32 protein-coding genes are annotated in these 46,362 nt (G+C 55.4%); 16 read left to right on the top strand and 16 right to left on the bottom strand.

Translation table 11 applies throughout. From position 1 onward, the window contains the following. Positions 1 to 101 precede the first annotated feature (101 nt). The 10 genes from AABZ39_12705 to AABZ39_12660 all read left to right on the top strand — a co-directional run bounded on the left by AABZ39_12705 (position 102) and on the right by AABZ39_12660 (position 16,615). A complete protein-coding gene (locus AABZ39_12705) occupies positions 102 to 323 on the top strand; it encodes a helix-turn-helix domain-containing protein (protein ID MEK6795632.1) in 222 nt (73 codons plus the stop codon). Positions 324 to 434: 111 nt separating this feature from the next. After that, positions 435 to 1,898 carry an L-fucose/L-arabinose isomerase family protein gene (locus AABZ39_12700; GenBank protein ID MEK6795631.1) on the top strand — a complete coding sequence of 488 codons (1,464 nt, stop codon included), beginning with the start codon at positions 435 to 437 and terminating at the stop codon, positions 1,896 to 1,898. Next, positions 1,885 to 2,898 (top strand): uroporphyrinogen decarboxylase family protein, encoded by a 1,014-nt coding sequence (locus tag AABZ39_12695; protein ID MEK6795630.1) that lies wholly within the window; start codon positions 1,885 to 1,887, stop codon positions 2,896 to 2,898. The genes AABZ39_12700 and AABZ39_12695 overlap by 14 nt, the downstream gene beginning before the upstream one ends. Before the next feature lie 86 nt (positions 2,899 to 2,984). Then, positions 2,985 to 6,446 (top strand): LamG-like jellyroll fold domain-containing protein, encoded by a 3,462-nt coding sequence (locus AABZ39_12690; GenBank protein MEK6795629.1) that lies wholly within the window; start codon positions 2,985 to 2,987, stop codon positions 6,444 to 6,446. After that, complete coding sequence (locus tag AABZ39_12685) at positions 6,443 to 7,000, top strand: hypothetical protein (protein MEK6795628.1); 558 nt, start codon at positions 6,443 to 6,445, stop codon at positions 6,998 to 7,000. The genes AABZ39_12690 and AABZ39_12685 overlap by 4 nt, the downstream gene beginning before the upstream one ends. A gap of 14 nt (positions 7,001 to 7,014) precedes the next feature. Next, positions 7,015 to 9,465 (top strand): hypothetical protein, encoded by a 2,451-nt coding sequence (locus tag AABZ39_12680; protein MEK6795627.1) that lies wholly within the window; start codon positions 7,015 to 7,017, stop codon positions 9,463 to 9,465. Positions 9,466 to 9,471: 6 nt separating this feature from the next. Next, entirely contained in the window at positions 9,472 to 11,049 is a 1,578-nt protein-coding gene (locus tag AABZ39_12675; protein MEK6795626.1) for a GDSL-type esterase/lipase family protein, read from the top strand. Between the two features lie 131 nt (positions 11,050 to 11,180). Then, positions 11,181 to 14,534, top strand: coding sequence for a hypothetical protein (locus AABZ39_12670; GenBank protein ID MEK6795625.1), 3,354 nt, complete (start codon positions 11,181 to 11,183; stop codon positions 14,532 to 14,534). A gap of 23 nt (positions 14,535 to 14,557) precedes the next feature. Continuing rightward, the gene (locus tag AABZ39_12665) at positions 14,558 to 15,907 is read left to right on the top strand and encodes a sulfatase-like hydrolase/transferase (GenBank protein ID MEK6795624.1); all 1,350 of its coding nucleotides are present in this window, start codon (positions 14,558 to 14,560) and stop codon (positions 15,905 to 15,907) included. Positions 15,908 to 15,943: 36 nt separating this feature from the next. Next, positions 15,944 to 16,615 (top strand): LamG domain-containing protein, encoded by a 672-nt coding sequence (locus AABZ39_12660; GenBank protein ID MEK6795623.1) that lies wholly within the window; start codon positions 15,944 to 15,946, stop codon positions 16,613 to 16,615. 37 nt (positions 16,616 to 16,652) lie between these two features. Here the strand turns inward: AABZ39_12660 and AABZ39_12655 are convergent, their stop codons facing one another. After that, positions 16,653 to 16,991, bottom strand: a complete 339-nt coding sequence (locus AABZ39_12655; protein MEK6795622.1) for a cyclophilin-like fold protein — start codon at positions 16,989 to 16,991, stop codon at positions 16,653 to 16,655. Between the two features lie 21 nt (positions 16,992 to 17,012). Then, the gene (locus tag AABZ39_12650) at positions 17,013 to 17,729 is read right to left on the bottom strand and encodes a glycosyl hydrolase family 28-related protein (GenBank protein ID MEK6795621.1); all 717 of its coding nucleotides are present in this window, start codon (positions 17,727 to 17,729) and stop codon (positions 17,013 to 17,015) included. Between the two features lie 154 nt (positions 17,730 to 17,883). Between AABZ39_12650 and AABZ39_12645 the strand changes: the two genes are divergently transcribed. Genes AABZ39_12645 through AABZ39_12635 form a run of 3 tightly spaced genes read left to right on the top strand, consistent with a single transcriptional unit; the run spans position 17,884 to position 26,933 of the window. Beyond that, positions 17,884 to 18,798: a GntR family transcriptional regulator gene (locus tag AABZ39_12645; protein MEK6795620.1), complete on the top strand. Its 915-nt coding sequence runs from the start codon at positions 17,884 to 17,886 to the stop codon at positions 18,796 to 18,798. Between the two features lie 9 nt (positions 18,799 to 18,807). Further along, on the top strand, positions 18,808 to 22,356 hold the full coding sequence (locus tag AABZ39_12640) for a hypothetical protein (GenBank protein MEK6795619.1): 3,549 nt from the start codon (positions 18,808 to 18,810) through the stop codon (positions 22,354 to 22,356). Positions 22,357 to 22,376: 20 nt separating this feature from the next. Further along, the gene (locus AABZ39_12635; GenBank protein MEK6795618.1) at positions 22,377 to 26,933 is read left to right on the top strand and encodes a sugar-binding protein; all 4,557 of its coding nucleotides are present in this window, start codon (positions 22,377 to 22,379) and stop codon (positions 26,931 to 26,933) included. A 106-nt stretch (positions 26,934 to 27,039) separates the two neighbouring features. On the opposite strand, the gene AABZ39_12630 is transcribed toward AABZ39_12635, so the two are convergent. After that, entirely contained in the window at positions 27,040 to 31,365 is a 4,326-nt protein-coding gene (locus AABZ39_12630) for an acyl-CoA dehydratase activase (protein MEK6795617.1), read from the bottom strand. Between the two features lie 248 nt (positions 31,366 to 31,613). Here AABZ39_12630 and AABZ39_12625 point away from each other — a divergent pair, with 248 nt between their 5' ends. Then, a complete protein-coding gene (locus AABZ39_12625; GenBank protein ID MEK6795616.1) occupies positions 31,614 to 32,012 on the top strand; it encodes an HIRAN domain-containing protein in 399 nt (132 codons plus the stop codon). Between the two features lie 39 nt (positions 32,013 to 32,051). Here AABZ39_12625 and AABZ39_12620 read toward each other — a convergent pair whose 3' ends face one another. After that, positions 32,052 to 32,546, bottom strand: coding sequence for a glutathione peroxidase (locus tag AABZ39_12620; GenBank protein MEK6795615.1), 495 nt, complete (start codon positions 32,544 to 32,546; stop codon positions 32,052 to 32,054). 321 nt (positions 32,547 to 32,867) lie between these two features. Between AABZ39_12620 and AABZ39_12615 the strand changes: the two genes are divergently transcribed. Further along, positions 32,868 to 33,839, top strand: coding sequence for a patatin-like phospholipase family protein (locus AABZ39_12615; GenBank protein ID MEK6795614.1), 972 nt, complete (start codon positions 32,868 to 32,870; stop codon positions 33,837 to 33,839). A 5-nt stretch (positions 33,840 to 33,844) separates the two neighbouring features. Here the strand turns inward: AABZ39_12615 and AABZ39_12610 are convergent, their stop codons facing one another. The 12 genes from AABZ39_12610 to fliP form a co-directional block, all read right to left on the bottom strand. Then, positions 33,845 to 34,180, bottom strand: coding sequence for a hypothetical protein (locus tag AABZ39_12610; GenBank protein ID MEK6795613.1), 336 nt, complete (start codon positions 34,178 to 34,180; stop codon positions 33,845 to 33,847). A gap of 10 nt (positions 34,181 to 34,190) precedes the next feature. Further along, entirely contained in the window at positions 34,191 to 36,158 is a 1,968-nt protein-coding gene (locus tag AABZ39_12605) for a FapA family protein (protein ID MEK6795612.1), read from the bottom strand. Between the two features lie 22 nt (positions 36,159 to 36,180). Continuing rightward, entirely contained in the window at positions 36,181 to 36,969 is a 789-nt protein-coding gene (whiG, locus tag AABZ39_12600) for an RNA polymerase sigma factor WhiG (GenBank protein ID MEK6795611.1), read from the bottom strand. Between the two features lie 25 nt (positions 36,970 to 36,994). Next, the gene (locus AABZ39_12595; protein MEK6795610.1) at positions 36,995 to 37,984 is read right to left on the bottom strand and encodes a GlsB/YeaQ/YmgE family stress response membrane protein; all 990 of its coding nucleotides are present in this window, start codon (positions 37,982 to 37,984) and stop codon (positions 36,995 to 36,997) included. A 3-nt stretch (positions 37,985 to 37,987) separates the two neighbouring features. Next, complete coding sequence (locus tag AABZ39_12590; GenBank protein MEK6795609.1) at positions 37,988 to 38,848, bottom strand: MinD/ParA family protein; 861 nt, start codon at positions 38,846 to 38,848, stop codon at positions 37,988 to 37,990. Positions 38,849 to 38,855: 7 nt separating this feature from the next. Continuing rightward, positions 38,856 to 40,385 carry a hypothetical protein gene (locus AABZ39_12585; protein ID MEK6795608.1) on the bottom strand — a complete coding sequence of 510 codons (1,530 nt, stop codon included), beginning with the start codon at positions 40,383 to 40,385 and terminating at the stop codon, positions 38,856 to 38,858. A 19-nt stretch (positions 40,386 to 40,404) separates the two neighbouring features. After that, positions 40,405 to 40,596, bottom strand: coding sequence for a hypothetical protein (locus tag AABZ39_12580; GenBank protein MEK6795607.1), 192 nt, complete (start codon positions 40,594 to 40,596; stop codon positions 40,405 to 40,407). Between the two features lie 73 nt (positions 40,597 to 40,669). Then, on the bottom strand, positions 40,670 to 42,754 hold the full coding sequence (flhA, locus tag AABZ39_12575) for a flagellar biosynthesis protein FlhA (protein MEK6795606.1): 2,085 nt from the start codon (positions 42,752 to 42,754) through the stop codon (positions 40,670 to 40,672). Positions 42,755 to 42,761: 7 nt separating this feature from the next. After that, positions 42,762 to 44,078 (bottom strand): flagellar biosynthesis protein FlhB, encoded by a 1,317-nt coding sequence (gene flhB, locus AABZ39_12570; protein MEK6795605.1) that lies wholly within the window; start codon positions 44,076 to 44,078, stop codon positions 42,762 to 42,764. Beyond that, entirely contained in the window at positions 44,075 to 44,875 is an 801-nt protein-coding gene (gene fliR, locus AABZ39_12565; GenBank protein ID MEK6795604.1) for a flagellar biosynthetic protein FliR, read from the bottom strand. The genes flhB and fliR overlap by 4 nt, the downstream gene beginning before the upstream one ends. Positions 44,876 to 44,885: 10 nt before the next feature. Further along, positions 44,886 to 45,155, bottom strand: coding sequence for a flagellar biosynthesis protein FliQ (gene fliQ, locus AABZ39_12560; protein ID MEK6795603.1), 270 nt, complete (start codon positions 45,153 to 45,155; stop codon positions 44,886 to 44,888). A 10-nt stretch (positions 45,156 to 45,165) separates the two neighbouring features. After that, the gene (gene fliP, locus AABZ39_12555; GenBank protein ID MEK6795602.1) at positions 45,166 to 45,942 is read right to left on the bottom strand and encodes a flagellar type III secretion system pore protein FliP; all 777 of its coding nucleotides are present in this window, start codon (positions 45,940 to 45,942) and stop codon (positions 45,166 to 45,168) included. Positions 45,943 to 46,080: 138 nt separating this feature from the next. On the opposite strand from fliP, the gene AABZ39_12550 reads away from it, so the two are divergent. Continuing rightward, the coding region (locus AABZ39_12550) for a nitroreductase family protein (protein MEK6795601.1) at positions 46,081 to 46,362 on the top strand (282 nt) is incomplete at its 3' end.

Here is a 46,362-nt window from a genome sequence, read left to right as displayed (position 1 = left end):
CCCCCCCCCCCCCCCCTGCCGGAGAACAATGCATCTCACAACGGCGTTCCCGCTGCTTGGGCCGCGAGAAGCTCCGGATCACGATCGCATGAAGAGAAGATATGCCAGCACCGCCGCTGCGGCAACGGAGAGCGCAGGTGCGATGCGGTGAATGCCGGCTCGATCATGCGAAAAAGCCCATCGCCGGCACATCGCTCCCGATCAGCCGCAGCGCCTACTCCACCGGGTTCAACGATGCGAACTGTTTTTTCAGGCTGTTCAAAAAACGGTTCGGGATGACCCCGCGGAACTACCGCCTTCGGGCAGGGGCATCCCCGGCATAGAGGAACACCGATATTGGACAATATTAACCCTCGTGATATAGTGTCATTCCCGCCAAGCCGGACGGCATATCCGTGTATATGTTATCCCCAATGAAAAACGAGGAGCCATCAATGAACGCTGCGAACCAGAGAAAAGCCCGCATCGGCCTCTTCGGCGTGGGACATGACACCTATTGGCATCAATTCGAAGGCCTCTTGCAGGGGCTTATGGGATACCACGGAGAGCTGAAGAAGAAAGTGGATGCTTTCGGCGCTGAGGTGATCGACTTCGGTATGGTCGACACCAACGCCAAGGCATATGATACGCTCACAAAGATAAAGGCAGCCGACGTCGACATTCTTTTCTGTAATATGCTCACCTACGCCACATCCTCAGTGTTCGCGCCGATCATGCGGGATGCCGCTGTCCCGGTCATTCTCGTTGCGCTTCAGCCGCGGGCAGCCATGGATTACACCAAAGCGTCCACCTACATGCAGCTTGAGAACGATAATATCTGCAGCGTGCCGGAATTCACCGGTGTCGCAGTACGGCTCGGTAAAAAAGTTGCGGACGTCATCATCGGAACGCTCACCGGCGACGTGCGCGCGGATGCCGAGATAAAAGAATGGTGCGCGATAGCACGGGTGCTCCGCTCGCTCAAGGGCGCACGGCTCGGTCTCATGGGCCATGTCCTTGAATCGATGTATGACATGCATGCCGACCCCACCGCGATATCGTCCGCCTTCGGCGTACACGTACCGCTCATCGAGATAGCCGATCTCGCCGCATGCTACAAGCAGGTAAGCGACGCAGAAGTAAAGGAAAAGATCAAAGCCATCGAAGCGATATTCGATTTCCCCAATCCGAAATCGGACCCGGTGACAAAGAAGCTCACAAAGGAAGACCTCGAACAGGCGGCAAAGAGCGCCTGCGCACTGGACCGTCTCATCAAGAAATTCGATCTCACCGGCCTCGCCTACTACTACGAAGGTGAGCCCGAATCGCTCGAACGCACCATCGCGACGACGCTCATCGTCGGCAATTCGCTTCTCCTCGCCAAAGGATTTCCCATGTGCGGCGAATTCGATATTAAGACCAATGTCGCCATGCTTATCATGGACAGGCTCGGCATCGGCGGCAGCTTCGCCGAATTCCATCCCTTCGATTTCTCGGAAGACTTCATACTGGTAGGCCATGACGGACCTCACCATCTGAATATCGCCGACGGAAAGCCGGTGCTCCGTTCGCTCACCAAGTATCACGGCAAGCCGGGAAGCGGCGCGGGCGTGGAGTTCAAGATAAAGGAAGGCCCCATCACCATGCTCGGCATCACCCAGAAGGCCGACGGAAAATTCAAATTCGTCATCGGCGAAGGCGAATCGAAAAAAGGGATGATACCGCCGACGGGGAACACCAACACGCGCGGCTTTTTCCCGCCGAACACGCGCGACTTCATCAAGGCATGGGTCATGGAAGGCCCGACGCATCATTACGCGCTCGGTGTGGGCAGACATGCCGCGACGATAAAGAAGATAGCGGACGCACTCGGCATTGAAGCGGTCGTGGTAAAGGGCAACTGCAATGAAAACAAATAGAACCACAGAGAACACGGAGAGCACAGAGAGCCATGTGGCACCTGATATATCGCGGCTCATCCATGCGTTCCGCAAGGAGCCGCATGACCGCACGCCGAATTTCGAAATCGCCATCAATAAAACGAATGCACAAGCGCTCCTCGGCCATGCCCTGCCGGACGGTTACAGCTTCTGGAACGAGGATGTCCTTGCCGATGTGATATCGATGGCGAAACTTGTCGGGCAGGACGCCATACCCTGCGCGCTTCGTATGCACGCAAAGCATGCGAGCGTCAGAACGATGGATGATATTGCCGCGATCGTTCCCCCGTCAATGAATGACATGCGCGGAAAAATGGAGAGATACCTCGCCGCCGTGAAGGGCACCGGCATCGGCGTATGCGCCAATCTCGCAGGACCGCTCACCGCCGCATATATGTCAGCCGGACCGACCGCGATAGAATCGTTCATGCTCATGATATATGAACAGCCCGAACTCGTCGCAAGACTTCTTGACCTCTATACGAAATTCGCGCTCGACGTCATCGAAGCGACGAAGGACATCCCCTTCCACTTCTTCTACATCGGCGATGATGTCACCGGTTTCATGAGTCCCGATCACCTTGCCCAGCTCTGGGCGCCGCGCGAAGCGAAGATCATCGAAGCGGCACGCGCGACCGGCCGCCCGGTTATGTGTCATTGCTGCGGACCGATGAAGGACGTGCTTCCGTTCTTCGCCGACTGGAAAGTGAATGCGATAAACCCGGTGCAGACCGTGGTCAACGATGTGTATGCGATACACGAAAAGTATCCCGATTTCACCATCGTCGGGAATATCTGCGTGCAGGAGCTGTTAAGCTTCGGGACACCGGAGGCGGTAGCGGCCGACACGAAAGAGCACATCCGCAGGCTGTCCGATCGACGCGGCTATGTGGTCGCATCGAGCCATTCGATAATCGATACGGTGAAGCCGGAGAACTACCGCGCTCTGGTGGAAGCAGCCCATGCAGGGACGTACTGAGATGCTTGTCAGCGGCAACGTACGTGGTACAATCCGTATGAAGCGGAACGATCGCTGATGTGCACTGACACCATCGAGAGGCATCTATGAGATCATATCTTACGATCATACTATCGCTTGCGGTATCGGCGTACGCTGCCGACATCGGAGCGGATGCGCTGAAACAGGGGGGACTTTTCAGCGAATGGAAGTCGACGAAGTCGATTGGCACGGAATTCATTTCCGACGGCTTCAACGGCACGCCGTCCATAAAGGTGAGCTTCCCCGATCCGGATTCCACCGGCGGCATAATCACCTCGCACGTTGCCGTCAGCGACGGCATGCACACGCTCACGCTCAAGGTACGCGGTGCCGGCCGCCTTGCAGCGCATTTCTTCCAGTATGACGGGACGAAGAAAGTCCTTATCAAGGACATGCAGGACCTCGGTGCGCTCGGCGCTGACTGGAAGGAAATAAAAAAACGCATCTCAATATCCAACGGCACTGCGCTCTTCACGATGAATTATCTCATGTTCAAGGCCAATGGCTGGTTCGAGTTAGGCGATATCAAATTCATCGCCGATGAAAAGACCGTAAAACCATCGCTCGGTGTCAATCCTCGGCGGCTCGGATCGGACGGCCCCGTCGGATGCTGGTCATTCGATACGGGCGATGCCTCCGGCCTCACCATCTATGACCGCGCCGGCAACGCGCACGGCGACCTTGCTGCCGGAACGATATACACCCCCGGCAAGAACGGACAGGCGGTACGCTTCGACGGCGCTACGGGAAAGATCGTCGGCGACGGCGCGCCCGTGCTCGGCCAGAATTTCACGATCGCCGCATGGTTTCGCTCCGAGCATTTCGGCGAAAAGACACATACCCCGGAGGGGCAGCACTCCATTTACGCGGGCGATGCGAAGGGATGCCATTACTTCCGGGTAAATGCGGACGGCAAACTCGCGCTGATACGTTCGGACATTGCCGGCGTGGCGAATTCCAGCGCCGCAGTAGCCGCAGGGGATTGGACGCATATCGCCATGACATACGGCGAGGACGGAAGCTACGTATTCTATATCAACGGCAGATCAGCCGGGGCCGGCACAGCGAAGCATCAGCCGTTCGTGAACGCCGACCGCTACTGTCTCGGGCAGGCGAATGCCGGCGGACCGATACGCGCAATGAAAGGTGACCTCGATGATGTATTCGTCTATGACCGTGTGCTCTCGGGCAGCGAGATCCAGTCACTCCTTTCGCGCTCACTTGATGCGGTATCGGCAGATGAACGTACCGCCCGGCGCACATCGACACTCGGGCTCAACATCACCGGCTCAGCGGAATACAATTGGTTCACGGTCGGCAAACCGGTGACATTCCTTCCCGAAGGCGGCATCATCGATGAAGCGATACGTTCGTTCACCGGAACAGTGTACGATGCGCGTAATAGAAAGATAACGGAGCTCACATTGCCCCGTGCGGCATTCATGAACGGCGGATGGAAATGGCAGCCATCAGCACCGGGGTATTACGAGATCGCATTCTCGTACCATGCCGACGGAAAGGATATACCGCTTGCACTCGCGTACAATCTGCAGACAACGCGCGGCACGGTTAAGCAGTTTTCGCGCGCGCGCCGCGCCGTGGCTGTCATGCCGCCGATAACGGGAAAACGTCCGCCGCAGTTCGGCGTGACGCCGGATACGGCCAATGACAGAGAGGCGAAGCTTGCATCGTTCATCGGTTTCAATTTCGCCCGCATCTGGGTCGACTGGGGCGATCACTGGGACAAGACCAAGATCGTCGCGAAAAAACGCGGTGAGTACGACTGGAAACACATGGACGAAAAGATAGAGACACTGAAGCAATACGGCATCAATGAATTCTTTGCTACACTGATAGGCACGCCGCAGTGGGCATCTCCCTACCCTGACCGCACCGAGGTCGACATCTGCGTCTCGAAATTCGCAGCTTGGGCGCCGACGGACATGAAGGACTGGACCGATTTCGTCGAAGCTATCGTAAAGCGCTACGGCTCCTCCATGAAGGATTGGGAGATGTGGAATGAACCGCATCTTCCCAACGGCAGCGTGTTCTGGCGCGACACGACGGAAAAATACGCTGAGCTCGTGAAAAGCGGCTACGATACGATCAAGCGAATCGATACGTCGCACCGCGTTTGGCTCGGCGGCCAGGGCGGCAAACGCTATCTCCCCTTCTACCGCGAATTCCTCAGGCTCGGCGGTGCACCGTTCGATGTGCTCTCGATGCACGGCGCATGGCCGGGCTCATCGATACCAGAGTTCAGGGAGCTTGAGACCTCGTTCAAGGCACCGAGCCGCGTATGGGGATCGACGGAGTGGCACGGCATACTCATCAGCGCCATGGAAAAGCCCCCGAGCGAAGCGGCGCTCGCCAAGCGCATGATCCTCGATCTCTGCGATCAGCTGAAATACGGAGCGCAGCGCATTGCGGTTTTCACAATGATGGAAGGACACGGCGAAAAGGAACTGCTGCCCGTAGCCTTCGAGGACGGATCGTTCCAGCAGTCGGCAGGGCTTTTCCGTCATCGCCCCCTCGTAGAACCGCGTCCGGCAGCGGTAGCGCTCCGCGTGTTCATCGATCAGGTGTCATCAACACTCGTTTATACAGGCACCGCAGATCTTACATCCGGGCAGCGCATCGTGTATTTCAAGGACGGTGCAAAGACATTCGCCGTGCTCTGGACGGAAGGATCATCGGCCGAGCCCGACAGCCGCATACGGAGTGCACTCGCATCTGCCGCGGTCACCACCGCCGAAGGCTATCCGCTCACCGGGGCGTTCGCTGTTGAACCGGAACGGATGTATTTCATCAAAGGGCTCCCCGAATCGCTCTTCGCATCGCTTCCGCAGTCGACGGCATCGCTCAATCCCGACGTGAGGGCGCTGAAAGCCGCGGTCGCGGTCCCGCGTGCACGCTATGCTACAAAACCTATTCTCGATACTGATCTGAACACCGCCGATACGCTTCCGTGGGTCAATGTCGACTGGAACTATGTGCAGACAAGTGTACCGAAGCCCGACGGTCTTAAGGGCAGATTCGCCCTATCGATTGGTGCGCAGGGTCTTGATATCGTCATCGACGTGAAGGACCCTGTGTTCACACAGAACGAGAAAATGCCCGACTACTGGAAAGGCGACAGTGTACAGTTCGCGATAGACACGGATGGGACCGGATCGCTGTACGGGCAGACGGAATTCGTCGCCGCTCTCACACCAACAGGACCGCTCATCTATAAAGCGATAGCTGCTTCAGTGGGGGGCGACCTCCCGCAGCGCTGGACGGCCGCGAACGCGCCGCTTAAGCACGGACGCATTCTCATCGACAGGAACGGGCCGTCACTGCGCTACCGTATCCATATCGATGCAACCGAGCTTTACCCGTTCGATGTCTCGGCAAGAAAAACGGTACGCTTCTCCGTGCTCATCAACAACAACGACGGCGCGGGGCGCGCAGGATATCTCGAATGGTCAAGCGGCATCGGTGCGGCGAAAGATGCCGTGTACTATGGGAAACTGGAACCGGAATGAGAATTCTTTGCACACTGCTGCTCGCATCGCTCCTCTCTGCCGGAGAGTCCGTCATCAGCAATGGAAGCTTTGAACGCGTACAGATGAACGGCGGGCGCCTGCTTCCTATCGGCTGGGAATGGTATGCGTGGGACCGATCGCTTGACGATGTGCGCATCGGCGTCGTGCGATCGTCCTATGACGGGAGCAATGCCGTCGCGGTGAGGAGCATCACTACCGGTGCAGCAGGCATCGTTTCGCATCCGATAGCGCTCACATCGAACACGCTGTCCTATTCGTTCACGTTCTATCAGCGAAAGTCCGCCGACTATGCCGGCAACCGCCCCTGGATATTCATCACGATCTGGCAGAACGATCGGTTCATAAACAATATCGATGCGCCGAAAACACTCGCCGATAACGAATGGAAACAACTCTCATTCACCGTGCGCCGAAGCGATATACCCGCCGCATGCACACATATCCGTGTATGCCTGGCGACGCTGTCGCTCGGCACTGCTTACGAAGGAACACTGTTCTATGATGCCGTCACCGGCATTAAAAACGATAATTGATACAAGGAGTTTCCATGCCGTACCTGAACAGAACGATCAACGATGTCACACTGGAACTGAGCTTACGCCCGTTCATCGACACATCGGAAGCGGGGATACGTGCAAAAGCCCGTGAAATATTCATACAGTGGTTGGCGCTCACCAAGCACGCCGACCGCGTCTCGATCATGATGTGGACATCGGACGGATCGGAGATACTCGATTACAAAGGCGATCTCGATGAGAAATTCGAATGGTCGTACACCGTCGGTGTAGCCAATCCACGCGGGGAAAAACTCCCTGACAGCGACCCGAATAAAAAATGCATACATCACACAACGTACACCTATATCGATAATCCGCCGCTCTTCACCTACCGCTGGTACAAGCGTTTCCTTGAGATAATACGCGAGGAATGCCATGCGGTCACGGGAAAACCCGTACGTCTCGGCGCCACATTCGATCCTGGCCCGGAATTCGCGAAGTCGAAATTCAAATACGAGAAGCATCCGGAGATATGCCTCGGCGGCACCATGGGCAAGGCGAGCTTCGTCGTCTGCTATTCGACGCTCCATGCGGACAAAGGGAAATACGCGGGCTATCCGAACGGCATCCCGGAAGGGACGCTGCTTGGTGAATTCCTCGGACGGCAGAGCAGGATATTCTGCGCCGACATGGGATTCGAATTCCTCTGGCTCTCCAACGGCTTCGGCTTCGGGATGGAAACATGGGGAATGTACGGTGCTGTGTTTAACGGGAAGGAATTCAGCCCCGCAAAAGCGAACGATGTAAAGAAGATATCGCTCGATTTCTGGGCGAGCTTCCGCCGCGAATGCCCGAGCCTGCCGCTCCGCACGCGGGGTACGAATCAGACGACAGGCCGCGACCTTGCGAGCGACGGTGTACCGCTCCGCGAGATCTATCGCAGCGGATACGGGCTCGAACCGCCGCCCAATTCTCCATGGGCCGCGCTCAACGGCGACTTCGGCCTTGAGCTCGCCGGCTGGATGAGCCATATCGCCGAGATACCGGGAACGACATATCCGTTCCGTTTCTACGTGCACGATCTGTGGTTCATCAATGATCCGTGGATAGACCGCTACGGACGCGAACCGCATGACATTTACCTCCCGCTCGCGGTCGCGCGTGTCGACGGGAACGGTGATATGTCGCTCCCCACAGATGTGAACATTCTCTCCGTCGACGGGACGTACGGACAGACGCAGGACCTCATACCCAACGAAGTGATACCGTTCATGCTCGACTGCTTCGGCACATCGCCCGACGCGCCGGGGCTTATCACATGGCTTTACCCGTTCGATGAATATCACGATATGGCGTACGACGGCAAACGCATCGGAGAGGTGTTCTTCGGCGACTGGTTCATGCGCACGGCGATAAATAACGGCTTTCCGGTGAATACCGTCGTAAGCACGAAGAATTATCTCTCCGCGCTCGCGAAGGATCCGAAGCGATTCGCACAGACGATAATCACGTCGCCGGTACCGTCGAACGGGGCTATCGCGAAAGCGCTCATCGCGCATGTAGAGGCAGGCGGACGGCTTATGCTCTATGGCCCCACCGACCACGCGGACAGAACAATGCTCGATCTCCTCGGCATATCCCATGCATCGCCGATAGACGGCGAAATGGATATCGCTGTATCCATCCCGTGCGATACGCTGACCGCGCGTAAAGCAGCGGTGAAGATCTTGCATGATCCATTATCATCCGCCGGCGGCATCACGACCGTCCTTTCGGGAAAGGCAGACACCGCGGCAACAGTATCGAAAAACGGAGAAACACGCGTGATAGCGCTCTCGCGCAGGCAGAAGGAATGGAACGGCGGCGGCATTACCTGGGTACGCGGGACGAATTCGTTCGCACTGCCGGAACATCATGCAGCCCATCTGCCCGGCATGCGCGATCAGAACGAGTTTTTCTATCCCGAGCTCCTCATGCGTCTGATGATGTCCGCGTTCAGTATCGATCTCATGCTCGACAAACGCGAAAGTGCACAGAAGAATCCCATCATGACGGTATCACGCCACAAAGGCGGATTCTACTTCGCCGGTCATTCGCCGAACGTGGGAGTATCCCAGACGTTCAGATTCCCGTACGGAGCACCGGCACTGTGCGGACTTGAGACATTCATCGAGAACGGGCGGTCATCCTACCGCATGCCGAAAGCATGGCGGCGTGAATGCCGCATTTTCATCGATCAGAAAGAAGCATCCGATGTTTCATGCGCGGAGCAGTGCTCCGGCATGGTAGGAGTCACGCGGCGGCTGCGATTGCGCGGCACGAAGAACGCGACGGTGCGCTTTTTCCCCGAGACGGGAACCGATGCAAAGGTGACCTTCCTCAAGAACCCGCAAAACCCATTCCTGAAAGGTGATTTCGTTACGCCGAAACGGGAGATGACCGCGGACGGTGAATGCCTTGCGATCGACAACGTCACAGATGATCTTCTCATCTCCTGGTAGGTACCTATGAAAAAACACCGCTTTCTCTTCCAATCGCTCCTGTCTCTGTGCGCGGCCGCGGGGCAGATACTCGCGCAGGCCCCCGTGACGTCCTATGAAAATATTGCGCAGAAAAAACCGCATGTATCATCGGATCCCAATCCCAGTGTGGGGCGGGGATTCTACTCGTTCCTGACGGACGGTGACCTCTCGACTGACGACAAGACATCGACATATGCCACCGGCAATGCCGCACAATTCCCGAAAACGGTCACCATAGACCTCGAGGGATCGTATTACGTCGATAGAATAAAGGTTTACAATTCGAAACAAGGCGGCACGAAAACCGTCACTGTTGCGGTATCGCCGGATAATGCCGAATTCACAACGATCGGCGAAAAGGAATTCGCAAATTATTCACAGGAGATCTTCGAGCTCGGCACGCTGAACAAAAGCAACATCCGATATGTAAGGATAATATTCAAGGACAGGCATGCGATCGGGTTCATGAACAAGAGCGATCTGAACTATGTCTTTCTGAGGAAGGTGGAAGTATATGGCGCGAGGGCCAGGGAGGCGTCGATGCAGCAGACCGGTAACAGCAGTTTTCTGCCCTCAGACGATACACGGCTTTTCTATTCCGACTATGCACGGAAAAGCATCGTCGATACCCCCGCCGGAAGAGCAGTGCGTTTCGACCGTATCATCGATCCGGGCGGCAAAGGGTATCAATGGGATAATCCCGGAACACGGCTCCGGTTCAAGACCGATGCCGCGTCAGTGTCCGTGCATCTCTACTACAATGAGAAGCATGTCTCGACATCGGCGCGCAACCCCATAGGACGATATTCCATTGACGGAAAAAGCGACAGCTCGTGGCGATTCACTTCCGCACAGACATCGACAGTTCGAAAACCCGAAACCGTCATCGTTCCGATAACGCCGCCGTCTTCCGGCATGCACGAATACACAATCGTCCTCCCCTATGGCGACTCGGTCGACGTGCTCGGCATAACGGTCCCCGACAATGCGCGTTTTGAAACGCCCGCGCCGCGTCCGACGAAACGCCTCATAGCATACGGCGATTCCGTCACACACGGATTCACCGCGAGCGAAGTGACCAAGTCATATATATTCCGATTTGCGAACAGGATGGATTGGCAGCTCGTGAATATGGGTATAGGCGGGCGCAGCGCATCACCGAACGAAGGGGCGTTCATCGCATCGCAGAACGGTGATGTCATAAGTATTCTCATCGGTGTGAACGACTGGCAGGGCGGGCGGGCGATAGCGTCGTTCAAGTCGAACTACGAGGGTTTCCTGAAGAACCTGAGGGGCGTTCAGCCGAACGTACCGCTCATCATCATCACGCCGCTCTGGGTACCGGCTTCATGGAAACCCGCAACCGCAACGATAGAGCTTGAAGAATACCGGAGGACGATACGTGAGATCGTCGCCGCTCTGGGCGATGCGAACATCAAACTTATTGACGGACCGTCGCTTATCGATCACGAAGACGGTTTCTTTGACAAAGTGGGGGTGCATCCGAACGATGACGGTTTCGCGCAGATGGCGGAACGGTTGGCGGAGGCGGTGAGGCAATGAAGAAAATCGAACCACTGAGGGCACAGAGAAGTACAGAGCGGAACGAAAACCCATTCCTTCTCTGTGATCTCTGTGGTTCTTATCCCTCCCGATCGAAATGCATTACGTCCGCGAAAGGATAAGGAGTATTGATGATAAAGAAAACCATGACATCATTTATCGCGATCATCGCGATGGCAACCGCGGGTGAGCTTACCGTGCCGAACGGCGATTTTGAACGGACAACCGTGAAAGACGGCATCACGATGCCGGAAAGCTGGACCGTGTACAAATGGACGAAAACAGCGGCGGCGGAGTGCACCGCGGTAAAAGGCGGCGTATCCGGCGAATATGCGATCGCAATACGCCCGATATCGCCGGGGGGCATCGGATTTATATCGAAGAACATCGCGCTCCCGGAGAATTTCGCCACGATAGTGCTCACGTTCCGGATAAAAGCGGACGCTGATCTCTCAAAGCATACGCCGTGGGCGTTCGTCAGCTGGCATGCAAAGCAGAAATTCCTCAACAAAAAGGACGCGGTCATCGGCTCTGCGCAGACCGAATGGAAGCAGGTGCGCCTCACCATCGACCGTGCTGATATACCTGCGGAAGCGGATTCCATTGCCGTGAACCTCGCCGTGCAGGGTGCGGCGGACGGGAGCGGGGGCATACTCTATGATGCACTCGCGCTCGCCTATACCAGCGCCGACACGGCAGGTGCAGCGGCGAACCCCGCATCCATGATACCGAACGCGGGGTTCGAATCGTCACGCGCGGAAGCGGGGTTTTCCGCACACCAGCCGACGCAGTGGGTGATAACCCGCTGGGCAGCGAAGAACGACACGAAGGCGCTCGGTGTATCTTCCGATGAAGCAGCATCAGGAAAGCAGTCGCTGTTCATTACGGCCACCGAACTCGGCAGTGTGGGATATTCTTCGCCCGCAGTGCCGCTCGCCGGTGATTTTAAATTCCTATCCGCAGAGGCGTCCCTCAAACTTTCCTCCACCCTGAACGCGAACCCGTGGATATTCATCACCTGGAACAAGGGCGGCGCCTTCATATCGCGCACCGATATACCGTCGGTCGTGAGCAAGGGATCATGGCAGACAATATCGATCGAGGTCGCACGCACGGACATACCGAAGGATGCGGACTCTTTCAGGATCAACTGCGCCCTGCTCGGCCAGAAGAACCCCGCCGGCACGCTCTTTATCGACGATATCATCGCCGCAACAAGCATGACACGACGTGAATTTAAGCTCAAACCGTCGCACGAGTACGCCTGGTTCGAGGACACCCCGGTCAGTTTCACCTGCGAAGATCCGCCGGAGGAAATAACCGCTGTGAAAGGGACGATATACGACTCGAGCGGCGCAGAGGTCACGGAGATCACCGTTGACCGTGCAGCATTCATCAGGAACGGCTGGGTGTGGCGCGCTCCGGCTCCGGGGTATTATGAGATCGCATTCGGCGCGTTGACCGCAAACACGACGCGTCCGTTCGTACGCAGCTTTACGCTTCGCGGGAAGGATGCAACGAAACGCTTCGACCGCGGACGCTACAGCGTCGCGGTGATAAAAAAACACAGCGGCGCACGCTCCGATCAATTCGGTTTCGATCACCAGAGCGATGACAATGACGGTATGAACCTGGCATCCATTCTTGGCTTCGGCTACATGCGCATGTGGGTGCACTGGGGTTATCACTGGAACAAAAAAAGCATCGTGAACCCGGCGAAAGGCGTTTTCCAATGGGACGGTATCGACCGCGGGCTCGAACAAGCGGAGCGATACGGCATGAAGAACAACGTCCTCACGCTTTTCGGCACACCGCAATGGGTATCACCCTACCCCGACCGCACCGATATCGACATCTGTGTTGCGAGGTATTCGGTGTGGCTTCCAACAGATATCTCCGCGTGGACCGATTTCATCAATGCGCTTCTCGGGCGCTACAAAAATCGGATCTCGAACTGGGAGCTCTGGAATGAGCCGCATCTGCCGACGGGAAGCTGCTTCTGGCGCGATTCGACGAGCAATTATGTCACGCTCGTGAAGAGCGGGTACGAAACGATTAAGCAGCTGCAGCCGAACGCTACCGTGTGGCTCGGCGGACAGGGCGGAAGACGATACATCCCCTTCTATAGGGAATTCCTTGACTCCGGCGGATTCCCCTACTACGACATACTCTCCATGCACGGGAGTTTCCCGGAAGTAAAGCTCTTCTGGGACCTTGAGAAAAAGCGCAACCTCACACCCAAGCCGTGGGGTGCTACCGAATGGCATGCGGTGCTCATCAATATGTCGCTTTCGGGGAATAAACTTTCCGATGAACCTGAGCTCTGCCGACGCATGATGACCGATCTCATGCAGCAGCTGAAATTCGGCGCCGGACGCATCGCGCTCTTCGAGGTGCGCAACCTCGCGGAGAAGGAAACACTTGAGTTCGCAAAAGCCAACGGGATATTCACACACACATCAGGGATGTTCCGCTCTCAGCCGTCGATCGAACCGCGCATGTGCGGCGTAGTGATACGGAATTTCATCGACCGTGTGACCGACCGCATCAGTTATGTGCGCGAATACGATCTCGGCGCTCAGAAAGCGGTTCTCCTCATGAGCGGCGGAAAACAGCATCTTGTCGTATGGAACGAAGGCGATCAGCCGGCAGCGCTCGATGCCCGGCTCGCAAAGGCGTACAACAGCATCGCCGTCACGTGGGAAGGGAAACCGTGGACCGACCGTATGCTCGATACCGCATCGATGTACTATCTCTCCGGCTTCAGCGAGAATGCCCTTACGGGTATCGATGCCCCTGCGACGGCATTGCTCTATCCGCTTGAGCGCAAGAAAGCATCAAGCGATGCAAATGCACCGAACGGCACGCTCTCTCCTTCTCCGATATTTTCAGACGTTACGGGACCGGTCTCATCCGACGCGGTTTGGAATACCGGCGACTGGGTGTTCAGAGGTATCAATAACGCTGATCGCCCGGATGGTTTCAAAGCGCGTTTTGCTGCATACTGCGGCAAGACCGGGCTTGACATCATCGTCGATGTCCGCGACAACAAATTCGTGCAGAATGAGAAGCCGGGTGCCGCGTACAACGGCGACAGCATACAGTTCGCGCTCGACGCGGAAGGGTTAGGCGCAAAAGGTGATCAAACCGAGATATCCGTCGCGCTCACGGCGAACGGCACGGTCATTTGGAAGCATATGTCCGCGGCTATCGGCGGCGATATACCGCAGAACTGGACGGCGGCCGACAGGGAAGTGAAATACGCGCGCGCCGACATCGATAAGAGTGACGGGCGTACACTGTACAAGGTCCATGTCGACTGGACGGAATTCTATCCGTTCAGTTTTGATCCCAAAAAGCCCGTGCGACTGTCGGTACTTGTGAACAACAACGATGGCAGCGGACGCATAGGCTGGCTCGGATGGAGCGGCGGCATCGGCGATGACAAGGACCCGTCGCAGTTCGGAAAATTGAACGGGCAGTGACCAATGATTACGCGGAGTTCGCTATGAGTCGGCAGCCCAACATTCTCTGGCTCATGACCGACGAACAGCGCACCGACTCCCTCGGATGCTACGGCAGTCCATGGGTGAAAACGCCCTGCCTCGACCGTCTCGCGCGTGAAGGCGTTGTATTCGAGAACGCTATCACACCGGCCCCCGCCTGTGTCCCCGCCCGCGTATCGATAGCCACGGGAAAAATGCCGCATGAGACGGGATGCTGGCACAATGAGTGGCGTGCGGAGGAGCCGCTGGCTTTCCTTACGCATCATTTCGCCGATGCGGGGTATCAAACAGCCGGTTTCGGCAAGATGCATTTCAATGCAAAGAACAAAGCGTTCCAGACGCAGGAAGAGATAACACTGTCATCGCATGTCGATTATTTTGATTATGCGAAAATATACGATGAATCGGAATTCGATGTTGTGAAATATCCGGGTGATAAGTCGCGCTGGATACTCGGCGGAAAATTCCCCGCACCCCTTGAGGAGACCTCGGAGCACATCGTCGCATCGAAAGCACTTGATTGGCTCGCCGGTCGCGATACACAAAAACCGTTCCTGCTGAAAGTCTCGTTCAACGGCCCGCATACGCCGGTAGTACCGCCCGCGCCCTACGATACGATGATACGCGAAGGCGATATACGCTTCCCTGACAACACGATGCATTTTCCCGCCGATCACCCTGAATGGACATCGCGCTTGATACAAAGCGGCTATGCGGATGCCTCTCGCTTGTCAATGGCACAGCAACGCGCCATGCGCCGCTACTATTACGGCTATGCCTCCTTCCTCGACATGGAATTCGGGCGCGTGATCTCGTATCTTGAAAAAGAGAATATCCTTGACAACACCATTATCGCATTCACGTCCGATCACGGCACGCATCTCGGCGATTTCGGCTTGATACAGAAACAGACATTCTTCGATCCGGTCATCCGTGTACCGCTCATTTTCAGATATCCGAACGCGATGCGGAGCGGGACGCGACTCTCCTCTCCGGCAAGCACTGCATCGCTGTTGCCGACGCTGCTTGATGCTGCGGGTATTTCCCCGCCAGCCGATGTCGCACCGTCGCTTACTTCGTCCTCAGATACCGACAAAGCCTCACCGGTGATGAGTGAATTCATGTACACACCGCAGCATATTCGCCGCGATGACAAATTCATGATGATTCGTGACCGCTCATGGAAGCTTTCCTTCGTACTCGATGCGTATCCCAGAAGCGCGATGCTCACCGCAACGAATGACCGCAATGAACGCGATCGAATACACGAAAAATCGGGCGTTGCCGATTTACTTTTCGGCCATTCCATGGCACACTATGCCGGACAGGGCAATACCCCGGCGCCGACATGACGGTCGGCGCCGGGTATAAGAACGATGGAGGGAACCATGAAACGATCGATCATTCTCGCAGCGCTCGCAGCGGCAACGCTCGGGGCTCAATCACCAACTGCCGGACTCATAGCGCGCTGGACATTCGATGACACCGACGCAGACAAAGCAGCGAACACGGTAAAGGACGCCGTGGGAAAGCATCACGGCACGCTCATGAAGGGCGCGGTATTCACCGAAGGAAGAACGCTCGGTGCAGTACAGTTCAACGGGAAAGAATCATGTATCGAAGGGAAGACGATGCCGTCCATCGGACAGGAGTTCTCCATCACTGCATGGGTAAAAAGCGATAACCTCGCCGCGGGACAACAGTCGGTATTCTCGGGGAACACCAAGGGCAGTCACTATCTGCGCATCAATCAGGACGGCACACTGCAGCTGGTGCGGGCGGAAACCGCCTCGGTTGCAACTTCGAATGGGAAAATAAAATCGGGAATATGGCAGCATGTGGCAGTGACTTACGCAAACGGAAAATGGGACTTTCTCATCAATGGAGTGATCGCGGGAAGCGGCAGTACGGCCCATATCGACTTCACTGTCGCTGGAAAATTCGTTGTCGGACGCCTTGGCCCCGCAGGTGGTATACGTCCCATGTTCGGCGCCATCGACGATCTGTGCGTGTACAACCGGGTGTTAGGATCCGACGAGCTGGCCGCACTCGCAAAGTAGTGGTGTCGAAACCGAGGCATGTCCCAGAACGGTTTTATCAGCGCATTACGGTCACGCGGCTGATATCCCTTTTCCCGACAAGTGAGCGCCATGTCTCACCGGCTATCTGACCGATGTATTCCACCGCCCACGCCGGTTGCTGCCCGAAGAATATGCAAAAGTAATTTCCCTTGCGCGTATAGGCAAGCCCGCCCGGCGGTATGCTCGGAACGGGTTTTTCATCACCGAGATCAAATGGTATGGGGCCGTATGCTTCTCTGCCCCAGAGCGTGAGCTCTATCGTGCAGGGAAGATGCGAATAGAATGCGCGGGCGACCTTCGTATCGAAGAGCTCAGCGGTCAGTTTCAGCGAACCGAGATCGAGCGTGACAGTCATGAATAACTCCGGCAACAGCTTTTACATGATATACGCATGGACTGGAAATAAAAAATCATGATCGATAACGATATTTTCTATCGGCCCCGGCTTCTGCCCATGCGTAAAATGCCGTGCGCCGTCATTGGCATTCAATGCCACTAGATCATCGCCTGGCGTGAGTGGAGAGATCGCGTGCAATTTTCGTATCAATCCATTTCTGCAGAATCCACCGACATGTATGCCATCCTGATTGATCTTCGGGTTGTCATTGAAAAGCTTAACATTCTCAACACGGAAATCTTCGGTCTCACAAAGCATGACAAAAAACGAGTCCGGATTGGCAACGGTCAGGTTCTTCAAAATGAGATGTGACATGCGCAGAAAATATATTCCCACGCCGCCGTAATCGTCAAGCTGTTCCGGAACTCCGCGCGGATTTTCTTTCCCGTTGACGTCCCAGATACCGCCCGCTATTTCTATATCGCTGTTGCCTTTCTCATGATCGGCATTGGTGAGAAGCCAGTCGTCAAATCGCTTGCCGGTATGCGCCGCCAGTTTCAGTACCGTTCGGGTATCGGCAATTATTCTGGTGTTGGAAAACACCTTGAGTGTCTTTGAAATCAGAAAACGCCCGGGCGGGAGATGGATCGAACGATCGCCTCCGTTGAGCGCATCCTGAAGGACGGCGTAATTGTCCGTAACGCCGTCGCCTGTCATTTTTTCCGCAAGGTCGATTTTTCTGCTTCGGAGAATCATCCGTAACTCCTCCTGTGAATTGTCAGTACATGTATCTAGCAATAACTATGTGATAATACCCGCTATCGACAAAAAAGAAAAGCCGGCGGGTTCCCTTGACAGAACAGTGACATATGATTATACTATACATGCCTGTACATGTATAGATAATATCATGACAAATTACTCAAAAATTGTTGAAAATATCGAAGCCGATATCGGCGAGTCGCTGAATGAAGGGGACTATATCCCGTCCTTCAGTGACATCATGAAGCGCTTCAAGGTGAGCAAGATAACCGCGCAGACGGCGGTGAAGCATCTCAAAGATAACGGTTCGGTGTCATTCCTCCCCGGCAAGGGATATCGTGTTGCCAAACGTTCAAAGCAGATAACGATAGCGACGTACGCCTGTTATCGTCCGTTCAATCTTGACATTACCCATGCGTCGACCTACAACGCATTCGCCGATGAATGCTCCCGCCGAAAGTTATCCATGAACGTCATATACAGCGACGCTCCCGGTTTCAACCGCGCGGACGACTGTATACTCATCGGTATGTTCGACCCGAAGGACATCGCACCGTTCGCGGGAAGGAATGCCGTGCTCGTCGATGCCGTCCATGATGCGCTCCCGTCAGTATCGTTCGATATGCCCCATGCCTGCCGCATCGCGCTCGAACATGCCGGCGACGTACCGCTCTTTCTGGTACTCCCGCCGTCAACGCGCGCCGATGAGATACGGCATGCTTTCGATGCGCTTGCACCGAAGGACCTGCGCGCGCATACCGCATCGCTCTGGTACGATGAGGAAGAAGCGAAACGCATCATGGCGGACTGGCGCGGGGAGACCATTATCGCGTTCAACAATATCGAGGCGAACCTGCTGCTCCGTACTTTGCCGGCTGGATCGAATAAACCGCATATGATAGCGCTGAAGAAATCGGTCAATGAGATCGGCACGCTCGTGAGCGGCATACTGCCGCAGCATGCGGACATCGCATCCGTTGCGGTCGAATGCATCGTGAACGAACGCATGAAAAAGAAGATGGAGATACATCTCAAGGGCGAATGGATAGAAGGCGAAACCTGAGGAGCATGCATGAGAATCATAGCCATCATATTGATTACCGCAACGTTGACATTCCCCGCGGATGTGGTATGGCAACTCGGCGTCAGCGACGGAACGAGCACGGAATTCGTACCGTACTCCAGCAAGGAATTCATATACTCGAGAGAATTCACCAATCTTCCGGGATATGATGCGCTCAAACATCAGTTCACCTATACGGCCGCCCTCGGCGAGAACGGCCGCCCGAAATTCCCCGCAGGTATATCGTCGCCCGGGGCAGCAAACCCGACATGGGCGAACCGGCAGTTCATCACCTGGGATGACGACGGTGAAGGTACGCGCGTATTCGAAATAAAGATCATCAATTCCGGTGTGCTTGTCATCGGTCCCGGACCGCTCAATGAGAACCTCGACCCCGATACGCTCGTGCAGTACTCCCTGCGCATCTCATTGCCCTCGGAGCAACTCTTCCATCAATATCTTCCCAATGACCTCAAAAATCCGGTCACCGTACGTGCATCGTTCACACCGCGTAAAGGTAAAAACGTCATAGAGCTCCTGGAGAATTCGGGGAAAACGTATCGCCGATGTTATCACTACGACTATCTGAAAGTCATGCGCGAGAACGACGCCGCGCGTAATGTACCGGTACTTGAGCTCGCCCCCGCGCGCGGCTTCCTCCACAGCACCGCGTACGACCGCGACAAACCGGCATTCCTCAGCCTGCATGTGTTCAATCTCGTACCGCGTGCCGATGCTGCTGTTGCCGTACGTTTCCTTGATTTTTTCGACACCGTCATCGCTGAACGAACAGTAACAGGCACCGCGAACGAGAACGGACGGATGCAGCTTGAGACACCAATGCCCTCGGTCGCCGGAAGCGTGCGTGCCTTTGCATCGCTCAGCATAGGCGGGACAGCGCAGAAGATACAGATGGGAAAGACGAATGTGATGCTCCGCGCAGCAGCGGTACGGACGATAGCCCCGATGAGCGAAGAGGAAAAGGACATGCAATTCCTCGGCATGAGTTCACTTGAGCCGACCATATTCGACCCCTATGATGACAGGTCCTATTTCGAGCATGATATCAATGACTATCGCGCATGGCGCCGAATTCTCGGCACCTTTCATGAACGGCTTCACTCCCTGCGCTGGGCACACCTTGAGAAGAACAAGGGTGAATACCGCTGGGATTTCTGGGACAAGCTCATTGACGGGGAGCATCGCGACGGGGTACGCCTGCAGGTAACGCTTCTCACCATTCCCGAATGGCATGCGAAAGAACTGTACCCGGATCGGAAATATATATGGGACGGCACCTACAGCAAACCGGACATGAATGAATGGCGGCGATTATGTACTGATGTGACAACGCGCTACAAAGGGAAAATATCCGAGATAGAGGTTTGGAATGAGCCCTCCGAGTTCTCAAAATTCTGGTATAAAGCGGACGCCTCGGATTATTTCGACCTCATTAAGAACGCATCCGAAACGGTACGCGCCGTCGACCCGCGCATCGCCATCGTGGCCGAAACGGTGTGGGCACGGCAGTTGGACTTCTCGCAGAAGCTCTACGCCCTGGGCGTCGGGAAGTATATCGATCACCCCGCCGATCACTATTGGACGGATGAGCGCCTGGAAAGCGTGAACCTCTTTCTTGCATCCGTGGGAACGAACCGCGGATTGTACGCGAACGAGACAAAGTCCGGTATACGAGATAATGTCGGCGAGGTGACCGAGGACCTGCGAAAAAAGTCCGCACGCATGATGCTTCGCAATCTCATCTACGGAAATGCGAACGGAATAGCACGGACGTATGAATTCATGATGCGTTCTCTCGCAGAGCGTATATACGGCCTTGTGAACCCCGACAACACGCCGAAATATCTCTTCAGCGTGATGAAGACCGCCGTCAACCGTACTGCCGGGGCGCGCTTTGAGAAGCGTATCGCGCTCGCTGCGAACGTCGATTCTTTCCTTTACCGCTACATGAACCCTGTCCGCATCCGGGAGAATCACGGCGAAACCGCGCTTTTCATTTTCAATCGCGCGGGGACAAAGCCGATGTCGATATACTGCGGCAAGGACAGTGTCACCCTCGTCGATATCATGGACAACGAACGTATCGCAGCGACAAAAGGGGGCGTACTCACGTTCACGCTCGATGAGAACCCCGTCATCGTTCTCGGCGCCGACAGCCGTGCGCTCCTTGCCCAGGATGATATCGCTGTCAACCCGCCGCAGATAGATGCATTGCCCGACGGCACTATCGAAGCTGATATACGGATAACAGGAACATCACCGGTCACGCTCATTGTCGAAAGCGGTCTCGGCCCCCCGATACGGACAAGCCTGACGCCGACAGGTACACTATCGTCGTATCGTCTGCGCATCCCGCTCAACAATGCGCCGGAGGGCGATCATATTATCCGCATACGCGCCGAACGCACGCCGATGATAATGCTGAGAGAGATCCCGGTAGCGGTGAACAAACGACCCATCGGAGAGAACATCCTTAACGCCGACACGCTCTCCGAGAGTGCGAAGGCATGGACTTCCTGGGGCAAGGGCACACTGACACGCGGTGTGCTTCGCGGCATGACGACAGCAAAAAAGGAATTCGTAAATAGCGACACCGGCGGCATCTCCATCGCATCGCCCATCGCCGTTCAGCCGTCGCGGTCATATCTGGTATCGGCACGCCTGCGCGGCGAGGGTGAATTCAGTACGCATTTCAACACCATGTTCGCCGACGGAAAAAGATCGCCGAAGGATACCGGATTTTTCCGTGCAAAACTGAAACCGTACTGGACGCCCTTCTCTCGAAAGGTCAATACCGCCATGAATGTATCCGGCATGGAGCTTAATTTCCTCATGTTTAAAACAGCCGGACACTTCGAGCTCGGCGATGTATCGGTCATGCGCATCGATCCCCTCATGCCGGTCAACAGGATACTCTATCGAATGAATGCAAAAGAAGGCGCGGCTATCACTGCCGACGGCGATATCGGCGAATGGAATGCCGCCGACTTCATTACAGTGAACGATGAGAATGCTGTTGCTGAAGACGACTGGCGCGACGGTGATTGTTCATTCTCCATGGCCGCAGCCTGGAAGAGCGGCGGCATCGTACTCGCGATCACGGTCACCGACGATACCGACACCCCGAGCACTGCCGATGAAACGCTCGCGGACGGCGACAGCGTGGAGATAGGTATGGCACCGTCCATCGATATTTCTGGAAGTTTCCGTATCGCGGTCGGCAGGAAGAACGGCAGCACCGCGGTCTATCGCAAAAGCATCATACCGTCACCGGACATCGTTCCGTCGTACCGTATCGGCGAGGCGCCGGAAGGGATCACCGCAGCGGTCGTTCGCTCGGGCAGCACCACGACCTATGAAATAAAAAACGCATCACCTGCGATATTCCCGATGTTCGCAACCGCTCGGGAAAAAGAGATCGGGTTCGCCGTTCTTGTCAATGATATCGACGGAGACAGAAAAAGCAGGCTCGGCTGGGCAGGCGGTTTGTCCGATAACGGCGGCGCGTATCATTTCGGCACACTGAAACTGCAATGAAAGTACAAGGAGAAAACACCATGAATCCTCGGCTCATCATCACTATCATCCTGGCCGCTGCACTCCTCCATGCCGACGACGCAAAAGAAGCGCTGATACGCCATTATCAGGAGCTGGAATCGAAGCACAAAGAGTCTCGTTCATCCGAAAGCGAATTCAACATATTGAAGAACGGTGATTTTTCCCAGGAAAAAAAAGCCTGGCAATTCCATCTCTGTGCGCTTGAGAAGGCCGACGGTGTGTCGGTGACCGCGTTCCGGAGCAAAAGCAAGGATTACCGTAAGGTATGGCAGATAATACCGGTAACGCTGCGCCCCGGCAGCACCGTGCGCCTTCGCGCGAACATCAAGATCGTGAGCAGTGAAGGCACGCCGCCGAAGCTGTTCGTCGATTTTTTGAATGCTGCAAAAAAGAACGTCTATGACGACAAAGAGCGCGGCATGAAACTCGACCTCAAGGGGAGTGCCGATTTTCAGGATTATGAGATCACGTATCGCGTCCCGGAAGGGGCGGTCACGGTTGCACCGTCGTTTGCGATCGCCGATGTCGCTGAAGTATATCTCAGGTCCATGTCACTGACCGCAACACTTACCTTCGAGGAGGCTTCCGCCCTCGGCATAGCGGCAGAAAAAGCACGGTCCATAACCCCGACGGGCGATGCCGCACAACGCATGCGATTGTCCGCAGCGCCCAATGCCGTCATACCCGTGATACATCCGAAGACCATTATCGTGGACGGCGACCCTTCTGACTGGAGAGATGTTGACGCTGACGGCTCTATCGACCGCCACAGCGGCCCGTTCTCCACTCCGGACAACGAGCAGGATGCGTCCGGAAAATTCAAATTGGCCATGGATGATGAGAACCTGTACATCCTCGTTTCCATCGCCGACGAAACGCTTGTCTTCGGCAAAGAGAAGAACTGGAACGATGACTCTGTCGAAGTGTTCATCAGCCCGGACTTCAATCAGGATGTGAAGAACGGTGAGCGGGAAACGCAACTCGTGTTCTGCCCGCAGAACGACGCCATTTCGGATGTCATCATCACCGGAAGGAAATTCGCCGAGGTCGGCGCGCTGGTAAAGGGCGCACGTACATCGAAAGGGTTCCGTCTTGAGATAGCCATACCGCTTGAGAATTCGCTCTTTGCGCTTGCGCCGTTCGACGGACGCCCGTTCGGTTTCAATATCTCCTACAGCGACAATGACCGCGGCAAGGGGCGCGATCATAAAGTGACTTGGAGCATGTACGACGCCAAGGACGAATCGTTCAAAAAACCGTCGGTATTGGGCGCGGCGGTAGTGGTGAGCGGCAAGGGGATGCCGCTTGTGCTCGATACGCGGCCGGCAAGCACCGATGCGGCAGAGGAAGAACGCGAGATCGTAAATACGAATCCGGGGCATTTGAACCTGCTCGTCAACGGAGATTTCGAACGTGATGATGAAGGCTGGCACAACTGGTATGGTATTGAGGGATTGGGGCTGATATATGCATCGGATACAGGCACCTATGCACAGGGAACGCGTTCCTTCTGCATAGACGGGACAGCACGGGCCGGTCTCGCTGCCTCCGGGCGTTCCGCCAGCGCCGGAAGATTCATGCTCTGTGCACATACGGTCAACGTCCTCCCCGGCGAAAAATACCGCATCGCGTTCTCTGTAAAGACGACGTCAGCAGGTGGCGTCTCATTTACCGTTCGGACGAAAACGCCGTCATATATCATAAAAAGCGTCGGCAAAGTCCGCATCACCGCCGCCGACGGGTGGCTGCGAAAGGAATTCGATTTTACCATACCCGCCGACCATGTAAAAAAAGACAATGTCATGCAGACCTATTTTGACTCGTTCGAGATTGCCGGAGAAAAGATGTGGTTCGACAATGTCGTTCTCACGCGCTTTGTGCCCGGCGATATTGATGCGCAGCTGATCATCGGAAAACACGATCAATCCTTCGCTCCGCTGGAAAAGAAGATATTCATCCTCTCGCTGACGAACAGCGGGGCAGCGGCAGACCTTAAGGTCCAGTACAGCGCCAGGGATTTTCACTATAAAACCAATGTCAGTGCGCACACCATGGCAGTGACCGTCAGCGCAGGTGAATGGACGAATATTCCGCTGGTCATGTCTGTCACCGCACTGGGAAATTTCAAGATCTCCGTTGCGGTCGAAGACATTAAAACCCGCAGGAAAATATTCCGCGAGACCGACATCAGCATATGCGCGAGGCCGAAAGAAGGCGCTGAGATATGCCAGATCATGACCAGTCACGCCATCTATCTCCCGAAAAGCGCGGCGGCTATCGCGGAGACAATGGCTTCGCTCAAGGTGCGCACAGCAAAAATGTTCGTGCATTCAACCTATGAAGTATCACCCGGGAAATATGATTTCAGCAGTGTTGACACTATTCTAAATGCATCGGCCGCCAGGGGTGTTGATACCATACTCCTTCCGCGTGTGGTCAAGGAGGGTTCGAACAAGCCTATCAGCGACCTGGAAGCTTTTTACCGCGATCTTTTCGCCCTGGCATCGCATTTAAAAGGCAAGGTTTTCGGGTATGAGATCGGCAATGAGGTCGATCTATGGATGGGGTGGCCGCCGAATTCAGACCCCCGTGAATACAGTATGCTCCTGCGCACAGCATATAACGCGGTAAAGAGCGCCGATCCGTCCGCGCTGGTCATGACAGCAGGGTTCAATTGTGTCTCATATGTGGGATTCATGAACGATTTCGTCGATCTGAACAAAGGTAATTTCTATGATGTTTTTGCTTTCCATTTCTACGATTTTCTTACCAGTGCTAATTACAAGGAAGATATGGCCGCCCTCATGAACGGCCTGTCTGTATATCACCGATCCCCGGTGGTGTATGATACGGAATCCGGCTCGGAGCCGCGTAACAGTATGGAAGAATCCGTAGAATTGATCGCAAAAAAGCGCCCGTTCCTGCTGTATCACGGAGTTGCACGGCATCATGAATTCGGAATTGACAGAATGGTCAACGGTCACATGTACGCCTATTACGGTTCATCCGCGCCGACATACCCGACCTTCTCATTTCAAACCGGGCTCTATGCCGGTGCCGTAACGGCAGGGCGTGCTGCGCTTAATGACTACGTGGCATACCTCTTTGCCAAGGGGGGGCGCCATTTTGCCGCTGTCTGGAAGGAAGGGTATGCTCCCAAGACATCCGCATCGGTGCCGGTGAAGCAGGGATACGCCGTGTATGATGTTTTCGGTAATGACATAACCGCACGATTCCCCGCATCCGGCGGCGTCATAACCGTTGCGCTTTCCGATCGGATACCGGTATATGTGAACGACATCGATGTGGAGGCATTACCAAGCAAGGAACGTTTCACGCCCGCCGCTGCCTTTAAACCGGTGACCTATGACAAGAACGTACTTCTCCTCACAAAGGATTTCACCGGGTTCTTTGACGTTACGCTCGTGAAGAACGAATCACGACCGATACCCGTCTACGTAAAGAATTTCGGCAGATCACCGGCATCAGTTGTTCTTTCATGCGAAGCCGCAGTGAAACAGTGCGCCGTTGATGTACCGGTAAAAACGATCACGCTTGCGCCCGGTGAAAAAAAGGACGTGCTGATCTCGCTCTGCGCAGCCGAAGCCATATCAAATACGTCCGTAACCATAGCGGGAACGGTCAACGGCATATCGCTCGCCCCGCTCGTGCTTTCTGTTTCCGTGCAGGGAGATATTTCCATCGAACCCGAAAGCCGTTTTGTACGTGTTAGGAACAACGGTTCGTCAGCGGCGAAAGGGGCTTTTCATATCTCGAGCAAGATACAGGACGTGGCACCGCTCTCTGCTCCGATAACCATCTCTCCCGGCGATGAACAGATCCTTCCCTATGATGTGATAAGCAAAAGTGCCGGCGTGAAGGAATCGCATGGCGCGGCCGACATATCGTTCCGCTTTGTCCCGGACAGCAGAGAGAACGAAGTGCTTATGAGATATCAGCCTGCATTTGCGCTCGCACAGCAGATCGAGGCCGGTGATATACGGAACGCCGCTTCTGCCGATGCGCTTTTCGCCAAGGGCCCGGCGATGAACCTGACGGGGGACGGCGGCACGGCGAACGTGCTCTTCGGGTATCGCTCGGGTGAATTGACGGTCATTGCACGTGTCGCCGATGGCGAACATGAACAGGTATCGGTCCGCGGGCAGATAGGCCAGGGTGACAGCATCATCATCGGTATCGATCCGAACGATGACAGCCGGACAAAGGGCTTTCAGGACGACGATTTCGAATGCGGCTTCGCGCTTCGCTCCGATGGACAGATCATAAAATACTCGCATGACTGGAAGCATAATACGGGATTGGAAGGCGCACGGCCGTTCGACGCGGCACATGCGGCGGTATTCCGCGAAGGAATGTTCACCTACTATGCGCTGCGCATCCCGACGGCAGCCCCCCGCGATGCAAAGCAGATGGGAGTATCACTCTTGATAAATAATTACGGGAAGAGCGGAAAAAAAGGCAGCATGCAATTCGGCGGCGGACTTGACGAGAACAGGAACGCATCAAAGTTCGGGCGGGTAGTAATCATAAAATAACGGTGGCGCGGGCGCATCATTCCGTTTGCTCGGCGGGCTTGACGGAATACGCGACCCCTCGCGCTTCGGCTGCATAGGGATCATAAAGTAGGGTAATGCATGCCGCTTAATGGCGGACCAGATTCCCCTTCTCCCGCTCTTCCTTCATGAGCCGCGCCATCCTGTCCGCCTGCATAGCGAACGTCTCAAGCCTCGCCTCGATGACCTGCGGATACACATTCCCGTCCGATTCGATCGTCAGGAACGGTATGCTCATCGTATCGCTGAACGATGCAGGAAGATCGTAATGCTTATCATTGATGCGCTTTGCCACTTTTTTCTTCTCGATGTTCATTTCCGGCGTCATGATCGATTCGGTGAAGCGCACCGGCATACAGCCGAAGGGGCCGATGTTGATGACGCCGCAGTAGCGCTCCACCGTCTCGTGCATACCCACGCCAACGGTAAGCCCCGGCTCGCCTTTGATCTTATTGGCGACCACGTGCTGACTGTGATCGATGAGCGGGTCGATGATCGTCATTGCGAATTCATAGTATCCAGTTTTTACGAGTATTCGCTTTATGCGGCGCTCGGTGTGCTTCATGTACATCTGACGAACGATCATTTCCATCCGGTCCCAAATCGTGAACTTCGGCTCAAGGAGCTTGTTCTTGATGAGATACTCAAGGTACATTATCCACTCGCCGACAGCAGCGTCCTTCACAATGAAGCCCTTGCCGGCAAGTCGCTTATTGAGCCACTTGTGCGAGAAGCCGTCGCGGCGCACATAGATCTCACCGCACATGGCGACATATTTCGCTTCGGAGATGGGTATGCGATACGGCACTTCATCGCGAATGCGTTTTGCGAGCAGTTTCAAGCTCGGGTATACCGTCTCCCCTTTCGCGAAATTATCGCAGAGCTTCTTATATTCTTCGAGAAGTATCTCCACACCTCGTTTGGGGTCCTTCGCATGCGCCATAATGCCGCTTCTGATGTCGTCCATCACGTCGCCTGCAACGACAGCCTGCCACGATTTCATCGCGAAAGCCATGCCGAGACCGGCATAGCCGTCGTCGTTCTGGAGCGCGAGTATCGATACGTTCTTGATGCGGCGGCGGCGTATCACGTCCTGCATGGCAAGATGGTACTGCCCCACGCGGCAATTCCCGGATGCCTTGTTCTGGAACCAGGCGACATATTTCTTGCCGTCCCAGTGCTTATCCAGATACTCGAGCATGGCGCCGAGCGTGAGTATGTACGGGAGACATTCCTTGCCGGTGGCGTTCGCACGCCCCTGCTTCAACATTTCCGGGTCGGGCTCCGGCATACAGTACGTGTTTATGCCGAGGCTCTTTATCCCTGCAGCGAATATCGGAGAACCGAGATCACCCATCGAAGGGATGACCAGCACAAAACGAGGGTCCGTCAGCGGCACCTTCTCGCCCTCGGAGGTTATGAAGTAATTGACATTTCCATGCATCTCTATCTTCGCCGGCTTGAAGTCGCTGTAATCGATGTCCTTTATCTTGTGCGAGATCTTCCGGTAATTGCGGATGATGTCGAGCGCCGCTTCGATACGGGTGTTTATCCCCGCATCGGCGGTATGCCCGTCGAGCTCGAGCGTGAGCGAGGGTTTCGTTCCCATCACATCGCGGAAATATGTCACGATGAACGAATCCGGCGCGCACGAGAAATTCGTGATATAGGTGCCGAAGAGCTGCGGATGCCGCTTGACGATCTGCGAGCCCTTGAGTATCTTCTTGCCCACCTCGAAGTACATGTCAGGGTTCACCGGCTCATTGTGATAATCGAACATATCATACGGAATGATATATACGCCGCGCGATGCGAATTTCTGCGGTATACCCTTGTTCGCCACGTCGATGAACGAGTTGTACGGCCGCCCGAAAAGCACGATGGCGAAATCCTGCGGGTTCTTCTCGAGCTCTTCCATGAACTTCTTCGCGATAGCGTTCATCTCCTGCATATATTCTTTCTGCTTGGCAACGGCGAGATCGTACGCCGCTTTTATCTTCGCGGCATCCTTCACGCCGAGGGCGTGCGCCGCTTCGGCGAACGGTTTCTCCTGCGTCTCGTACCCGTACGCGAAATTGAACGTCGGCGATATCACTTTGTTGAAATCGTAATCGTTCTTATACGACTGCTTGAGATAGTACGGCTCGCCCTGCACGAAAATGCACGTCGCGTTATAGTCGACGCGGTTGTGCTCCGCCTTGTTCACATACATCTCGACATTGTTCGGGAGGAAAATGAAGTCGGGTTTCTTGTCGATGAGGTCCTGGAAGAGCCCGAGCGACAGCTGTGCCGGGTAACAGAACGACGTAAGTTCGCGCTCTATGCCCTCATCCTTCGCCTCGCTCGACACGATGACATTGTACCCGAGCTGGGTGAAAAAATTATAGTACAGCGGGAACAGTGTGCTCGTATGGAACGATCGGTTTATCCCTACCGTCTTCGCGTCCTTCGGTAAACTTGCCGGTGCGACGGCATGCTTGACGAAGGTGAGATAATCGCGCTTCTTCACATAATCGTATTTTTCTGTCTCATACTTCACTTTGAGAAGCTCATTGTAGTACTTGTTGCATGCCCCGCCGAAGGGAAATGTCTTTCCCATCACCTCTATCATGTTGATCGAGCATTTACGGTCGCAGTGCTCGGTACCGCCCATGCAGATGAAGGGCTTTTTGTACTTCACTTCACGGCCGGCGAGTTCTGCGAGATCGAACGCTTTTTCGTCGAGAAAACCAAGCGATATTTTCTCTTTCACTTCGAGGGCGACGCCGTACGCGCCCATGAGTCCCGGGTCCGGCGGGACGATGATGTGCTTGCCGGTGAGCGCCGCCATGGCCATGGGAACGGCTTTGTTATAACACACACCGCCCTGCATGAATATCTTCTTGCCGACGGTGCGCGTGCCCTTCACGCGGTTCACATAATTAGTGCAGATGGAGTATACGAGCCCGGCGACAACGTCCTCGCGGGAAATGTCTTCCTGGAACGCGGTCTTGATGTCGCTCGAAATGAACGCCGCGCATTGATCGTTGAAATTCGGCGGACGCTTGCCCTTCATGGCGATCTCGGCTATATCCTTCACATCGATGCGAAGCGATTCGTACGCCGATTCCTCGAGGAACGATCCCGTACCGGCCGAACATGCCTCGTTCATCGCATAGTCCGCGGGCACTTTATTGACGATATAGGTGTATTTCGCGTCCTGCCCGCCGATCTCGAAAATGGTATCGACTTCATCGTCAAAATGCGTTGCCGCAGTGGCATGGGCCACTATCTCATTGATGATACCGTCGGTGAGGGCATGAAGACCGGCGATCTGGCGGCCGGAACCCGTGGTACCGAGCCCGACGATGTTTATCTTCGCCGAACCGATCTGCTCCAGGAGCGCCTTATAGCATTCGCGCGATGCCTGCACGGGATTACCGTTCGTGCGGAGATATATCGATGCAAGGATCTTATTATCCTCGGTGCGCAGCACGACCGCTTTTGTGGTCGTAGAACCGACGTCAAGACCGATGATGCACCGGTCGCCGTCATGAGCGATACCGCGGTCCATGTGCTTGAAGGTCACATGGCTCTCGTATCGGGACAGCGGCTCAAGGAAATCGAAGGAGCTCTCGCGCGGGATGAAGATATCATCGAACGATTCGACCTTATCGACATCGTTCGCAAGACCGTAGAGCGCGGCGCCCAGCGCCTCAAAATGCGTCGCCTCTTTCGGGATCTCGATGGTCGGCACCTGTGCACGGAGAAAATCCATGACGACATCGTTCTGCGACGTGCCGCCGACGACCAGGACACGGTCCTGCTTCGCCTTGCGCAGAAGCTCGACGATCTTTTCCGCTATCATCTGTGAAAGACCGGATGTCACTTCGCCGATATCCGTGCCTTTATTGAGCGCATGCGTACAATCGGACTTGCAGAACACGGAACAGCGGCCGGACACCTTGAAGGGCTTCACCCCGCGGGCGACCTTCACTGCGTCCTTGATGTCGAGGTTCATGCGCTTTATCTGCTGCATGAAGAATTCGCCGGTGCCGGATGCGCATTTGTTCCCGGTGACGACATTGTTGATGCGGTTCTCGGCATCGAGCGTATAGACGATGAACGTCTCGCCGCCGACGCTCGCGATGCAGGAGTATTTCTTATTATCCTTGTTGATGAACTGAAGCGCCGCTTCCGCCGCTTCCGGTTCGGATATCGTCGGCAATTTCACGAGCTCACGGAATTTCCGGCCGGTCACGACCACCGGCAGATGCTCGCGGTCAAGCGATTTCAGGTTCTCAAGGAACACACCCTTCGGGTCACCGTTATGGACAATGCTCTTCACTTCCAATACGCGCGGCGTTCCGCCCTCATTCTCCATTTTCACGAATGAGACCGTCGATGCCCCGAGACATACTCCGATGACTTTCATTGCAGGACTCTCCTTGCGGGTATTCGCGCCCAATGCGCGCTTTTGAGTATTGATAGAATATCTAAACTACGATAATTCCATGCGGTGTCAAGCGCGCACTCTGCGCGAGGGGTAAGCAGTATATACCGTCCATGATGAAAAGTAAAGCGCATATGGCGCTCACGCCGCAGAACACGCCTTTCGCGTATTGACATTTTCCATTCCTGCGTTACATTCCAAAGACGATCATGCAAGGGAGCCCCGATAACGTGAAACAAGCCGCGGTCAAGACGACTGTCGTCCGTTCGGATGACAGTTTTAAACGCGTTATCATCCGCCAGGATTACGGCAAGAAGTGCGTGCGCATCCACTGTTTTGTTGCCGGCTACCATTATCACGACGGGGACAGCATCATCGATCTTCTGCACCCGCGCGAGGATCTTCTGCTCGTGCGAGAACTCTATAACCCCTACGACCCGCATGCAATCGCCGTGTACTCAAAGGATTACGTACAGCTCGGCTATGTACCGCGCATCATCACGCCGCTCATCGCGCCTGAGCTCGAGTCGGGCACCGTCGCCTGCCAGCTCAAGAAGATAAACCGCAAGGAATATTACGACGATTACGTCCGTCTTGAGATAATGATACGCTTCCCCGCGGAAAAATGATCGCGCAGCGCTGCGCACGACCGTTCAAAAATCTCATGTTCACTTCTTCGCGATAAGCGATTCTATCACGTTCACGATATCGGGGCTTTCCGGTACAACGGCGGATTCGAACCTTGCCGCTACAGAACCGTCCCGGGCGATGATGAATTTCGTGAAATTCCATCCGATCTCGCCGGCGGTCTTCGGGTTGGTCTCTTTTGATGTGAGCAGTTTGTACACCGGATGCATATCCTTGCCCTTGACCGATATCTTCGATGCAAGGGGGAACGTAACATCATATTTCATTTTACAGAATTGTTTGATATCGCCTTCATTCCCCGGCTCCTGCCACATGAAGTCATTGGCCGGGAAGCCGAGTATCACGAAACCTCTGTCCTTGTACTTCCGGTAGAGCCGTTCAAGTCCTTCATACTGCGGCGTGAACCCGCATTTGCTCGCAACGTTCACGACCATGAGCACTTTCCCCGAGAACGACCGCAGGGGCAGGTCTTTCCCATCGATATCTTGTACCGTACTATCATAGATCGGTGCCATACGTATCTCCTTTTTTTCTGCGCCGGCAAGAAATGCCGCCAACAATAATGCTACCCCAAATTCAAGCACATATTTTCGCATACGTAAATCTCCTGTCAAATCAACCAGCTGCCTTCAATTAAATATACTAATATTCGATGAATGGTCAACGCATCACAACCATGCGATTCATATCTGAATGCACGAGAGAACAGCGGGTTGCAACCCGCTGTTCTCTTACTGAGCAGATATCCATCGCTGTGCACTGCGGCAAGCGTTGCGATAAGCGCTTGCTGGTCAAAAAAAAGGAAGCGTGATATACTCCTTCGCAAGGAGTGATGCATGTTCGGTCTCGGCAAGAAACGCATCGTCTATGTGCTCGGTTCCGGCGCGGCATACGGCTACGCCCATATCGGCGTGCTCAAGCACCTCGAAGAGCTATCGCTCACGCCCTCGGCGATAGTCGGCACCTCGATGGGGGCCGTACTTGGGAGCATGTACGCGGCCGGGCTTCGGACGAAGGATATCCTCCGCATCATCGGCAATCTCGATATCCTCAAGCTCACCAATCTCTTCTGGCCGTCATTCCCTCACGGCGGCATCATAAAAAGCGATCATGTCCGCAATTTCCTCACCGAGATACTCGGGGACCACCGCATCGAGGACCTGCCGATACCGTTCGTCTGCGTGGCCACCGATATCGTCACCGGGGAAGAAGTGATATTCTCCGAAGGGCCGCTCGTGGAAGCCGTGGTAGCATCGCTTTCCATGCCCGCGATCTTCGCACCGGTAGCCGTCGGCGGACGCATGCTCGTCGACGGGGGCATCACGAACCCGCTCCCCATGGATGTCGCGCGGAAGCTCGGCAATTATTCCATCGCGGTCAATGTGCTCCCGCGGGTAACGCCGAAGGAGCGACGGCGCCTGCGCCGCGAACGTCTCGCCGAACTGGACGATATCTTTTCCGACCGCAGGGAGCGCATCGCCCTGAAATCGATCGATGCCATCACGAAGGGCATCGCGGACCTGACGCGCAGACACGGCGGGCCGCCGCAGACCAAGCCCAACGCGATACGGTCGATACTGACCGCGCGCCGTTCTTCACCGGGCATCTTCGATGTCATCTCGAACATGATATGGATATTCTCGAAGGAACTCATACGCCCGAAGCGGAGCTGGGGCAGGTACACGCTCATTGAACCGGATGTACGCGATTTCAATATGTTCGATTTCACGAAAGCGAAAGAGATGATCGCCATCGGCTACAACGCGGCAAAACCGCATTCGTCGAAGCTGTCACGCCTCGCCCGATAGGCGCGCTACTTCAGAATATTGATGATCGACCCTTTCCCGGGAACGGCATCGGGGGAGAATTCCCCTTCGATGACAGCCTCGCCGTCCGGTCCTTTCCTGCGGCGATAATTCCGGTAGAGAAAACGCCGGCCCTTTCCCTCGCGCCGCTCCCGCACGGAACGGCTTTCTGAGGTCTCATTTCCGCGCATGACGGTGGAATCCCTGAGGGCGGAATCGCGGTAGATATCGAGGTCCTCGGACTGCACGGCAAGCGCGCGCTCGACGACACGCGCATGCTCGGAACGGCTCACGTTCACCTGCTGTGCGTATATCTGCTGCAGATCGAGGGGCGATATGCTCATCGATCGCCTCCTACACCGCCGCCCGTTTCACCTGCGTCGGTGTACCCTTGTATGCTTCTATCTGGATATTGTTCGCTTCCTCGAAAAAGGTGACGGCCTTGAACGTATCGCGCACATCGAGGTACGCGCTCTTTACCGCTACGCGGACGCCGGGGAACACCGTCTTCGCTGCGGAGATACGGGCCTCCACCTGTACGCCCATGAGATATGCGGTTATCTCCTCAAGTTCTTTCGCAATGGCGATCATGCGTGCCTGATCATCGGCGTACTTCTGCTTCGAATCGGTAAAGAGCTTCTCTTTCTCCTCGTCGAGTTTTTTCGCCTTGGCAAGCCCCTCGAGCGTTTTGACGTTGCGCCCGAGCTCTTCGATCGTTTTCTCTATGCCCTCTTTTTCGGCGTTCAGATCGTCCATGCGCTGGCGAATGCGCGGGGCGATGCCCACCTCGATGACGGTCTTCGCCGATGAGGCGGAGCCGAACACCTTCGCATTGACCTCTTCGAACGCACGGACGCGCCCGCCGGTAATAACGGATTTCCTGCCGACGAGTATGACGCGCCGCCCGGCATCGATCGTTGAATGCATGATCGATTCGGTGACGACCACATCGCGCCCGACATCGACATGCGCGTTCTCAAGGAATTTCACGATGACATCATTGCCGGCCTTGAGCTTCGCGCCGCCCTTGCCCTGGATGCCGAGCTTGACCATGATGTCGCCTTCGGAATCGAGTTCGGCCTTCCCGACCGAGCCCTTGATATCGATATTCCCCGCGGCCTGTATCTTGTAATTATCGAGAACATTGCCGCCGACGATGACATTGCCGAGAAACGTGATATTCCCCGTCTCCGGACCCACATCGCCCTTGACCGTGAATATCGGTTCCACGGAAAGCTTATTGAAATTATTGACCACCTGCCCGTTGATCTTGGACACCACTTTTGTCTTGTCTGCCGACATTTCGACGTTCTGTCCCAGGATATCGCCGAACTCGATATCCTTCCCTTTCTTGGCCTCCATGAAGCGGCCCTTGACCGTCTTGCCGGGAACACCGTCGCTCGCCTCTATCTTCTGCGCAAGCACCTGTCCGACGGTGACGTTCTCAATGATGCTCAGGTCCTTATAATCGACATCGGAATTCTCATCGATGGCCTTGGGGACGTTCTTCTTCTCGATATCGACCTTGTATTCAATGCGCGCGTTCTCGCCGTTCACGGCGGGCGTGCCTGTTGCGATAAGGAAGGGCCTGCCGGTTATCGATCGTTCGACGACCTCTTTTATCGCCTTTTCATCGATGCCGTAGGAGACACTGTTACTCTCGAGCATCTCCCTGATGTCCTGTTCGTCTATCTCACGTCCGGTCTTCTGCGGCGCGGAGACATTGACGAATACGCGCATCTCGTCTTCGGCGATATCGAGCGTTACGCGCCCGTCGTTGTAGATGTTCGGCTGCCAGTCGGCTATCTTGATCGACTGTCCCTTGGCCTGTTTTACGATCCTATTGACGAGTTCCACATCGTACTGGAATATCTCCTTTGCAAGGAGCATCTGCTGCACCACCAACGGATCCTCGATAGCCTTGCCCTTCCCTTTTTTCGGCGTGACCTTGAGCATGACGCCATTGCGCGTCACGCGTACCGTCGCTTCACTGTCTTTATCCTTGGGCTCGATGACCTTGCGCGCATCCGGAAGCGGGCCCAGGATGAATTGCTCTTCCGACCGAGCGGACAGAAGCGAGCCCTGGATGCTCGGGGTATAGCTGAACGACACGCGGTACGGTTTCCCGCCGACGCCGAACACACCCTCTTTGCCGTTCTCGATGATATCGTAGGCAACGTCCTCGACAGCGCAGCGAAAATACTCGGCCGCTTTCCTGAGACCCGCCTCCACCGACGGGACGGCGAATTCAACGCGGCGCGGCGCGTCCTTCATAGTGCGGTACAGGTCGCCCGCCAGTATCATTTTTTTGAGTTCATTCATGCGCGATACGCCTTGTCAATGATTAGACGAGACTCTTCTTTATTTCATTGAGCTTGTAGCGCAATTCCTGAATGGCTTTCGTATGCAGCTGCGATACGCGGCTTTCGGTCACGTTGAGCACCGCGCCTATTTCCTTGAGCGTGAGGTCCTCATAATAATAGAGGATGAGCACCTGCTTCTCTTTTTCAGGGAGCGTCTTGAGCGCCTCTACGATGGTCCCTCGTATCTCGTCGCGTTCGGCGAGGATATCGGGATTGAGCCCCTCGGGGCCGGCAAGCGTATCGGCGAACGATATCTCATCCGAATCATCACCGGTGTAGTACACATCATTGAGCGAGACCACCGACGACTCGGTGATGCGTTTCATCACCTTCTGGTACTCGTCCATATCCATGCCTATCTCTTTGGCGACCTCATCATCGCTCACATCGCGGCCGAATTTCGCCTCGAGTATCTGCACGGCACGTTCTATCTCTTTCGCTTTCTTGCGCATCGAACGCGGGACCCAGTCGCGCGAACGGAGCGCATCGAATATGGCGCCGCGGATACGGGTGACCGCATAGGTCTTGAATTTTATGTCCCGGTCGGGATCGTATTTTTCGACGGCATCGATAAGACCGAAGGAACCGTCGCTGACAAGGTCATTGAAATCGATGTTCTCGGGCATGGACATCGCGATCTTCCCCGCCACGTACTTCACGAGCGGGGCATACTTCTTTATGAGCGCTTCGCGAAGCGCCGAAGTCTTCTTCTTTTTGTACTTGCGCCAGTGCTCAAGCTCGTTCTCATCCGTGATCTTCACTGACTCCATTCTCCTTCCCGTGGAAAATCGTCATTCACTTCCCGCCGTCCGTGTCCCGCTTCAGCATCGTACGTACCGCACGCGCCATGACCTCAGGGTTGTTCGGGAGCTTTATCTCCCGATTCTTATCGTACACGAACGATCCCCCCGACTGGCTTTTCGTGAACCCGCGTACGCTCCCCTCCGCTTCATCGTTCGATCGCGACTCTATCCGCATCTGCTCTTTCGCCTTGTCGAGCGCAAAATCATCGATGAGCGACTTCGTCGGGGGAGCGATGATGGCATCGATAGTATCGGATGCGGGTGGAGTAGCCGTGGTATTATGCCTTAAATTCGAATTTTTATCAACATCATCCATTGGGTCCACACTGGGAATAAGCGGGGGCGACACGTCATCCATGACCGGTGCGGTCGGAAGAACCGTATCATTCCCCGAAGGAGCGACAGGCTGGGTAGGTGTCACCGGGGGTGGCGCCGCCGGAAAAGGCGTCGGCGACGAGGGCGATGCCGCTATCGTTGAAGCGTAATCATCCTCCAAACCATCGACATTCGATCGTGTAAGGGCATATCTCGCTTTTCTCTCTTCTTCCTCACGCACTGCATTGGCAGAGGGCGGCGGGACGAACATCGGTTCATTACTGCGATTCCCGGCGGCATAGGCGGCGGCTGCGGTCGCCCGGGACGGCGTACCATCGACAGGAGCGGATCCGGCCGGGGCAGGTGATGCAGATGCTGTCGGTATCCCTTCCGGGAATGACGCCGCATCACCCTCGCGGGGAGCATCGTCCTTTTCAAAAAGCTCCGGGGCCGCTTTATAGACGGCGAACTTCACACCCCAGAACACGGCACCGACGACGACAGCGCCGATGAGCCCGCGTCCGAACGATGCGAAAAAGCCATGGTGATTCATCAATGCGACGATGAACGAGAATATCCAGCCGATGACAAAACCCGCCAGGAACGCCTGCACATCGGCATTGCGCCTGAGCGTGTCGCGTATTTTTGTGATCACATCATCCGCCACGGTTCATTCCGAATAGAAGTCGACGATACTTTTCACGAAACCGGCAAGCCCTTTCGGCTCGCGGAATTCCTTCTCCGTTATCTTGAGGAGCCGCTGCGCCAGGTGATCGAGGCAGAGGGAGGCACGGGCGCGGGCGTCGAATTCGATGAACGGCATCTGCCGTATGACGGCCTGCGATATTATCTCATCCTCGAAAACGAACCCGAGGTAATTCACCTTCATGTTGAGGAACTGGCTCGCGATATTCACCACACGCTCGCTCACCTTGCGCGCTTCGACGACCGACTTCACGCGGTTGACGATGAGCTTGAGCTCGGGATTGGACGCTTCGGCGGATATCGCCTTGATGATACCGTAGGCATCGGTTATCGCGGTCGGTTCCGGCGTCGTTACGATTATCACCTCATCCGCGGCGAGCACGAACGAGAGCACATTGTTGGAGACACCCGCGCCGGTATCGATGATGATGATATCGGCGTCGTTCAACTCCTCAAGCCCCTTCACAAGGTTCATCCGGCTCTCTTCGGTAAGGTTCGCTAGCTGAGAAAATCCCGATGCACCGGCGATGAATCGTATCCCGTAATTCGTCGTGATGACGATATCGCGCATCTTCTTCAGACCCTTCATCACGTGGAAGAGATTGAATTCGGGTATCTTCCCGAGTATGACGTTCACATTGGCGAGCCCGAGATCGGCGTCCATGATTATCACTTTCTTCTTGTACCGTGAGAGCGCGATGCCGAGATTGATGGCGACATTGGTCTTCCCCACGCCGCCCTTGCCGCTCGTTACCGCTATGACCCGCTGCTGATACTGCACGGGCCCGCTCATCATCTTTCGGAGTTCTTCTGCCTGGTCGGTCATATGCGTGTCATACTCCGTAGATCCTGTCCATGAGATGCGCCTTGCCTTTCGCCGCCTCAATGATGTCCTTGGGCACGCTCTGTCCGACGCAGAGATACGAGAGCGCGGTGCGGCTCTTGATGACCGCCGAGAGCACCGACCCGATATAGTTCGTCTCATCGAGCTTGGTGATTATCGCCCCGCTGTAATTGAGCATCTTGAAATTATCGATGATGTCGAGCGCGTCGTGATACTTCGTCGTCGCGGAGAGGACGAGCTGTATATCCATATCGATGCGGCCGGCGTTCTTGATATACTTGCTCACTTCCATTATTTCCTGCGCGTTCTTCGGGGAACGTCCCACCGAATCGACGAAAATGATCCCGTTGCCCTTGAACGACAGCACTTCCTCGCGGAACGATTCGGGATTGCGGCAGATGGCGAACGGCACCTTCATGATGTCCGCATACCGACGCAGCTGCTCCTCCGCAGCGATGCGGTAGCAGTCAAGCGTTACGAATTTCATATCCTCGCGCACGGTGCGGAAAAGCGAAGCAAGCTTCGGTATCGTCGTGGTCTTGCCGACGCCGGTGGGTCCGACGAGCATGATTATCTTCTTGCGCTGCGAGAGCGCTATGCCCTTGGAGAGGAAGAGGTTGGCATCGAAATATTTCTCTATCGCCGCTTTCACGGTCTCATTGTCCTGATAGAAACGCGCATCGGACTGCCGGTAGAGATAATCGCGCAATTCATCGATAGCGTCCTCGGGGAATTCCCGGCGGCGCAGAAGCGATAGATGCCGTGATATGGCGTCACCGGCAGCCTCATCGGCTTTCGGCGCTTTTTCAGCAGTATGCGCTTCCGTATAGTACACCTCGCGGGCGGCGGATGCTGCGCTCTCTTTTTTCTTCGCGGGACGCTCCGCCATGGCACTTCGGAACAGCGGGACATCGGCGAATGAATCGTCTTCCGCGATACCGGCATTGTCATTGAGCACCGGTACCGGGCGAGCATACGTGCTCTCCCGCAGGGCTTCCGGTTCAACAGCACGCTCACGGCGCACCGGCGGCTCTTCCGTCGGCGGCGCGGCTTCTTTCGCACGCGTTTCCATCATCATGGACATGAGCATTTCGAATTTCTGTTCGAGATTATCGAGCTTATTCCCGAACGCGTTCGCTGCTTCCGTTATCGGTGCGGGTGCTTCTCGGGGTATTTCACGCGCTTCCCGCGGCGAGGAACGAGGGACGTCCCGCGGGGCGGCTTTGTTTATGGCATAGATGCGCTGATCGATCTCTTCGGTCTTTACCGGGGTATGTTTCGCGAGCTCAGGGTCCCGCATGCCGCGCGGCTTCTCGTCCAGTACAGTATAGTTCTGACTTTGGAGCATGATGCGAACTTCGTATTCCGTCCTGCCGTTCTTGCCGCCGATAATACCGGCAATGCCGCCCTTGGAAACCTCTTTCTCGCTCAGGATGGTGAAATTGCTCCCGTGAGCGACGCGCGCATTGCACAACGCCTCTTTGCGCGTCTTTCCCCGGTACATTCGAATATCAAGCATGCTCCCTCCCCAGATCTGCTTAGTGGACGTCGGGCGTAAGGAAGAACTCGGGTATGGCCACGAGCACTTCGAACGACTCGTCATTGAACCCGAAAAAATGCTTTCGCACGATCTTTTTCACCTGGATGATGTAAAAATTCTCGCCGCACTCCTTACGGACCTTGGCAAGCACGTCACTCCTGCTCTTTCCGAAGAATTTCTTCTCACGCATACTGATGCCTCCTCGCTCTTCCTTATTGTTACTATTATCGGATAGCCGTGAATTCCATTGACTGTATTTCTCCCTACTTTATCAGCACAAGCGACTCGACCTTGTACCCGGGGGCTATCTCCGCCGATGAAACCACCCCCATTTTCCCTACATTTTTCGATACGAGATTGTACATACCCCTGCGTATGAGCGGCGATGTGAGGAGTACGCTCTCGTAGCCGCGCTCCCCGACCAGTTTGGCGGCTTCCTTCAGCCGTTTTACGAGCGCCTGCATGGCCCCTATCTCCATGGCCACCGTCTGTCCCCGGCCATCCCCCCCTTCGGCCAGGGCATTGCTTATCTCCTCCTGCATCGTTTGTGAGAGCGAGATGACGCGTATCGTATTGTCCGTGCTCGCATGCTGTCGCGACAGCTGATGGGCCAGCCGCTGCCGCACGAGCTCGGATGCCTGATCCGGACCGATCTGCGCGTCGAACGCATCGGCGACCGATTCCATGATGACCACGGTATTGCGTATCGATACGCCCTCGGAAAGGAGATGCTGCATGACCTTCTGCACATAACCGATGGCGTTGGGCTTCCCGGTGACTTCCGACACCAGTGTCGGATGGGTTTCCTTGAGCACATCCAGTATCTTCTGCACTTCCTGGCGCCCGAGGAGTATCATCGCGTTGCGTTTTATCGTCTCCGTCAGATGCGTAGCGATGACGGCCGTCGGCGAGAAGACCATATAGCCTTTTTTCTCAGCAAGGTCCCTGTCCTCGTACGATATCCAATATGCCGGGAGACCGAACGCGGGTTCTTTCGTAAGCTCTCCATCGAGCTTATCCCCGTCGCCTTTCTGATTGAGCGCGAGGAGATTGCTCGAGCGCACATTGCCGCGCGCCATTTCAGTGCCGTTGATGCTCACGACGTACTCTTCAGGCTCTATGTTCGCATTGTCGGTAATGCGCACCGGCGGCACGACCATACCCATTTCAAGCGCAAGCTCGCGCCTGAGATTGGTGACGCGGTTGAGGAGATCCCCCCCCTGTGATTCATCGACGAGGGGAATGAGATTCGCCCCGATGGAAAGTTCTATCGGTTCCACCTTAAGCAGCGAGGACACATCGATGGGGCCCTTGCGTGCGGCCGTTTCCTCCGCTCCTTTGCTCGTGAGCCCGAGCTCCTCGTTCTGACGCTGTATATTCCATGCTATGAACGCTATGCCCACAGCGAAAATGAGGAGGATAATGGTCGGGAAGCCGGGGAGCCACGCCATGACGAAAGCGAACCCCGCTGCGACGAACAGGTTCTTCGGATTGGCAAGCACCTGCGAAACGATCTGTGTACCGAGATTGTTCTCGCTCGCCGATCGCGTTACGAGAAGGCCGGTGGCGAAGCTCATGAAGAACGCCGGTATCTGCGTCACGAGACCGTCGCCGATGGTGAACCGCGTATACGCGTTCGCAGCGACCTCAAGCGATTCACCGCGCATGGCTATACCGATGACGAATCCGCCGATGATATTGACGAAGGTAATGATGATGCCGGCGATGACGTCGCCCTGGACGAATTTCGTGGCACCGTCCATGGTGCCGTAGAAATCGGATTCCTGCCGTATCTTCAGCCGCCGATCATTGGCTTCCTTCTCGGTAATGGCACCCGCATTGAGCTCGGCATCGACAGCAAGCATTTTGGGCGGCATACTGTCCAAGGCAAAACGGGCGGCGACCTCGGCAACGCGCGTCGCGCCCTTGGTGATGACGATGAACTGCACAATGATAAGGATGATGAATATCAGCACCCCGACGATGATATTCCCGGAAACGACGAAATCACCGAATGCGCTGATGATGCGCCCCTTGAAATTCGTTCCCTGCGTGAGGATAAGCCTTGTGGCCGAAACGTTGAGCGCAAGACGGAACGCCGTCATGACGAGCAGGAGCGACGGGAATACGCTGAACTCGCTCGCACTTTTGACGTTCATGACCATGAGGAGCACAAGCAGGCTCAGCAGTATGTCAAGGATAAGAAGGATATCGAGCAGGAATGCCGGCAGCGGGATGATGAGCATGGCGACGACAAGGATAGCCGCCGCGGCAAAAAGAAGGTCGCTGTTCTTAAGCCAGTTCTTCGGGAGGAAGTTGAACGGCCCGGCTATTGTCGCGTCTGCCATACGCTACCTACCCCGCCATTCGTACCGATGCGCGTTCGTCGCGCATACGATAGACCTTCGCTAGGATCAATGATACAACATTGTAAAGCTGCTCAGGGATGTATTCGTTAATCTCAACATTATAGTAGAGATGCCGCGCAAGCTCGCGATTCTCAATGATCGACACGCCGTTCTCCTCGGCTATCTGGCGTATGCGAAGCGCCACCGCATCGGCACCTTTCGCAACGAGCTGCGGGGCCTGCATTGCAGCCGCTTCATACTTGAGCGCGCAGGCGAAATGCGTCGGGTTGGTTATGATGACATCGGCTTCCGGTATCGACTTGTACATATTGCGGAACGCGAGCTTATGCATCATCTCGCGTATGCGCCCCTTGACCGCCGGGTCGCCTTCCAATTCCTTCATTTCCTCTTTGACCTCGGCCTTCGTCATCTTCAAGCTGTCGATGTACTGCCGCTGCTGGAAAATGTAATCAATGACGGAAATGACGGCGAGGAACACGAGCACCTTTATCATGAGATCAAGCGATATCTGCCCGAGGAGCAGCGCCGACTGCGCCGGGGATATCTTGAGCGTCGCAATAAGCTCCCGATAATGGCTCGTGATCGTCATAACGGTAAATACGGTGATGACGACTATCTTGAACGCGATCTTGGCGAGATTCATGATATTCTGCTTCGAGAAGAACACTCGCTGCTTGAAGTTGGACCAGGAAAAAGCGATGCGCTTGAGATCGAACTTGATGTTCTTCGACGTGAAGAGAAAGCGTGTCTGCGCCAGATTCGACAACAGCCCGATAATGAGCGGCACGATGAGCAGCGGCCCGAGCACCTTGAACGTCACCATACCCATATCCATGAACAGCGACTGATAGTTCTGCGTCGTGATGACAGCATCCGCTTTTCCAATGCCGGAAAGCGTTTTCACCGTGTATTCCCGGACCTGGGTGATGCAGTACGGCAAAAGAAGCACGATCGCGGCGACGCCGGCGCCTAAGGAAAGCGTCTGATTAATCTCTATGGAATTGACGACACGTCCCTCTTCTTCACGGGCACGGCGGCGCTTCCTGTCGGACGGCTGTTCTGTCCTGCCTTCATCGTCAGCGGCAAAAAGCGAAAGATCGTATCGGAACACATCGTCGCGGAACGGGTCGTAGTACGCCGCAGTACGCTGTTTCCCTCTGCGCTCTTCGATCGCGAATTGAGAATGTTTTTTCCGTGAGCACGAAACGCCCTCGCGCCACCTGAGGAGCGAAACGACCATGGGCGCACTCGCCGCACGATCCAACGGCATGACACCGATCTGCGCGAATCCGCATGTCTTCATCGCGCCGTTCCCAAACCGTCGACAAAACGGAAGATATCGCGGAAGGTGACCTGCAGGACATCAGCGATGGTCCCGACGAGCATCGGGGTTATCACCATTATCGTGATGATGCCGACGGCCACCTGGAACGGGAAACCGAGCATGAGCATGTTCATCTGCGGAGCGGCCTTCGCAAGGAGCCCGAGGGCGAGCGTGAGAACGAAAAGCGTTGCAAGTATCGGGAAGGCGAGCTGCAGCGACACGAAGAACATCGCATTCGTAAAATGGATGAGCTGATCGACGATGGCGCCGCCGCCGGTGGTGAACACTTTCTTCGACTGCGTACCGAGCACCGGCAGGCTTTTATAGCTTTCATAGAGCGCGAGTATGACGAGATGATGCCCCTTGATGGCAAAGAACACGAGTGTTGCGATAAGATTCTGGAACTGCCCGATGATCGGTATGGATATCTGCGAGAGCGGGTCGATGGTGTCGGTCACGCCGAAGCCCATCTGCACCTCGAAAAAGCGCGCTGCCGTCTGGAACGCCGCGAATATTATCGTCATAAGGAACCCGATGAGTATCCCTATCATCGCCTCATTGGCGGCGGCAAGCACGAAAGGCACGAGCGCCGTGGGCACAGCGCCCGCCTTGTCCGCGATGAGCGGGAACAATATCGCCGTGATGACGAACGCAAGTATGCCTTTGAGCTGTACCGGGATGACGGTAGAAGAATACACCGGTGCGACCATGAGTATGGCGAACATCCGCACCATGATGAGCACATAGAGCTGAGTGAACTGAACGAACTCCTGCACCCGTCCTCCCTTACCGCGCCAGCATCGGCAGCGCTTTGAATATACCCATCGTGTACTGGGTGAGCATGGTGAGCATCCAGCCGCCCATGACTATGATGACCGCGACAATAGCGACGATCTTCGGTACGAAGGTGAGCGTCTGTTCCTGAATGCTCGTCGTCGCCTGAAAAATGGAAATGATAAGACCGACAACGACGCTCACGATGAGTATGGGTGCGGACACATAGAGCATCACCCACATCGCGTCAATGGCAAGTTTCATTATCTCCGACTGCGACATGCCCCTTCCCTCACTTATAACTTTGCACAAGCTGATAGGATATGAGTTTCCAGCCGTCGACGGCAATAAATAAAATAAGCTTAAGCGGCAGCGAGATCATGACAGGCGGGAGCATTATCATCCCCATTGCCATGAGCGCCGCGGCAACGATGAGATCGATGACGATGAACGGGATGAAAAGGAATATCCCCATCTTAAAGGCGACGGTAAGTTCATTGATGACGAATGCCGGAATAATCACCGACGTCGGTATGCTCGCAGGGTCCTTGAGCGATCCCTTTTTCGAGAGATAGATGAACAGGTCCAGATTCGACATGCCGCCCTTGGAGTTGAGCGTAGTGAGCATGAATTTCCTGAGCGGCTGCTCCACCTGTCCGAAGAAATCGTTCACGCCGATCTTCCCGGCAAGATACGGCTCAAGTGCACGCTTGTTCATTTCATTGAGCGTCGGCTGCATGATGAAAAAAGTAAGAAAAAGCGAAAGCCCCATGATGATGGCGCGGGGCGGCGTTTCCTGCAGCGACAAGGCGCGCTGGAGAAAACTGAGGACGATGGACACGCGCAGAAAGCTCGTGACCATGATGACGATCGATGGCGCGAGGGAAAGGATAGTAAGAAGGAACAGTATTTGCAGTCCGAGTGACACCTCACGCGGAGACTGTGCCTCCTTCACGCGCACATCGACGAAGGGTATGGGAATGGATTGCGCAAAAGACACTGCAGCAGGAATTGCAGCGAGAACGATGATGTAGAATAGCAGAGTACGCAGGTTGCGTCTTGCTGACATCTCTTCCTCCCAGAAAAGAGATACCAGATCGGTTTGCCGGTCGGTAGTGACCACATGTTAACATATTATTATTATTCTGTCAAGCCCTTTTAATCGTTTTTTTCCGATATATACTATGGGTGCATTTCGGAGGGAACCATGGACGGACTTACCATGCTCTATACGCGAAGGAGCGTACGGTCATTCAAAACGGATGCCGTAGCGGATGATATCATCGGGAACATAGTCCGTGCCGGGCAGCTGGCGGCTACCGCACGGAACGTTCAGCCCTGGGAATTCGTCGTCGTCAAGACAGCTGACGTGCGTCGGCAGATAGCCGCCGTGACCGAGAACGGAAAATTCATCGAACATGCGCCGGTGTGCATAGCGGTGCTCTGCCAGGACACGAAATACTATCTTGAGGACGGCGCCGCCGCCACG

This window comes from Spirochaetota bacterium, from assembly GCA_038043445.1.
In the GTDB taxonomy this organism is placed as follows: domain Bacteria; phylum Spirochaetota; class Brachyspiria; order Brachyspirales; family JACRPF01; genus JBBTBY01.
The sequence above is the reverse complement of the archived record's forward strand: the minus strand, read 5'-3'. Positions and strand labels throughout refer to the sequence as shown.

Bases quoted from the DNA above. Each gene is read 5' to 3' on its own strand.
- AABZ39_12640 (MEK6795619.1), top strand. From the start codon at position 18,808: ATGAGAATCATAGCCATCATATTGATTACCGCAACGTTGACATTCCCC.
- AABZ39_12705 (MEK6795632.1), top strand. From the start codon at position 102: ATGCCAGCACCGCCGCTGCGGCAACGGAGAGCGCAGGTGCGATGCGGT.
- AABZ39_12665 (MEK6795624.1), top strand. From the start codon at position 14,558: ATGAGTCGGCAGCCCAACATTCTCTGGCTCATGACCGACGAACAGCGC.
- fliQ (MEK6795603.1), bottom strand. From the start codon at position 45,155: ATGTCGCAGTCGGAGATAATGAAACTTGCCATTGACGCGATGTGGGTG.
- AABZ39_12605 (MEK6795612.1), bottom strand. From the start codon at position 36,158: ATGAATGAACTCAAAAAAATGATACTGGCGGGCGACCTGTACCGCACT.
- AABZ39_12630 (MEK6795617.1), bottom strand. From the start codon at position 31,365: ATGAAAGTCATCGGAGTATGTCTCGGGGCATCGACGGTCTCATTCGTG.
- AABZ39_12635 (MEK6795618.1), top strand. From the start codon at position 22,377: ATGAATCCTCGGCTCATCATCACTATCATCCTGGCCGCTGCACTCCTC.
- AABZ39_12670 (MEK6795625.1), top strand. From the start codon at position 11,181: ATGATAAAGAAAACCATGACATCATTTATCGCGATCATCGCGATGGCA.
- AABZ39_12620 (MEK6795615.1), bottom strand. From the start codon at position 32,546: ATGGCACCGATCTATGATAGTACGGTACAAGATATCGATGGGAAAGAC.
- AABZ39_12585 (MEK6795608.1), bottom strand. From the start codon at position 40,385: ATGCTTGATATTCGAATGTACCGGGGAAAGACGCGCAAAGAGGCGTTG.
- AABZ39_12610 (MEK6795613.1), bottom strand. From the start codon at position 34,180: ATGAGCATATCGCCCCTCGATCTGCAGCAGATATACGCACAGCAGGTG.
- AABZ39_12650 (MEK6795621.1), bottom strand. From the start codon at position 17,729: ATGATTCTCCGAAGCAGAAAAATCGACCTTGCGGAAAAAATGACAGGC.
- AABZ39_12660 (MEK6795623.1), top strand. From the start codon at position 15,944: ATGAAACGATCGATCATTCTCGCAGCGCTCGCAGCGGCAACGCTCGGG.
- AABZ39_12690 (MEK6795629.1), top strand. From the start codon at position 2,985: ATGAGATCATATCTTACGATCATACTATCGCTTGCGGTATCGGCGTAC.
- AABZ39_12590 (MEK6795609.1), bottom strand. From the start codon at position 38,848: ATGACCGACCAGGCAGAAGAACTCCGAAAGATGATGAGCGGGCCCGTG.
- AABZ39_12675 (MEK6795626.1), top strand. From the start codon at position 9,472: ATGAAAAAACACCGCTTTCTCTTCCAATCGCTCCTGTCTCTGTGCGCG.
- AABZ39_12695 (MEK6795630.1), top strand. From the start codon at position 1,885: ATGAAAACAAATAGAACCACAGAGAACACGGAGAGCACAGAGAGCCAT.
- AABZ39_12615 (MEK6795614.1), top strand. From the start codon at position 32,868: ATGTTCGGTCTCGGCAAGAAACGCATCGTCTATGTGCTCGGTTCCGGC.
- fliP (MEK6795602.1), bottom strand. From the start codon at position 45,942: ATGTCAGCAAGACGCAACCTGCGTACTCTGCTATTCTACATCATCGTT.
- AABZ39_12580 (MEK6795607.1), bottom strand. From the start codon at position 40,596: ATGCGTGAGAAGAAATTCTTCGGAAAGAGCAGGAGTGACGTGCTTGCC.
- flhB (MEK6795605.1), bottom strand. From the start codon at position 44,078: ATGAAGACATGCGGATTCGCGCAGATCGGTGTCATGCCGTTGGATCGT.
- whiG (MEK6795611.1), bottom strand. From the start codon at position 36,969: ATGGAGTCAGTGAAGATCACGGATGAGAACGAGCTTGAGCACTGGCGC.
- flhA (MEK6795606.1), bottom strand. From the start codon at position 42,754: ATGGCAGACGCGACAATAGCCGGGCCGTTCAACTTCCTCCCGAAGAAC.
- AABZ39_12700 (MEK6795631.1), top strand. From the start codon at position 435: ATGAACGCTGCGAACCAGAGAAAAGCCCGCATCGGCCTCTTCGGCGTG.
- AABZ39_12680 (MEK6795627.1), top strand. From the start codon at position 7,015: ATGCCGTACCTGAACAGAACGATCAACGATGTCACACTGGAACTGAGC.
- AABZ39_12655 (MEK6795622.1), bottom strand. From the start codon at position 16,991: ATGACTGTCACGCTCGATCTCGGTTCGCTGAAACTGACCGCTGAGCTC.
- AABZ39_12645 (MEK6795620.1), top strand. From the start codon at position 17,884: ATGACAAATTACTCAAAAATTGTTGAAAATATCGAAGCCGATATCGGC.
- AABZ39_12685 (MEK6795628.1), top strand. From the start codon at position 6,443: ATGAGAATTCTTTGCACACTGCTGCTCGCATCGCTCCTCTCTGCCGGA.